This window comes from Bacillus atrophaeus (assembly GCF_001584335.1).
GTDB classification, from domain to species: Bacteria; Bacillota; Bacilli; order Bacillales; family Bacillaceae; genus Bacillus; species Bacillus atrophaeus.
Window position 1 is genome coordinate 1 of the sequence record NZ_LSBB01000005.1, and the last position, 57,671, is coordinate 57,671.

57 protein-coding genes, 1 pseudogene and 1 riboswitch (1 of these 59 running past the window's edge) are annotated in these 57,671 nt (G+C 43.0%); of the genes and pseudogenes, 21 read left to right on the forward strand and 37 right to left on the reverse strand.

Annotation, left to right across the window (positions count from 1 at the left end; translation table 11 throughout):
• From AXI57_RS07170 to AXI57_RS07180, 4 genes are all read right to left on the reverse strand, one after another.
• Nucleotides 1-1,439, reverse strand: a 1,439-nt coding sequence (locus AXI57_RS07170; RefSeq protein ID WP_238380170.1) for a condensation domain-containing protein, incomplete at its 3' end; no start/stop codon positions are given.
• A 14-nt stretch (nt 1,440-1,453) separates the two neighbouring features.
• Nucleotides 1,454-2,422, reverse strand: a complete 969-nt coding sequence (locus AXI57_RS07175) for a SagB/ThcOx family dehydrogenase (RefSeq protein WP_061669697.1) — start codon at nt 2,420-2,422, stop codon at nt 1,454-1,456.
• A gap of 120 nt (nt 2,423-2,542) precedes the next feature.
• A complete protein-coding gene (locus AXI57_RS21970) occupies nt 2,543-2,716 on the reverse strand; it encodes a hypothetical protein (protein ID WP_155723759.1) in 174 nt (57 codons plus the stop codon).
• 58 nt (nt 2,717-2,774) lie between these two features.
• On the reverse strand, nt 2,775-3,137 hold the full coding sequence (locus AXI57_RS07180; protein WP_061669698.1) for a thioesterase II family protein: 363 nt from the start codon (nt 3,135-3,137) through the stop codon (nt 2,775-2,777).
• A 245-nt stretch (nt 3,138-3,382) separates the two neighbouring features.
• Here AXI57_RS07180 and AXI57_RS07185 point away from each other — a divergent pair, with 245 nt between their 5' ends.
• The 3 genes from AXI57_RS07185 (at nt 3,383) to mnmM (ending at nt 6,675) form a co-directional block, all read left to right on the forward strand.
• Nucleotides 3,383-5,038 (forward strand): MFS transporter, encoded by a 1,656-nt coding sequence (locus tag AXI57_RS07185; protein WP_061669699.1) that lies wholly within the window; start codon nt 3,383-3,385, stop codon nt 5,036-5,038.
• Between the two features lie 87 nt (nt 5,039-5,125).
• Nucleotides 5,126-6,094 (forward strand): tRNA modification radical SAM protein MnmL/YtqA, encoded by a 969-nt coding sequence (mnmL, locus tag AXI57_RS07190; protein WP_061669700.1) that lies wholly within the window; start codon nt 5,126-5,128, stop codon nt 6,092-6,094.
• Complete coding sequence (gene mnmM, locus AXI57_RS07195) at nt 6,091-6,675, forward strand: tRNA 5-(aminomethyl)-2-thiouridylate-methyltransferase MnmM (protein ID WP_061669701.1); 585 nt, start codon at nt 6,091-6,093, stop codon at nt 6,673-6,675. The genes mnmL and mnmM overlap by 4 nt, the downstream gene beginning before the upstream one ends.
• A 17-nt stretch (nt 6,676-6,692) precedes the next feature.
• On the opposite strand, the gene AXI57_RS07200 is transcribed toward mnmM, so the two are convergent.
• Nucleotides 6,693-7,772, reverse strand: a complete 1,080-nt coding sequence (locus tag AXI57_RS07200; protein ID WP_061669702.1) for a tetraprenyl-beta-curcumene synthase family protein — start codon at nt 7,770-7,772, stop codon at nt 6,693-6,695.
• Between the two features lie 21 nt (nt 7,773-7,793).
• Complete coding sequence (locus tag AXI57_RS07205) at nt 7,794-8,573, reverse strand: alpha/beta hydrolase (RefSeq protein WP_003324959.1); 780 nt, start codon at nt 8,571-8,573, stop codon at nt 7,794-7,796.
• A gap of 48 nt (nt 8,574-8,621) precedes the next feature.
• Between AXI57_RS07205 and AXI57_RS07210 the strand changes: the two genes are divergently transcribed.
• Nucleotides 8,622-9,137: a gamma carbonic anhydrase gene (locus AXI57_RS07210; RefSeq protein ID WP_061669703.1), complete on the forward strand. Its 516-nt coding sequence runs from the start codon at nt 8,622-8,624 to the stop codon at nt 9,135-9,137.
• 418 nt (nt 9,138-9,555) lie between these two features.
• Here the strand turns inward: AXI57_RS07210 and alaP are convergent, their stop codons facing one another.
• The 3 genes from alaP to metK all read right to left on the reverse strand — a co-directional run bounded on the left by alaP (nt 9,556) and on the right by metK (nt 14,492).
• Nucleotides 9,556-10,962 (reverse strand): alanine permease AlaP, encoded by a 1,407-nt coding sequence (gene alaP / locus AXI57_RS07215; protein ID WP_003324956.1) that lies wholly within the window; start codon nt 10,960-10,962, stop codon nt 9,556-9,558.
• Between the two features lie 280 nt (nt 10,963-11,242).
• On the reverse strand, nt 11,243-13,144 hold the full coding sequence (gene asnB, locus AXI57_RS07220) for an asparagine synthase (glutamine-hydrolyzing) (RefSeq protein ID WP_003324955.1): 1,902 nt from the start codon (nt 13,142-13,144) through the stop codon (nt 11,243-11,245).
• A gap of 145 nt (nt 13,145-13,289) precedes the next feature.
• Nucleotides 13,290-14,492: a methionine adenosyltransferase gene (metK, locus tag AXI57_RS07225; protein WP_061669704.1), complete on the reverse strand. Its 1,203-nt coding sequence runs from the start codon at nt 14,490-14,492 to the stop codon at nt 13,290-13,292.
• Between the two features lie 171 nt (nt 14,493-14,663).
• Nucleotides 14,664-14,802, reverse strand: a riboswitch (SAM riboswitch).
• A gap of 194 nt (nt 14,803-14,996) precedes the next feature.
• Here metK and pckA point away from each other — a divergent pair.
• Entirely contained in the window at nt 14,997-16,580 is a 1,584-nt protein-coding gene (gene pckA, locus AXI57_RS07230) for a phosphoenolpyruvate carboxykinase (ATP) (RefSeq protein WP_003324953.1), read from the forward strand.
• 49 nt (nt 16,581-16,629) lie between these two features.
• On the opposite strand, the gene AXI57_RS07235 is transcribed toward pckA, so the two are convergent.
• Together AXI57_RS07235 and AXI57_RS07240 are read right to left on the reverse strand one after the other, a co-directional pair.
• On the reverse strand, nt 16,630-16,872 hold the full coding sequence (locus AXI57_RS07235; protein ID WP_061669705.1) for a DUF2584 domain-containing protein: 243 nt from the start codon (nt 16,870-16,872) through the stop codon (nt 16,630-16,632).
• A gap of 55 nt (nt 16,873-16,927) precedes the next feature.
• Nucleotides 16,928-17,701: an alpha/beta hydrolase family protein gene (locus AXI57_RS07240; protein ID WP_061669706.1), complete on the reverse strand. Its 774-nt coding sequence runs from the start codon at nt 17,699-17,701 to the stop codon at nt 16,928-16,930.
• A gap of 171 nt (nt 17,702-17,872) precedes the next feature.
• Here AXI57_RS07240 and AXI57_RS07245 point away from each other — a divergent pair, with 171 nt between their 5' ends.
• Genes AXI57_RS07245 through AXI57_RS07255 form a run of 3 tightly spaced genes read left to right on the forward strand, consistent with a single transcriptional unit; the run spans nt 17,873 to nt 20,468 of the window.
• Complete coding sequence (locus AXI57_RS07245; RefSeq protein ID WP_061669707.1) at nt 17,873-18,877, forward strand: ABC transporter substrate-binding protein; 1,005 nt, start codon at nt 17,873-17,875, stop codon at nt 18,875-18,877.
• Between the two features lie 12 nt (nt 18,878-18,889).
• Nucleotides 18,890-19,672 (forward strand): ABC transporter ATP-binding protein, encoded by a 783-nt coding sequence (locus tag AXI57_RS07250; protein ID WP_061669708.1) that lies wholly within the window; start codon nt 18,890-18,892, stop codon nt 19,670-19,672.
• Nucleotides 19,647-20,468, forward strand: a complete 822-nt coding sequence (locus tag AXI57_RS07255; protein ID WP_061669709.1) for an ABC transporter permease — start codon at nt 19,647-19,649, stop codon at nt 20,466-20,468. Before AXI57_RS07250 ends, AXI57_RS07255 begins: the two co-directional genes overlap by 26 nt.
• Nucleotides 20,469-20,499: 31 nt before the next feature.
• Here AXI57_RS07255 and ytkD read toward each other — a convergent pair whose 3' ends face one another.
• From ytkD to AXI57_RS07275, 4 genes are all read right to left on the reverse strand, one after another.
• Nucleotides 20,500-20,976 carry an RNA deprotection pyrophosphohydrolase gene (gene ytkD, locus AXI57_RS07260; RefSeq protein ID WP_003324946.1) on the reverse strand — a complete coding sequence of 159 codons (477 nt, stop codon included), beginning with the start codon at nt 20,974-20,976 and terminating at the stop codon, nt 20,500-20,502.
• A gap of 123 nt (nt 20,977-21,099) precedes the next feature.
• The gene (locus AXI57_RS07265; protein ID WP_003324945.1) at nt 21,100-21,405 is read right to left on the reverse strand and encodes a hypothetical protein; all 306 of its coding nucleotides are present in this window, start codon (nt 21,403-21,405) and stop codon (nt 21,100-21,102) included.
• Between the two features lie 54 nt (nt 21,406-21,459).
• A complete protein-coding gene (locus AXI57_RS07270; RefSeq protein ID WP_061571911.1) occupies nt 21,460-21,864 on the reverse strand; it encodes a phage holin family protein in 405 nt (134 codons plus the stop codon).
• 159 nt (nt 21,865-22,023) lie between these two features.
• Entirely contained in the window at nt 22,024-22,461 is a 438-nt protein-coding gene (locus AXI57_RS07275) for a Dps family protein (RefSeq protein ID WP_003324943.1), read from the reverse strand.
• A gap of 124 nt (nt 22,462-22,585) precedes the next feature.
• Here AXI57_RS07275 and ytzI point away from each other — a divergent pair, with 124 nt between their 5' ends.
• Nucleotides 22,586-22,738, forward strand: coding sequence for a YtzI protein (ytzI, locus tag AXI57_RS07280; protein ID WP_003324942.1), 153 nt, complete (start codon nt 22,586-22,588; stop codon nt 22,736-22,738).
• Here ytzI and AXI57_RS07285 read toward each other — a convergent pair.
• Together AXI57_RS07285 and AXI57_RS07290 are read right to left on the reverse strand one after the other, a co-directional pair.
• On the reverse strand, nt 22,732-23,184 hold the full coding sequence (locus tag AXI57_RS07285; protein WP_003324941.1) for a FixH family protein: 453 nt from the start codon (nt 23,182-23,184) through the stop codon (nt 22,732-22,734). The genes ytzI and AXI57_RS07285 overlap by 7 nt on opposite strands.
• A 128-nt stretch (nt 23,185-23,312) precedes the next feature.
• Nucleotides 23,313-23,786 carry an S-ribosylhomocysteine lyase gene (locus AXI57_RS07290; RefSeq protein WP_003324940.1) on the reverse strand — a complete coding sequence of 158 codons (474 nt, stop codon included), beginning with the start codon at nt 23,784-23,786 and terminating at the stop codon, nt 23,313-23,315.
• A 124-nt stretch (nt 23,787-23,910) separates the two neighbouring features.
• Between AXI57_RS07290 and yidD the strand changes: the two genes are divergently transcribed.
• Nucleotides 23,911-24,138 carry a membrane protein insertion efficiency factor YidD gene (yidD, locus tag AXI57_RS07295; RefSeq protein WP_003324939.1) on the forward strand — a complete coding sequence of 76 codons (228 nt, stop codon included), beginning with the start codon at nt 23,911-23,913 and terminating at the stop codon, nt 24,136-24,138.
• On the opposite strand, the gene AXI57_RS07300 is transcribed toward yidD, so the two are convergent.
• Nucleotides 24,135-24,704, reverse strand: coding sequence for a beta-class carbonic anhydrase (locus AXI57_RS07300; protein ID WP_003324937.1), 570 nt, complete (start codon nt 24,702-24,704; stop codon nt 24,135-24,137). The genes yidD and AXI57_RS07300 overlap by 4 nt on opposite strands.
• 126 nt (nt 24,705-24,830) lie before the next feature.
• Between AXI57_RS07300 and AXI57_RS07305 the strand changes: the two genes are divergently transcribed.
• The gene (locus AXI57_RS07305; RefSeq protein WP_081112762.1) at nt 24,831-26,015 is read left to right on the forward strand and encodes a GTP-binding protein; all 1,185 of its coding nucleotides are present in this window, start codon (nt 24,831-24,833) and stop codon (nt 26,013-26,015) included.
• A gap of 69 nt (nt 26,016-26,084) precedes the next feature.
• Here AXI57_RS07305 and AXI57_RS07310 read toward each other — a convergent pair whose 3' ends face one another.
• Complete coding sequence (locus tag AXI57_RS07310) at nt 26,085-26,333, reverse strand: type B 50S ribosomal protein L31 (RefSeq protein ID WP_003324934.1); 249 nt, start codon at nt 26,331-26,333, stop codon at nt 26,085-26,087.
• A 217-nt stretch (nt 26,334-26,550) separates the two neighbouring features.
• On the opposite strand from AXI57_RS07310, the gene AXI57_RS07315 reads away from it, so the two are divergent.
• Genes AXI57_RS07315 through AXI57_RS20735 form a run of 3 tightly spaced genes read left to right on the forward strand, consistent with a single transcriptional unit; the run spans nt 26,551 to nt 29,167 of the window.
• On the forward strand, nt 26,551-27,882 hold the full coding sequence (locus tag AXI57_RS07315; RefSeq protein ID WP_003324933.1) for a cytochrome ubiquinol oxidase subunit I: 1,332 nt from the start codon (nt 26,551-26,553) through the stop codon (nt 27,880-27,882).
• A gap of 31 nt (nt 27,883-27,913) precedes the next feature.
• Nucleotides 27,914-28,954, forward strand: coding sequence for a cytochrome d ubiquinol oxidase subunit II (locus tag AXI57_RS07320; protein WP_035175529.1), 1,041 nt, complete (start codon nt 27,914-27,916; stop codon nt 28,952-28,954).
• Nucleotides 28,955-29,008: 54 nt separating this feature from the next.
• Entirely contained in the window at nt 29,009-29,167 is a 159-nt protein-coding gene (locus AXI57_RS20735) for a DUF1540 domain-containing protein (RefSeq protein ID WP_003324931.1), read from the forward strand.
• A gap of 79 nt (nt 29,168-29,246) precedes the next feature.
• Here the strand turns inward: AXI57_RS20735 and exlX are convergent, their stop codons facing one another.
• Nucleotides 29,247-29,912 carry an expansin ExlX gene (gene exlX / locus AXI57_RS07325; RefSeq protein WP_371176596.1) on the reverse strand — a complete coding sequence of 222 codons (666 nt, stop codon included), beginning with the start codon at nt 29,910-29,912 and terminating at the stop codon, nt 29,247-29,249.
• A gap of 308 nt (nt 29,913-30,220) precedes the next feature.
• Between exlX and AXI57_RS21975 the strand changes: the two are divergent.
• Nucleotides 30,221-30,778: pseudogene (locus AXI57_RS21975) on the forward strand (glycoside hydrolase family 5 protein); the annotation flags it as partial.
• Between the two features lie 95 nt (nt 30,779-30,873).
• On the opposite strand, the gene AXI57_RS07330 reads toward AXI57_RS21975, so the two are convergent.
• The 10 genes from AXI57_RS07330 to AXI57_RS07375 all read right to left on the reverse strand — a co-directional run bounded on the left by AXI57_RS07330 (nt 30,874) and on the right by AXI57_RS07375 (nt 42,569).
• Nucleotides 30,874-31,752: a metal ABC transporter permease gene (locus AXI57_RS07330; RefSeq protein WP_003324926.1), complete on the reverse strand. Its 879-nt coding sequence runs from the start codon at nt 31,750-31,752 to the stop codon at nt 30,874-30,876.
• Nucleotides 31,742-33,064 carry a metal ABC transporter permease gene (locus AXI57_RS07335; protein WP_274379306.1) on the reverse strand — a complete coding sequence of 441 codons (1,323 nt, stop codon included), beginning with the start codon at nt 33,062-33,064 and terminating at the stop codon, nt 31,742-31,744. The genes AXI57_RS07330 and AXI57_RS07335 overlap by 11 nt, the downstream gene beginning before the upstream one ends.
• Entirely contained in the window at nt 33,061-33,813 is a 753-nt protein-coding gene (locus AXI57_RS07340; RefSeq protein ID WP_003324923.1) for a metal ABC transporter ATP-binding protein, read from the reverse strand. The genes AXI57_RS07335 and AXI57_RS07340 overlap by 4 nt, the downstream gene beginning before the upstream one ends.
• An 18-nt stretch (nt 33,814-33,831) precedes the next feature.
• Nucleotides 33,832-34,758 (reverse strand): metal ABC transporter solute-binding protein, Zn/Mn family, encoded by a 927-nt coding sequence (locus tag AXI57_RS07345; protein WP_061669712.1) that lies wholly within the window; start codon nt 34,756-34,758, stop codon nt 33,832-33,834.
• Between the two features lie 289 nt (nt 34,759-35,047).
• Nucleotides 35,048-36,163, reverse strand: coding sequence for an o-succinylbenzoate synthase (gene menC, locus AXI57_RS07350; protein ID WP_003324919.1), 1,116 nt, complete (start codon nt 36,161-36,163; stop codon nt 35,048-35,050).
• Entirely contained in the window at nt 36,160-37,620 is a 1,461-nt protein-coding gene (locus AXI57_RS07355; RefSeq protein WP_061669713.1) for an o-succinylbenzoate--CoA ligase, read from the reverse strand. The genes menC and AXI57_RS07355 overlap by 4 nt, the downstream gene beginning before the upstream one ends.
• Before the next feature lie 84 nt (nt 37,621-37,704).
• Nucleotides 37,705-38,523, reverse strand: coding sequence for a 1,4-dihydroxy-2-naphthoyl-CoA synthase (gene menB, locus AXI57_RS07360; RefSeq protein WP_003324916.1), 819 nt, complete (start codon nt 38,521-38,523; stop codon nt 37,705-37,707).
• A gap of 76 nt (nt 38,524-38,599) precedes the next feature.
• The gene (gene menH / locus AXI57_RS07365) at nt 38,600-39,430 is read right to left on the reverse strand and encodes a 2-succinyl-6-hydroxy-2,4-cyclohexadiene-1-carboxylate synthase (RefSeq protein ID WP_061669714.1); all 831 of its coding nucleotides are present in this window, start codon (nt 39,428-39,430) and stop codon (nt 38,600-38,602) included.
• Nucleotides 39,418-41,157, reverse strand: a complete 1,740-nt coding sequence (gene menD / locus AXI57_RS07370; RefSeq protein WP_061669715.1) for a 2-succinyl-5-enolpyruvyl-6-hydroxy-3-cyclohexene-1-carboxylic-acid synthase — start codon at nt 41,155-41,157, stop codon at nt 39,418-39,420. The genes menH and menD overlap by 13 nt, the downstream gene beginning before the upstream one ends.
• Nucleotides 41,154-42,569 carry an isochorismate synthase gene (locus AXI57_RS07375; RefSeq protein WP_061669716.1) on the reverse strand — a complete coding sequence of 472 codons (1,416 nt, stop codon included), beginning with the start codon at nt 42,567-42,569 and terminating at the stop codon, nt 41,154-41,156. The genes menD and AXI57_RS07375 overlap by 4 nt, the downstream gene beginning before the upstream one ends.
• Before the next feature lie 290 nt (nt 42,570-42,859).
• Here AXI57_RS07375 and AXI57_RS07380 point away from each other — a divergent pair, with 290 nt between their 5' ends.
• The 4 genes from AXI57_RS07380 to AXI57_RS07395 all read left to right on the forward strand — a co-directional run bounded on the left by AXI57_RS07380 (nt 42,860) and on the right by AXI57_RS07395 (nt 47,207).
• Nucleotides 42,860-43,579, forward strand: a complete 720-nt coding sequence (locus tag AXI57_RS07380) for a yteA family sporulation protein (protein ID WP_003324912.1) — start codon at nt 42,860-42,862, stop codon at nt 43,577-43,579.
• 164 nt (nt 43,580-43,743) lie between these two features.
• A complete protein-coding gene (locus tag AXI57_RS07385; protein ID WP_061669717.1) occupies nt 43,744-45,030 on the forward strand; it encodes a UDP-glucose dehydrogenase family protein in 1,287 nt (428 codons plus the stop codon).
• Entirely contained in the window at nt 45,027-45,974 is a 948-nt protein-coding gene (locus tag AXI57_RS07390) for an NAD-dependent epimerase/dehydratase family protein (protein ID WP_061669718.1), read from the forward strand. Before AXI57_RS07385 ends, AXI57_RS07390 begins: the two co-directional genes overlap by 4 nt.
• 6 nt (nt 45,975-45,980) lie before the next feature.
• The gene (locus AXI57_RS07395) at nt 45,981-47,207 is read left to right on the forward strand and encodes a glycosyltransferase family 4 protein (protein ID WP_061669719.1); all 1,227 of its coding nucleotides are present in this window, start codon (nt 45,981-45,983) and stop codon (nt 47,205-47,207) included.
• A gap of 80 nt (nt 47,208-47,287) precedes the next feature.
• Here AXI57_RS07395 and AXI57_RS07400 read toward each other — a convergent pair whose 3' ends face one another.
• Genes AXI57_RS07400 through AXI57_RS07410 form a run of 3 tightly spaced genes read right to left on the reverse strand, consistent with a single transcriptional unit; the run spans nt 47,288 to nt 49,864 of the window.
• A complete protein-coding gene (locus tag AXI57_RS07400; protein WP_061669720.1) occupies nt 47,288-47,659 on the reverse strand; it encodes a hypothetical protein in 372 nt (123 codons plus the stop codon).
• A 1-nt stretch (nt 47,660) separates the two neighbouring features.
• A complete protein-coding gene (cotS, locus tag AXI57_RS07405) occupies nt 47,661-48,716 on the reverse strand; it encodes a spore coat putative kinase CotS (RefSeq protein WP_061669721.1) in 1,056 nt (351 codons plus the stop codon).
• Between the two features lie 14 nt (nt 48,717-48,730).
• Nucleotides 48,731-49,864, reverse strand: coding sequence for a glycosyltransferase family 4 protein (locus AXI57_RS07410; RefSeq protein WP_061669723.1), 1,134 nt, complete (start codon nt 49,862-49,864; stop codon nt 48,731-48,733).
• Between the two features lie 197 nt (nt 49,865-50,061).
• Between AXI57_RS07410 and AXI57_RS07415 the strand changes: the two genes are divergently transcribed.
• Nucleotides 50,062-51,123, forward strand: coding sequence for a CotS family spore coat protein (locus AXI57_RS07415; RefSeq protein ID WP_061669725.1), 1,062 nt, complete (start codon nt 50,062-50,064; stop codon nt 51,121-51,123).
• A 92-nt stretch (nt 51,124-51,215) separates the two neighbouring features.
• On the forward strand, nt 51,216-51,683 hold the full coding sequence (locus AXI57_RS07420; RefSeq protein WP_061669726.1) for a TspO/MBR family protein: 468 nt from the start codon (nt 51,216-51,218) through the stop codon (nt 51,681-51,683).
• A gap of 31 nt (nt 51,684-51,714) precedes the next feature.
• Here AXI57_RS07420 and glgP read toward each other — a convergent pair whose 3' ends face one another.
• The 4 genes in view from glgP to AXI57_RS07440 are tightly spaced (at most 23 nt apart) and all read right to left on the reverse strand, a layout consistent with a single transcriptional unit that may run on beyond the window.
• Entirely contained in the window at nt 51,715-54,111 is a 2,397-nt protein-coding gene (gene glgP, locus AXI57_RS07425) for a glycogen phosphorylase GlgP (RefSeq protein WP_061669728.1), read from the reverse strand.
• Nucleotides 54,098-55,552, reverse strand: coding sequence for a glycogen synthase GlgA (glgA, locus tag AXI57_RS07430; protein WP_061669730.1), 1,455 nt, complete (start codon nt 55,550-55,552; stop codon nt 54,098-54,100). The genes glgP and glgA overlap by 14 nt, the downstream gene beginning before the upstream one ends.
• A complete protein-coding gene (gene glgD, locus AXI57_RS07435) occupies nt 55,549-56,580 on the reverse strand; it encodes a glucose-1-phosphate adenylyltransferase subunit GlgD (protein WP_061669732.1) in 1,032 nt (343 codons plus the stop codon). Before glgD ends, glgA begins: the two co-directional genes overlap by 4 nt.
• Before the next feature lie 23 nt (nt 56,581-56,603).
• Nucleotides 56,604-57,671: the 3' portion of a glucose-1-phosphate adenylyltransferase gene (locus AXI57_RS07440; RefSeq protein ID WP_061669734.1), read on the reverse strand. It continues 72 nt past the right edge of the window; only the last 1,068 of its 1,140 coding nucleotides appear in the window; its start codon lies beyond the right edge, outside the window — the gene reads right to left on this strand; the stop codon is at nt 56,604-56,606.

A 57,671-nucleotide genomic window follows, 5' to 3' on the forward strand; every position in this document is an offset into this window, starting at 1 on the left:
TAAACTTGAGATGTCTGACTAATGCTATCCTTAAATAAACCAAATGAATTAAGATGATTCAATTCCTCATCGAATAACATACTAGTAAAAACAACAGGAAAAACTGCCTTGCCATTAGTCAAATTATTAATTTTAGAATATTCCCTTGTAAACTCTATTCCGTCAAAAGTATTATGAGCTAAAGATTCAAAAAAGTTATTTTGTATTCTTTTAGCATCATTCCAAAAATTTTCACTATAATCAAAACAGACATCAAATATCATAATTTCTGTAAAATCACCTATAATTTCATTTACCTGCTTATGGATTGCTCTTCGATTAAACAAAGTTGTGTTAATAGCCAAATCATTTTTATTACTCCATTTAACTAATACTTTAGAATAAATAATTAAGAATAACATACTTGGTCTAAGATTATTATCAGAACAAATTTTTAACAATTCACTCCAAGATTTTTCATCTAATACTTTCTTTAATCTTTTAAAACGCGGTTTTTCAACACTTCTCAAATTCTCTTTTAATGGTAACGAAGGAGGGTCTGGAAAATTTCCGACTTTATTTAACCAAAATCTTTTATCCTCTTGATACTTGCTGGATTGTTTAATCTTTTTATAAGCTAACAAATAGTCCTTATAACTGATTTCTAATGGCTCTATGGAATTTTCTTTGCTATTATATATAGTTGATATTTCCTTAAATAACAACTGAATACTTGCCCCATCTGCAATCAACATATCTATACCAAAGAACAAACGATACTTGTTGCTATCTAACTTTAAAGCTTTAAATTCAAATAAGGGCCAAACATAGGGATCAAATGTTTTGTGTGAGGCTTTGTTCCGTTCATAAAGTATTTTGTTCTTTTGTTCTAAACTACTAAGTTTACTAATATCATTAATATGTATTTCAAATGATGGGACACTCTTAAGGATCTTTTGTTTTCCATTAGGCTTTATAACGGCTCGAAGCATACTTTGACGCTCTATGACTTTGTTTAAAGAATACTGTAATTTCATGATATCTAACTCACATTCAAGCTCAATATAAGCGTGAGTTGAAGTATTGCCTAATTCAAACGCAGTTTCTCTTCCTGATAGATAAGCCATTTGTACGTTTGTCAAATCAAATTCTTCATTTTCGTTATCTCGAACTAAAAAGTAATCATCTTTTTCTTGTTCTTCTTCTAGATCATTGACTTTATGAAAAATGAGCTTACAAAAAGAAGACAAACTTTCATTTTCCACATAGTCATAAATCTCTAAGTTTATTCCATAAGTGTCTTCTATTTCTCCTAAAATCCTTAATATCCCTAGGGATGAAATATGAAAATCGTAAATTTGAGAGGATAAATTAATAGTGTTATTTTTAGTTTCTTTATAAATTTTATCTAAAACAAAATTGCTTATATCTTTAATACTTATGATGTTTGTCTCTATCATTTTTAAATTTCCCCTTATTTTTTCATACCAACTTCGACTGTATGCAAGAAAACTTCGTTTCTTTTAAATTTAAAATATTCCTTCAATTCATCAAATTTTATATCACCAATAGAGCAAGATCCGACTTTGAAAAACTCCGTTATATATGAAAGAAGAGAAGTCATTACACCCGCCTCTAGTAGTCCATAATAATAACCATTTCCTCCGTATTTGGGTATAATCGCATCGTTATCCAACGTATAAAAAACTGTAAAAGTTGATTGTTTGAATATTCCGTCATTCATAAAATAATGGAAATTAGCCTTGCTAAAGTCTACTTTTCCAACTAAATTAATCGAATTATCAGAAGGTTTATATAAGTAAAGTCCTTCTTCAATATTCTCAACTCTATTTTTTTTAATATATAGATATATATTGACTGGATAAAGTCCCCCAGCACTTGGATAATAATATTGTATATTTCCTTTAATATTTGTTTGTCGGAACACCCCTAAAATATTACTGAATGTTGAAAAACTCATAGTTTTTGAGGAATCGAAATCTCTAGTACTCTTTCTTGCTCTTATAAAAGAAGGTATTTCTTCAAAATGATTTAATGGAATTGTTTCTTTAAATTCCATTAGGGAGAATCTGTTCAATTGGTTATTTCTATATTCATTAATATTTTCATTTTTTAAAAAATAACCCTCTTCAAAATCATTGTAAACAAATTGATTTTGAGCTTTAAATAACTCATTAGGTGTACTCGTACTGTCTATCAAAACTCTATTACGAATTAAATCACGTACAAACATTTTTAAAATTTTTATATTAAAATCTTGAAAAATAATGGGCAGTTCATTTAAAAAAATCCCTTTTTGAAATTCAAAATATATTTCAGGGAAGAAATCAATTACTTTACCCTTAAACTTTAATTCTCCAATTATTATCTCGTTATCCTCTTGTCTCCATTGTATATTTGGTGCCCAAAAATATTTATTCACAAAGAGTCTCCTTTCTTTAATAAAAGCTTTTCTTTTATAATTTTTATAACTTCCTTAGCGTTGTGGTTTATAAAATAATGTCCACCATCAATTTAAGATATCAACTTCTTTATGTGAATACTATTTCCATCCTAGTATCTCTTGCATAGAAGTTGATTCATCATATTTATCTGAGATAACTGTAATTTTAGTTTCAACTTCATTTTCTATATTATGGTTATATGTCTCTTTTATTCTGTAATCATTTCTTATTACTGGAATAAATAAATCAAGAAATTCCCAGTTATTTTTCAATCTGTTATGTAAACCACCTAATTCTACAATTTTTTTAATTAATTCCTCATCAGTCCAATCACTTATAAATTCCTTTTTTGTTATTAGGCGCCCCTTTCCCTGAAACAAATAAGTGAACTAATCTATTCTCATTTAGTTTGTTTAATATCTGTACTACCTCATATGCAATATAAGCACCCATACTATGTCCAAAAACTGCAAATTTTTGATTGGTTTTATTATGATTTAATATTTTAGATACAACATCATCAACAGCTTGATCAAAAGTCTTATAATGTTCATCTAAAAAACTAGTTCTCCTACCTGCCAATTCAATAGGGCATAACTCCACATTTAGACCCGCAATGGGTTTCCACTCATTATAAATACTCGACATTCCTCCAGCATGCGGAATACAAAACAATTTGATTGAAGTCGTCATATATTACCTCCTTTAAAGATAAAAAATTAGAATAATAAAAGAAAAAAGGAATTATAATCTATTTTAAGGAATTTTTTGTGTAAAGTCTATACTAAATTCACCATTATTAAAGAACTATTACCCAAAAAAATAAAAAAAGGACTATAAAACAATTCATTGACAAATATTACTGTTTTAACTTACTATGTTTTTAGATGATTTCCAAATAACACTTTAGATTAATATCTACAAGGAGGATTTACTATATGACTTTTAGGAAAATTATAATTTTAAGCGCTTTACTTTTAGGTACATTTATTTCTGTAATGGATACAACAATAGTAAACATCGCACTACCTGAAATGTTAACTGATTTTTCCTGCACACTATCTCAAGTGGCTTGGGTTGCTACAGGCTATACATTGGCATTTGCTGTTATGTTAGTTGGTGCGTCTAAACTAGCTGATCATTTCGGAAGAAAAAAAGCATTTATATTTGGGTTAGGCCTTTTTATCTTCACATCTTTTCTGGCGTGTATAAGTGGATCTATTGAAATGCTAATTACTGTTCGAGTGATTCAAGGCTTATCAGCTGCTTTTATTGTGCCAGTTACAATGCCAATTGCTTTGGAAATAGTTCCTGACGAAAAAAAAGGAATGATTATTGGTATTTGGGGAGCTTTTTCAGGGCTTGCTGCGACATTAGGCCCCGTTCTTGGTGGATTGTTAACTGAAAATTTTAATTGGCAATCTATATTTTTCATCAACATTCCTCTGGGACTTATCGCCATAATTTTTGCTGCCATTTTCATAACTGAAAGCTATGATAATTCAGCCAATAAAAAGGTTGATTATATCGGCATGCTCATTTTATCTGGAGCTCTATTTTGTTTAACATTTGGTTTTGCTAAAGTATCAGATTTAGGATGGACATCTTCAACATTTCTTGTTTTCATGAGTGTATCAATGTTATTACTAATTTTCTTCTTCTATATTGAATCTAAAATAAAATATCCAATGGTACCTTTATCAATGCTAAAGGTAAAGACATTCACTTTTAGCTCATTAACACTATTTATGCAGGGACTAGGATTAACAAGCGGAACTCTTATTATAACTTTACTGCTTACTAATGTAATGGGAAAAACAGAACTAGAAGCAGGTCTAATTGTATCTGTTTTAGCATTATCTTCTATGTTTACCTCTGTTCTATCTGGAAAGTTATCGGATAAACTGGGAGGCGCTTTATTTTCTAGCTTAGGTATGATGGGGTTAACAATAACTACTTACTTATATGGTTATATAAGGTACGACAGTCCTATTTCACTTGTAATTGTTCTTCTTTGTATATCCGGCTTAGCTTTAGGTCTTATCATTGGACCAGCTATGGGTTCAGGAATCAGATTAATTCCTAAGGAAAAAATCGGTATTGCGTCAGGGATTTTAAATATGATGAGGACTGTAGGGCAAGCAGTTGGTATTGCTGTTCTTACTAGTGTCCTAACAACAAGCATCAATCATGATGTAGATGCTGCTAAAAAAGAAGCTGTAAAAATTATAGAAGATAATACGGTATTTGATGATATTGCTAAAACAGAAATCATAGCACGTTTGCATGAATCAGACACATTTGACCAGGAAAAAACAATTAAAGAACTAAATCAAAAAGAGGAAGAACTTCTCTCTAAAACACCCAAACCGTACAAAGATAAAGTAAAAGAAAGTTTTAAGAAGCAAAAAGAGCAAATCATAATTCTTCAGAATAAAATAGCAGAACTTTATAACGAGAAAATTAGCGACAGCTTCAACTTTACGTTTAAGATCGGAAGCATCATTCTCGTAATTGGAATTATTTTTTCTCTTTTCAGTGATATATCTCCAAGAAAACTAAGGATGAAACAAACAAAAACTAGTTCCTTATAACATTTACGTATGGGATTAGTTTGTTCCGTATCTCCTTTCGTGCTACAATTTTAGAATGCATTTGTACGCAAGGAGGACATATTCATCGTGAATCAAAAGAACCCTTTTCCCTATACAAACACGGAAAAAAGGTATCATACATTGAATTATCATTTACGGGAGCATTTTGGCCATAAGGTATTTAAAGTTGCTTTGGATGGCGGCTTTGACTGTCCGAACAGAGACGGCACAGTCGCACACGGCGGCTGCACATTTTGCAGCGCGGCCGGCTCAGGTGACTTTGCAGGAAACCGCGCAGACGACTTAATCACTCAATTTAATGATATTAAAGAGCGCATGCATGAAAAATGGAAGGACGGCAAATATATCGCTTATTTCCAAGCCTTCACAAACACACATGCCCCGGTTGAAGTGCTTCGCGAGAAATTTGAATCAGTGCTCGCGCTTGACGGGGTGGTCGGCATTTCCATCGCAACACGACCGGATTGCCTTCCTGATGATGTCGTTGAGTATTTGGCTGAACTGAACGAACGCACCTACCTGTGGGTGGAACTTGGGCTTCAGACGGTCCATGAGCGGACGGCCCTGCTGATTAACCGCGCGCACGATTTTAATTGCTACGCGGAAGGTGTTCATAAATTAAGAAAACACGGCATACGCATTTGCTCACATATTATTAACGGACTTCCGCTCGAGGACCGGGACATGATGATGGAAACGGCAAAGGCAGTCGCCGATTTGGACGTGCAGGGCATCAAAATCCATCTTTTACATCTGTTAAAAGGCACGCCAATGGTAAAGCAATATGAAAAAGGCAAACTGGAATTCCTCACGCAGGATGAGTATGTTCAGCTTGTATGCGATCAACTGGAAGTCATTCCCCCGGAAATGATTGTCCACCGCATTACCGGTGACGGACCGATTGAACTGATGGTCGGCCCGATGTGGAGCGTAAACAAGTGGGAAGTACTGGGCGCAATCAATAACGAGCTTATAAAACGCGGCAGCTATCAAGGAAAATTCTTTCAGAGGCTCGGGGAGGAGTCGGCATTATGATGTTAAAGAAAATTCTCCCCTACAGCAAAGAACTGCTGCAAATGGCTGCGGATAAAGGAAGCATCGTGGTTGACGCGACTATGGGGAACGGACACGACACCCTTTTTTTAGCAAAACTTGTCGGCGAAAACGGACATGTCTACGCGTTTGACATTCAAGAATCTGCGCTGGCTGCCACAAGAGAGCGGCTGGGCGAGGAATACGGACCCCGTGTCACATTGTTCCATAAAAGCCATGATAAAATCACTGAATCCCTTCCTCCTGAAGCGGACGGCCGGGTAGCGGCAGCCATTTTCAACCTCGGGTATCTTCCCGGCGGCGACAAAAGTGTGACAACACACGGCGCATCAACGATCAAAGCCATCGAACAGCTTCTGGCTATGATGAAAGAAGACGGGCTGATTGTGCTTGTTGTCTATCATGGGCACCCTGAAGGCAAAGCGGAAAAAGAGGAATTGCTGGCTTACTGCCGAAACATTGATCAGCAAACAGCGCGAGTTTTATCATATGGATATTTAAACCAGAAAAATGATCCGCCATTTATTATCGCTATTGAAAAAAAAGCTCAAATCAGCAAGTGATTTGAGCTTTTTTCTATTTAAGAGCTTCTCATCCAAGGCATTTTTTGAAATTTACGGTAGGCTCTTCCGTTGATGTAGAAGAAAAACGATGTTTTACCGCTTGCTTTGATCAGCTTTTTCGCAAGCCTGCCCATTTCCTTTTGTCCCGCTACTTTATCATCGGACAAATAGACGCCAAGCAGCCCGCGGTTAATCAGACGATGAAAGCTCTCATGCGGAATGCCCCGCAAATGCTCGTCTGCTTTTTCAATAAAATGCTCCAGTCTTTTCATCATTTCTTCGTGAGACTCGTAATACGTGCAAAAATTCAAATCCCCACCAAGCAGATCCTCTTCCTGATCAATTAAATAATCAAGCAGGATATGAAGCCCCTGTATGTACGGAAAATAGCTGCTGCGTATTTTTTTCGCGGTGTCTTCATTAAAATCCGGCTGAAACGAATACGCAACCAGACAGAAAATGCCTAACGTTGATCCGGCGCAAGCGGAGAATTCATACCACTCCATCTCAGGAAGATCCGCTTGAAATTGAGTAAACCAATTTTCAAGCCTCGGGACACGCTCATGTTCCACGACATGTTTATGCACTTGCAGATCGCAATAATAGCCGCACAGCTCTAAAAGATAAGGTTTAATGATGTCGTAATGTTCAATTGAACCGAGGACACGCTGGCATGTTTTGACCAGATCATGCAAATATCCGCTGTCATCTTGCTCGTTCCTGAATTGATAATAATTTTGCAGCTCTGCCCCGACTGTTAAAGCGTCAAGCATGGAGGCATGCAGCATTCGAAAATCATCCGGATCAAGCGAGGTGCTTCGGTCGCACAAATTGTCCAAATAATCGCTGATTGTCTGGTATGCAATAATAAATTCAACGCATTTTTGCTTTTCATCACCCGATAATAAAGCCAAAATGCCGCCGCCTTCACAGTGAAATGTTTTATCCCTGATACTTGCCATTGCCTGTGCTTTTAATTCACTATTTCGGATCGATTCAGATTTCGCCTGCCATATTTTCATTTCTTGATGTACGAGCGGAAAAATATCTCGATATACTTTTGTCATAAGGCCAAAAGGATGTTCCGGTACTGTCAACACATGCACCCCCAAATGTTTTCAAATATACTGATCGGTAAATGCTCTTGCTGCTTTGAAAACAGCTTCTCTTTCTGGTTCATTGAATATTTCATGATAGAGGCCTTCCCATTCTCTGTATGACTTATTGTGGGACGCTACTCCTGAAAACCATTTAATTACCTTACTTTTGTCCACAAGCCTGTCGTCTCCTGCCTGCATGACGAGAAGCGGCACCTTCAGAAAAGCATCAGTCGGCACCATGGCGGACTCAAATGTTTTTAACAGCTCCCTGTACCATCTGACAGACACTTTTGTGACATATAAAGAATCATTTTGATCAGCCTCTATTACGGACTGATTACGTGTGGCCATATCAAGTGACAAACCTGAGTCCACCTTAAACGACGGCGCGATGACATTCAGCCCCCTCGATGCGATATCAAGCACTTTGTTTACTTTAATTTGCAGACCGAGACAGGGTGATGATAAAATAAGTGCCGTAATGCGGGGATTTCTCTGCTGTTTAAACCATTCAATCGAAATTAACCCGCCCATACTGTGACCGAGAAGGAAAACAGGCAATTCAAAGGTTCTGGCTGTATCTATCCATTTATCTACTTCATCAATGTATTCTTGAAATGAGCGAATATGACCTCTCGCCCGGGTGGTTGTTCCCTGCCCCGGCAAATCGCCCATCACAACGTTATAGCCTGAAGATCTCCACATTTCTATTAACCATTTATATCGTCCGTGGTATTCGCTTGCCCCGTGGATGATAACAATTGAACCCACAGGTCTGTCTGCTTTCCAGGTCCACATGCAGTTCACCTCATACGAAATTTAAATAGAGAAAGAAGGATGAGATTCATGATCTACCCTTATATGCAATATAAGCCGGATATTCACCCTACTGCTTTTATTGCGGATAACGCGACAATCACCGGTGACGTTGTAATCGGAGAACAATCTAGCATATGGTTCTCTGCTGTCATTCGGGGAGACGTGGCGCCGACTCGGATCGGAAAACGAGTGAATATCCAAGACTTAAGCTGTCTTCACCAAAGCCCGAACCGCCCGCTGCTTATAGAAGATGACGCCACAATCGGCCATCAGGTTACATTACACAGCGCAATTATCAGAAAGAATGCCTTAATCGGCATGGGTTCCATTATTCTTGACGGTGCTGAAATCGGTGAAGGCGCATTTATCGGAGCGGGCAGCCTCGTCCCGCCGGGCAAAACCATTCCGCCGGGCCATCTCGCATTCGGACGCCCAGCTAAAGTCATTCGCCCTTTAACAGACGAAGACAGAGAAGACATGGAAAGAATCCGGTCAGAATATGTAGCCAAAGGCCAGTACTATAAAACCCTTCAGCAAAAATGACTTTGTTTTACTTTAACATTTTTCGAAACATTATATAAGTAAAAACCATTGAAACCCCAAACCCGAGCTGAGTTTTGGGGTTTTTTAAGTAAATCCTGAACAATCTCTTACAACAGTCATTAAGGCTATCATTGTATAAGGTTGTGTTCAGTATCCCCAGCCTGAGGGGTGCCGCTTACCTGTTTGCTTCAGAAACTTTTCGTTCCCCTTAGGCTATTTTTCGCTCATTATCCCTTGTACCTTATTCTTTCCTGTTCTCTGATTTCTATTAATTCATCCACAGGTGCGCCTCACCGTTTTTTACAGATGATTTTAACGTTCATATAAAAAAGGCTTTCGACGAATCGAAAACCTTTTAAGCATAAAAAACTGCGGCTGTTCACTGCTTTATGCATTCATTGCGATTAAAACGCTTCCACTATTGACTGATCTGCTGTTCTCCCGACGACGTTTTCACAGCGTTTTTTTTATGAAATCCTTTTTTGAAATACACTGCAACCAAAATCAAAAACCAGATCGGACCAATAATAACGGCTACTCTGGTGTCCGGGTTATAAGCCATAAGAATAATGACGAACGCCAAAAAAGCTAATGACACATATGAAGTGAACGGATATAACGGCATCTTGTACTTTAAGCGTTTTTGTTCACTCGGCTGTAAATTTTTACGATACTTAAGCTGAGACAGCAAAATGATTCCCCATGTCCAAATCGCTCCGAATGTGGCTATGCTCGTGACCCATGTAAATACTTTTGCGGGCACTACGTAATTTAACACAACGCCTATTAATAACGCACCTGCGGAAGCCAAAACGGCCTTACCCGGAACCCCGCCTTTTGTCAAAGTTCCATAAGCTTTCGGCGCTTCATTTTGTTCCGCCAGGTTAAAGAGCATGCGCCCCGTGCTGAAAATCCCGCTGTTGCAAGAAGACAGCGCTGCCGTCAAAACAACAAAGTTAATGATGCCCGCGGCCGAAGGAATGCCGACTTTTTCAAAAGTAAGAACAAACGGGCTTCCTTGTGAACCGATTTCCTGCCAAGGATAAATAGACATAATGACAAATAAAGCGCCAACATAAAAAATAAGAATCCTCCAAAATACTGTATCAATCGCTTTTGCTAACGATTTTTCCGGATTTTTCACCTCTCCGGCAGTCACACCAATCATTTCAATTCCTAAGTAAGCGAACATCACCATTTGGAGTGACAGCAAAACCCCTTTTATGCCGTTTGGGAAAAATCCGCCATTGTTCCACAGATTGCTGATGCCTGTCGCGACTCCTCCGTTCCCGACTCCGGCGATAATCATTAATAAACCAACAACAATCATCGATAAGATTGCTACAATTTTAATAAGAGCAAACCAAAATTCCAACTCTCCATATGCTTTTACGGCTAGGAAGTTGACAGCCGTCATTATCATCAGCGCTGCCAATGCCCATATCCAGCTTGGAACATCCGGATACCAATATTTCATATAGATGCCGACTGCTGTAATTTCGGCCATACACGTTACCACCCATAAAAACCAATAATTCCAGCCGGTCAAATATCCCGCGAGAGGGCCCAAATAGTCACGTGCGTATCTGCTGAAAGAACCTGCCACCGGCTTTTGAATCGCCATTTCGCCAAGTGCCCTCATAATAAAAAACATAACAAGACCGCTGCAGGCATAAGCTACCAGAATCCCGGGCCCGGCTAACTTAATAGCAGAAGCAGAGCCAAGGAATAAACCTACCCCAATCGCTGCCCCTAATGACATCAAAGATATATGTCTTTGTTCTAATCCCCGATGCAATTGTTTTTCTTGCGCCTTTCTTTGCATAACCCTCTCCCCTAACACTATTCGATTTTAATCTAGTAACGCTTCTTTTGCTGCGTATCATAGTGGGATTCGTCCGGCCTTTTCCTCCGAAAACAGTCAAAAATGGCTAGACCTATCTAATCTATTAGTCATTCAATTAACTCTATTATAAACGTTTTGTGAATATTTTTTAACACTTTATGTAAAGCATAGCGGAATACAAGGACTAAGAGGAAGTCGGATGGATGCAGAGTGCAGCAGGCATAACAAAAAGGCTTCCGACGAATCGGAAGCCTTTTAATTATACAAAAATAACTTCTTTGGGCTGATGGTTCAGTTCTTCAGGCACTAATCGTTTTTCAACATTAATGCTGTGCCAGATCATGAAGATCAGCACTGTCCAGATTTTACGGCTGTTATCCGCTTTATCCGCACAATGGTCTTCAAGAAGCTGAAGGACATAATCCTTTTTAATATAAGCGTCTGTTTCACTTTCCCGAATAATATTTCGGATCCACTCATTCATTTCATTTTTCAGCCAATGGCGGATCGGCACTGGGAAACCGAGCTTTTTGCGGTTCAGCACGTGATCAGGAACAACGCCCTCTGCCGCTTTGCGAAGCAGATATTTCGTTGTGCCGTTTTTCGTTTTTAATTCATCTGGAATTTTTGAGGCCACATCGAATACGACCTTGTCCAAGAACGGCACACGCAGTTCTAATGAATTGGCCATTGTCATTTTATCCGCTTTTAACAGAATATCGCCGCGCATCCATGTATGAATGTCTACATACTGCATCTTGTTAATGTCACTGTATGAGCTGCTTTCTGTAAAGTACGGCTTCGTCACATCACGGTAAGAAAGCTGCGGATTATAATGTTTGAGAAGCTGTTTTTTCACAGGTTCTTCAAAGATTTTCGCGTTTCCGATATAGCGATCCTGAAGCGGCGTACATCCTCTGATCAGCAGGCTTTTGCCTCGCATTCCTTCGGGCATGACAGAAGCTACATACAAAAGCATCTTTTTCAGACCGGACGGGATGCGTTCAAACGGTTTAAGAGAAAGCGGTTCGCGGTAAATATTGTATCCGCCGAACAGTTCGTCAGCCCCTTCGCCCGATAATGCGACTGTTACTTGTTTTTTCGCTTCTTTTGCGACGAAATACAATGGAATCGCAGCCGGATCAGCAAGCGGATCATCAAAATGCCAGACAATTTTCGGCAGTTCGTTCATATATTCTTCCGGAGAAATAACGGTGCTGAAGTTTTCTATGCCAAGTGCAGCTGCCGTTTCCTTCGCAACATCAACCTCACTGAACCCCTGCTGTTCAAATCCGACAGAAAATGTTTTTAAGTTCGGATGAAATTCTTTAGCAACGGATACAATAAAGGAAGAATCAATCCCTCCTGAAAGGAAAGAACCGACTGGCACGTCACTTCTCATATGAACCTTAACAGAATCAAAAATCGCGTCTCTTACTTCCTTGACAAGCTTATCTTCATCTGAAGATTGAACAGGCTTGAAATGCGCTTTGAAATACGTTTTAAAGGTGATATCGCCTTCCGGGCGAATCGTAAACTGCTGTCCAGGCTCTACCTTTTTCACATTCACGTCCAGCGTGCCAGGTTCAGGAACAAATTGGAACGACATGTACTGCTGAAGTGCCTCAGTATCCAGTTGAATATGGCTTTCAGCAGCCATTAAGCTTTTTCTCTCTGAGGCAAAATAAACCTGATCATTGATCGTTGTGTAATATAACGGCTTAATGCCAAATGGGTCTCTTGCGCCGTACAAGACATGATCATTTTTATTCCAAATCAGAAAAGAAAACATTCCGCGCAATTTTGAAGCGGCTTCTTCTTTATAATGACGGTATGTCGCAAGAAGGACCTCTGTGTCTGAATCTGTGTTGAATTGGTACCCTTTTGATTCAAGCTCTTCTCTCAGTTCAATATAGTTATAGATTTCTCCGTTAAAGATAATCCAATATGTTTCATCTTCATATGATAAAGGCTGCCCGCCGTTTTCTACATCAATAATGCTGAGCCGTCTGAATCCGAATCCGACATGCTCATCATGGTAATACCCATCACTATCAGGACCGCGGTGAACGATCATCTGATTCATCTGTTTGATAAGTTCTTCTTGATCTGCGGTTTGAGTTAATGGATGCTTGTTAAAAACTCCAACAAATCCACACATATTATTGCCTCCATATTATTATTTTCATGATGAAATCCCTCTTTATAGACGCACCGGATATTAAATCGTTTCACTGTTATGTAAAAAAATAAACCTGGGCCTAATGAAAAAAGGGAAAGCCGCTTATAAGTAAGCGGCTATATAATTATTCTGCTAAAGCCTCTTTGCGAAGCTGGTCAGCCTTATCTGTACGCTCCCACGGAAGGTCAACATCATGACGTCCGAAGTGACCGTAAGCAGCCGTTTGTTTATAGATTGGGCGGCGCAGATCAAGCATTTTGATAATGCCGGCCGGGCGCAGATCAAAGTTATTGCGTACAACTTCAATCAGCTTTTCTTCAGAAGCTTTTCCTGAATCAAACGTATTAATGGATATGGAAACCGGCTGCGCAACACCGATAGCGTAAGCAAGCTGCACTTCGCAAGCATCCGCAAGACCCGCTGCCACAATGTTTTTCGCTACATATCTAGCTGCATATGCCGCTGAACGGTCTACCTTCGTTGCGTCCTTACCTGAGAACGCGCCGCCGCCGTGGCGTGCATAGCCGCCGTACGTGTCAACGATGATTTTACGTCCTGTAAGACCGGCATCTCCTTGAGGTCCGCCGATTACAAAACGTCCTGTCGGGTTAATGAAGTATTTTGTTTCTTCATCAATTAATTCCTCAGGAACGACAGGATTAATGACGTGCTCCTTGAGATTGCGCTGAATTTGCTCAAGCGAAATTTCAGGGTGATGCTGTGTTGAAATAACAATCGCGTCAATACGGACCGGCTTATTGTTCTCATCATATTCCACAGTTACTTGAGTTTTTCCGTCCGGACGAAGGTAAGGAAGAATATCTTCTTTGCGTACTTCGCTCAAGCGGCGCGCTAATTTATGCGCCAATGAAATCGGAAGCGGCATAAGCTCTTTAGTCTCGTTGCACGCATAACCGAACATTAAGCCTTGGTCTCCTGCACCGATCGCTTCGATTTCAGCATCGCTCATTGTGCCTTCACGGGCTTCAAGCGCCTGATCCACACCCATCGCGATGTCGGCGGACTGCTCGTCAATAGACGTTAAAACAGCGCATGTTTCAGCGTCAAATCCGTATTTCGCGCGCGTATAACCAATTTCTTTGATCGTTTCACGCACCGTTTTTGGGATATCAACATACGTGGATGTTGTGATTTCTCCGCTGACAAGCACTAAACCTGTTGTAACGGACGTTTCACAAGCAACACGCGCATTAGGGTCATGTTTTAAAATTTCATCTAAAATGCTGTCCGAAATCTGGTCACAGATTTTATCCGGATGCCCCTCCGTAACAGATTCTGATGTAAATAAACGACGATTTTCACTCATGATTTGCTTCCTCCTGGTAAAAGACCTCCCGATAGGCCTTTTATATATGATACGGAACTCGCTCCCTCTTATACAATGTCATACTTTATATTAGAGAATGTTAATTGGCATATTTATGAAATAAAAAAACCTTTTCCACTTGAGGAAAGGGTTGGTTGTGTGTGCCTTTCACTCTTATCGCTCAAGGAATAAATAACCTTGCAACAGGTTAGCACCTTGGTTGTCCCACATGTGTTTCCACATGCTTTTTAAAGAGAAACCGGTTGCTGGGCTTCATTGGGCCTGTCCCTCCGCCAGCTCGGGATAAGAGTATCCGCTCAATAAAATATCTTATCTTATAAGTGTTTATGGTGTCAACAAGAATCAGGAATTAGCAGACTTTATTTCAAAAGTGCATTTCAAAAACACACACAAAAAAACAACAAATAGTATAGACTATTGGTATTAATGTGTTATACTATTTTACAAATGGCAAGACACAATAAAAGATAAAGGAAGGTTTCTATGAACTCAGTTGATTTAACCGCCGATTTGCAGCTCTTATTAACAAGTCCGAACGTGCAGCATAATTTATCCGTTCCGCAGCTCACCGAAAAAGTAATTGCCCGAAATGAAGGCACATTAACATCGACAGGCGCGGTGAGGGCCACAACCGGCGCTTATACCGGACGTTCTCCTAAGGATAAATTCATCGTACAGGAACAAAGCACGAAGGATAAGATTGATTGGGGTTCTGTGAACCAGCCGATATCAGAAGAAGCATTTGACCGGCTGTACACAAAGGTCGTCAGCTACCTGAAAGAAAGAGATGAATTGTTCGTCTTCGAAGGTTTTGCAGGCGCAGATGAAAAATACAGGCTGCCGATCACTGTCGTAAATGAATTTGCATGGCACAATTTATTTGCCAGACAGCTTTTTATCAGACCGGAAACAAATGATAAAAAAACCGCTGAACAGCCGTTCACCATTCTTTCCGCGCCTCATTTTAAAGCAGACCCGGAAACGGACGGCACACATTCTGAAACATTTATCATCGTTTCATTTGAAAAACGAACCATTCTAATCGGCGGGACAGAATATGCCGGTGAAATGAAAAAATCCATTTTCTCAATTATGAATTACCTTCTGCCTGAACGGAATATATTGCCGATGCATTGTTCAGCCAACGTGGGCCGGGAAGGAGACGTCGCTCTTTTCTTCGGTCTGTCAGGCACCGGAAAAACAACATTATCCGCAAGTTCAGACCGCAAGCTGATCGGCGATGATGAGCACGGCTGGTCCCATACGGGCGTCTTTAATATAGAAGGCGGCTGCTACGCCAAGTGTATTCATTTAAGCGAGGAGAAGGAACCCCAGATTTTCAACGCGATTCGTTTCGGATCAGTGCTTGAAAATGTCGTCATAGATGATCAGACGCGTGAGGCGAACTACGATGATTCTTTTTATACGGAAAACACTCGTGCCGCTTACCCGATTGATATGATTGACAACATCGTGTCACCAAGCATTGCCGGTCACCCGTCTGCCATTGTTTTTCTGACGGCCGACGCATTCGGCGTACTCCCGCCAATCAGCAAACTGACAAAGGAACAGGCGATGTACCATTTCTTAAGCGGCTATACAAGTAAGCTGGCCGGAACCGAACGGGGCGTCACTTCACCAGAGACCACGTTCTCCACATGCTTTGGCTCACCGTTCTTGCCGCTGCCTGCCCATGTATACGCTGAAATGCTTGGGAAGAAGATTGATGAACACGGTGTGCAGGTTTATCTTGTCAACACAGGCTGGACTGGCGGAGGTTACGGCGTCGGAGAACGCATGAAGCTTTCTTACACACGTGCAATGGTCAGAGCCGCAATTGAAGGCGAATTGGAGAATGCAGAGATGAAGACGGATACTGTCTTTGGTCTTCATAGTCCGGTTCATGTGCCAGGCGTTCCTGATGACGTTCTTCAGCCGGAAAAAACATGGAAAAACAAAGAAGAGTACAGAGAAAAAGCAGTTTACCTGGCTAATGAATTCAAAGAAAACTTCAAGAAATTCTCACATACAGGCGCGATTGCAGAAGCTGGCGGTCCGCTCCTTTAAAGATTGATTTTCAAAAGGCCAAGAGCTTGTTTCGCTCTTGGCCTTTTCTTTAATTTGTGGAATGCAGAGAAGTCAGTTTGTATGTAATGCCGGTCCGGCCGTTTGACCACTCAAGCTTTTGCACTTCAGCCGTTCCCGACTTCTCGCCAAACTTGCTCTTCCGTACATCCATCGGAATATCGAGAGGATAAATGCGGTACCCCTCTTTCTCAAGCCGGAATATATTCTCCTCTATCCGTTCTTCTTTACCCTTCGTTACAATCATTGTATTAAATTCAACAGGCATTCCCAAATTGAAAACCCCTTTCGTTCTCTTTTTCTCTTCCATCATATCATAATCCGTCCGCTCACTGGTTCTTCATCCATTGTGTGAGCTCCCGTACGATACGTCTGTTTTGCTGCGGGGGAAAATAGTGTGTAAACCCGCTGAAGTACCATGTTTCCACCGGCTTATGCAGCTGTTTTAATTTGTCCTCCAATAAGTAGGAATGCTGAATGGATACGTTTTGATCTTTTTCCCCATGGATCAAAAGCACTGGCGCCTGAATGCGGTTTGTTTGATCAAACGGCGACCTCCGTTCATATTCCTCCGGCACTTTTTTCGGCGTGCCCCCGATTACCCGCTTCATCATTCTGCGCAGATCTTTCCGCTCCTCATAGGTCAGGAACATATCACTGACGCCTCCCCATGACACAAAAGAAGCGGCACTTTTTCCCATTTCAATCGCAGTCAGTATACCCATGATCCCCCCGCGTGAAAATCCGAAAATATGGACTCTGCCCGCCTTTACTTTCGGATGTTCTTGAAGCAGACGAAAAGCAGAAAAGGCATCCTCCCTGTCCTCTCCGGCAAAATCCTCGTTGCCCTCTCCGCCCTGGTTCCCTCTGTAAAAAGGCGCAAAAACCACAAATCCCTGAGAAGCAAACTGGATGATCCGCCCCGGCCTGACCATTCCGACATTTTTGATCCCGCCCCGCAAATATAAAAAGCCTTCATACATCCCGGGCGCCGCAGGTTCCGCCAGCAATCCCTTCACTTTTAACCCGTCTGAAAGATAGCTGACTGTATATAAACGCACATGCTGATTAGGAGACGGGAATCTTTTTTTCTCAACTAGCAAATCTGCTGCCTCCTTCATCATTTTTTTCTTTATTCTTTCCAGTGCTTTAAAAATAAATGATCTTTTTCCTATGAGAGTGCACTGGGCATTCACACATTTTTATACCCATCATACGATATGTAAAGCGAAAATGTATATTGATATGATGCTCGAATAAGGAGGTTAACCCCGGTGAACAAATGGATCCAAACAGGCTGTGCCATTGTGTGCAGCGCTTTTCTCATCTTTGCCCTGTCAGCCTGCAAGCAAGAGGCAAAACTGACGAAGGTCAAAGTGGCTGAAGTCACCCATTCGATTTTTTATGCACCTTTGTATGTTGCAGTTTCAAAAGGTTTTTTTAAAGAAGAAGGACTGGATATCGAGGTAAAAACAACCTGGGGCGGCGATAAAACGATGACGTCACTTCTTTCAAACGGGTCTGATATTGCGCTTGTCGGGTCTGAAACATCCATTTATGTGGAATCTCAAGGAGCCAAAGACCCGGTTATTAATTTTGCCCAGCTGACTCAGACTGACGGCACCTTTCTCGTAGCGAGAGAAGATATTGAAAACTTTGACTGGGATATGGTTAAAGGAAAAACCTTCCTCGGACAGCGAAAAGGCGGAATGCCTCAGATGGCGGGCGAATTTGTTCTCAATAAACACAATATTGATCCGCAGAAAGACGTTGACCTCATTCAGAACATTGATTTTGCGAATATCGCAAATGCATTCGCCTCCGGAACGGGTGATTATGTCCAGTTATTTGAACCGACCGCTTCCCTTTTTGAAAAAGAAGGCATCGGACATATCGTCGCTTCATTCGGTGAAGAATCAGGCAGGGTCCCTTATACAACGTTTATGGCAAAAAAAAGCTACCTGACCGAACATGAAGAAACAGCGGAAAAATTCACCCGCGCCGTGTATAAAGCGCAACAGTGGGTGGAAAAGCATTCGTCGAAGGAAATCGCAGAAGCCATTCAAAGCGAATTTGACGATACAGAGCCGGATATCATCGAAGCGTCTATTGATCGCTATAAAAAACAGAACTCATTTTCAACAGACCCTCTCCTTAATGAAAAGGAATGGGAGCAGCTCCAAATGATTATGGATCAAGCCGGAGAACTGCCGAAGCATATTCCATACAGCCAGCTTGTAGATACAAAAATTGCGAAAAAAGTCACCTCAGAAAAATAGGAGGCGCCATTCATGTCTTTCTTACATGTTGACCATGTGACTCATACTTATTTCTCTTTAAAGCGAAAAACCACAGCGGTAAAGGATATTCATTTTGATGCCGAGAAGGGTGATTTCATCTCATTTCTCGGACCGAGCGGCTGCGGAAAAACGACCCTGCTTTCCATTATCGCCGGTATCATATCACCATCGGAAGGCCAAGTTTTAATAGAAGGCCAAGAACCTAACCAAAAAGAACACAACATCGGCTACATGCTGCAGCAAGATTATTTATTTCCTTGGAAATCAATCGAAGATAATGTGCTCCTCGGATTAAAAATCGCGAAAACATTGACTGAAGAAAAAAGGGCGGAAGCACTCAGTCTTCTGCCAGAACTCGGACTGTATGACGTTGAAAAGAAATATCCAAAAGAACTGTCAGGCGGTATGCGCCAGCGCGCGGCGTTAGCCAGAACGCTTGCTCCGAATCCCAGTCTGCTGCTCCTCGATGAACCATTTTCTGCACTTGATTTTCAAACGAAGCTGAGTTTGGAAAACCTTGTATTCCGCACGTTGAAGGAGTATCAAAAAACAGCGATTCTTGTCACTCATGACATCGGTGAAGCCATCGCGATGAGCGATACCATCTTTCTCTTTTCTAATCAGCCCGGCACCATTCATCAAATTTTCACCGTACCTAAAGAGCTGGCAGCAATGCCCCCATTTGACGCGAGGCAGGACCCTTCCTTCCAACCGCTGTTTCAGACCATATGGAAGGAGCTGAATTCCCTTGAAAAGCAGCAAAGAGAGTATTGAAGTGCTCCATCAGCAATTTCAGAAAAAACATAAAAGAGAGAAATGGAAGGTGCATACCTTTCAATTAGCCATCTTTATCGTCTTTTTTTCATCTTGGGAGATTTCCAGCAAAGCAGGCTGGATTGATCCATTGATCTTCAGCTCTCCGTCTGCGGTGTGGAGCTTGTTTATAGAAAAAATAACGGATGGCTCTTTAGGAGAACATATCGGAGTCACCTTATTTGAAACCGTACTCGGCTTTTTGCTTGGTACGTTTCTCGGCACATGTCTCGCTGCATTATTGTGGTGGTCGAATAAATTGGCGCAGATTTTAGATCCCTATCTTGTCGTTTTAAATGCGATGCCAAAAGTAGCGCTTGGCCCGATCCTCATCGTTGCCCTCGGTCCCAGCTTTATCAGCATCATTGCGATGGGAGCAGTAATCAGTGTCATTATAACTGCCATTGTGGTCTACACAGCTTTTCAGGAAGTAGACGAAAACTATTTGAAAGTGATGAATACATTTGGCGCCAAAAAACGTGTCATTTTTAAAGAAGTGATCCTGCCGGCATCATCTCCTGCTATTATCTCAACACTGAAGGTGAATGTCGGTTTATCATGGGTTGGTGTCATCGTCGGGGAGTTTCTTGTTTCAGCTAAAGGATTAGGCTATATGATTATTTATGGATTTCAGGTGTTCAACTTCACGCTTGTATTCTTAAGCCTGTTTATCATCGCGATATTCGCGACGCTTATGTACCAAGGGGTAGAGCTGTTAGAAAAGAAATGGACGAAGGGACGAAGCGATCACCGCTAAAAAAGACCCGGCCTGCGGCGCCGGGTCTTTTTTAATCAATGAATCCGTCTTCCCGCAGCTTTTTCAGACTGATCGGAAGCACTGAATCCTTCATAATGAAACTGAATTTTTTATTTCGCGGAAGATGTTCCGGAAGCTCACTGAACAAAACCGGACCTTTCGTTTCAAAATAGCTGGTTTGTTTTTCAAGCTTTTCAATGTCCGCAAAATAGATGTTTTTCACGATAACTTTTTCTTTCCCAAGCACTTTATACTGCCCTACATAGTGAAGTTTTTTCACTGATGCTCCGGTTTCCTCTTTCACTTCACGAACCGCCGCCTCTTCCGCGCGCTCCATAGGTTCTACTTTTCCGCCCGGAAACTCATATCCCCGGTCTTCATGCTCTGTCAATAACCATCGGTCACCGTAACGGCAGATGACCCAGACATGCTTCGGGCTGTCTGAAAAAGGCTGATCCTCAAATGAAAGCTGAACAGTATTTTGGTAATAGTCTTTAAACTCGTACATATTTATCCCTCTTATCCGCACCGTGCTATCTTCCCTACATCATACCATAGTTACGTTTCTTCGGAAGCTTTTTATCAAAAAATCAGCCGGTTAGGCGTGTTGCAGGGAAACTTTTCTCAATTTTCATATCAGACCGTTTTCGCTTATAAAAGAACGCGTGGGATCATCACCCAGTTTATAAATCAGCTCGTACAGTTCTTTGCGAATGCGGTCTGCCTGATCATTCTGCGAGTCATAATGATACTCAACAAAAGGCACATGCGCCCGAAGAAAACTATTCCGATCTGAGAGATAAAGCTGATCAAAATATTCACGTAAAGCTAACACGTCATCTTCATCCGCCATAATAGCAAATTGCCACGGTGATGCGTCTGAATTCTGAGAAATCAGCCCGTCCTGTAATGAGATATAATATCTTTTTGTTGTCACACTGATCACCCTTTGTCCATTATTGCTTTATTATGACCAGCCGACAGGCAAAAGTTACGGTTTGCGGCGGAATTTATTTTTTAATGTGTCCAAAAGGTCAATCAGCATCTGCGGGACCGGAACCCCGAGAGAACTTGCCGTAATCACGATTTGCACAGATTCGTATAAAATATAAAACATAATGGCCAAGTCACGCATCGACCCTTCTGTTTTCATAAGCTGATCAAAAAAATGGCAAACAGAGATAAGAGAGAGCGTCACTATTTTTTTGACAAGACGGGCAAAAGTATTTCTTAACGCCAGTTTGTGCAGAATGGATTCCTTTAAGGTCGTACTGATAAATTCAATCGCCATTAAAGAAAGCAAAATCAAAAATGAATACTGAAAACCGCCGAAGAAAAACCCCGCTGCTGATACACTGACAGCAAAAAACGAAAAGATGCCAAAGTCTCTATCCATTTGTCCCAACATCCTTTCACAGAAACGGCCTTACCATATTCTATGAGAAAAAGGAGGAACGGACTGGATTTTACAGAAAATTGGACTGGTTCTCGCCCAATTTTAAAAGGCAAATCAAAAGCCGGACACGCTTTAAAGCGTCCGGCTTACATGTGGTGATTATCCTAAATATGCTTTTAACATCCAATTATGCTTTTCAATGTTTTGATGGATTGCAAGCAGCATATCTCCCGTCGTTTCGTCACCGACTTCGTCTGCTAAATCCATGCCGCTTTTAAGCTCTTCAGCAATAACGGTAAAATCATCATACACGCTTTGCACCATTTGTTCCGCCGTTTCATTTCCATCTGCTTCTTTCACAGAGGCTGTTTCCAGCGATTCTCTCATTGTTGCAATCGGTTTGCCGTTTAACGCAAGCAGACGCTCTGCTAAATCATCAATGTAGGTAGCGGTTTCGTTATAAAGCTCTTCGAATTTTTCATGCAGTGTGAAGAAATCTTTCCCTTTTACATACCAATGATAATTATGTAGTTTCACATACATGACAGTCCAGTTGGCTACTTGTTTATTGACTGCTTGAATTAGTTTGTCTGACATTTTTATCGTCCTCCTTGTGTTTAGTATTGATATACCCCTTTTATCGTACGCTAAAACCTATTTTTTTAGCCGCCTGCCATATTTTCTTCCACTATGTTACAATTGTGAAAAAGGAGGTTTTTTCATGCTGCTGCTCATGAGCGTGGGGTTTCTGATCGTGCTTGCCGTATTGTTTTTATCCATATGGACGACGGTGAAAGCCTATGATTTTAAACATACCGTTGATTCTCCTGAAGACGAAAATCCTAAGCTGCCTCATCAATCAAAACGTCAGTGATGATGTGAATGCTCATCTGTTTCTTTGCCGGAGGAACCGCTATCGGTTTCGGCATCCCCGACGCGCACTTGAATGGTCGGCATGCTATGCTGCTGTTTAGCCGTCACGTGGGATTGAACGATATACAAACCGTCATCTTTAAAATCAGTTTCAAAGCGGTATACTCCTTTTTCTTTCTTGCTTGCTTTAAATTGACTGCTGCTGCTTTTTTCACCTTCCTTCCATACTTCAAACTCGACTTCATCTGCGTCTGTGACCGGCTCATCACCGTAAACGACCGCTGCTTGGTAAGCCGCTTTCTCGTTAGGCTGGACTTCCTCCGGTCCGGTAAGCTTTACTTCCAAAGCCTTTGGGACATCACTCGAACTAGCTTCATCCTTGGCATTTCCGCAAGAAGAAAGCAAAAAAACACCGCTGCACAATCCTGCAAATATCAGTTTTTTCATCCCATCACCCTTTTTCATCGTTTACCTTATTCTAGCAAACGCTTACACTAAATCACACGGTTAAATTGTGAATGTTTCAAAACATATAAAAAAGACCTTTTTGCAGCAGGCAAAAAGGTCTTTTGTTTTTATCCAAATACTTTTAATAGGTCTTCTTTATCCTGTGACAGCCAGAAGCGCATGAGGCGTTTTGCGCCTTCTAAATCGTGTAGCTTCGCCTGGCCGCACTGCTTCTCGTTTGCCGCAGGGATTTCTGTAATCTCAACCGCTTCCTTCAAAGTCGCGTCAAGCAAATCAACGATTTCCTCAGCAGTCGGTTCACCGCTGACGACAAGATAATAGCCCGTCTGGCAACCCATCGGCGAAATATCAATAATATCAAAATGATCATATTTCTCAGAGTGCGTCCGAATCGTAAAAGCGAGCAAGTGTTCAAGTGTGTGAATGGTATCAGGCTTCATCGCCTGTTTGTTCGGCTGGCAAAAGCGAATATCAAACTTATTCACAACGCCGTCCGTTCCCACTTTATGCACGCCGCAATGTCTTACATATGGAGCTACAACCGCATTATGGTCAAGTTCAAAACTTTCTACTGAAGGCATAATGGCACTCTCCCTTTTTCTAGTGTACATTCATTATAACATACTTTCCCAATCAGAATTATGGAGAAAGCTTTTCATTTTTTGCATTTTTTTTTATACTAGCAACAGAAAGGTTGCTGAGAAAATGAAAACTATCTTCATTGGTCTAATCAGATGTTATCAAAAATTCATATCCCCGCTGACGCCCCCGTCCTGCCGCTTCTATCCGACTTGTTCACAATACGGAATTGAAGCGATCAAAACGCACGGCGCTCTAAAAGGAGGATGGCTGACGCTGAAGCGGATCTTAAAATGTCATCCGCTTCATCCGGGAGGTGTCGACCCCGTCCCTGAAAAAAAACGCAAGCACTAGTTCATTTCTTTATAGCCGTCGATCACAAGATCAAGCTTTCCGGTCTCAGGCTCGATCACAAGACCGTGGACTGGGACATTGTCAGGAAACAGCGGATGGTGTTTAATCACATTCACACTGTCTGTGACGCTTTCTTCTACAGAATCAAAACTCTTCAGCCATTGGTCAAAATCAACCCCTGAATGCTTTAGCATTTGAATCCGTTCTTCAGGAATTCCTCTTTCCACAATCTTATTCAGCATGCTCTCACTGTCAATTTTGCTCATGCCGCAATCATGATGACCGATAACGCAGACCTCGTCAGCGTTCAGCTCATAGACCGCAACCAAAAGGCTTCTCATTATACTTCCAAAAGGATGGGAGACGAGAGCGCCCGCACTTTTAATAATTTTCACATCACCGTTACGCATATTCATCGCATGCGGCAGCAATTCGACTAGACGGGTATCCATGCAGGATAAAATGGCTACTTTTTTATCTGGAAACTTAGATGTTTGATATTTTTCATAATCCTTACGTTCAATGAAAGTTTGATTATATTCTAAAATGTCATTAAGAAGACTCATGTGGTGATTCCTTTCTTAATCTTTTTATTCATCAATATATCATACAACTTGTATTTTCGTCATCTGTGTTGTACCATTTAAAAAGATCAAATCGTAATTATTCTTATTTAATACAGGAGGATTATTATGGACAAACGGATTCCTGTTACTGTTTTGAGCGGTTATTTAGGCGCGGGGAAAACAACTCTTCTGAGCCATTTGCTGAATGAAGCCCACGGTTTGAAGATTGCTCTGATTGTGAACGATATGAGCGAGATCAATATCGACAGTGCTCTTATAAAAAAAACACATGTGAAACGAACCGAGGAAAAACTGGTCGAGATGCAAAACGGCTGTATTTGCTGCACACTTCGGGACGACCTTTTGCTTGAAGTCAAAAAATTGGCGGAAGCCGGCGGAATTAATTATATACTTATTGAATCATCCGGCATCAGCGAACCGATCCCCGTCGCTCAGACGTTCACTTATAAGAACGAAGACCTGGGAGCGGATGTAACATCCCTTTGCAGATTGGATACAATGGTGACAGTTGTTGACGGCAATAGATTTTGGAAGGATTTCTCCTCAGGTGAAAGTTTGCTGGACAGAAAACAAGGGGCCGCCCCCGGGGATGAGCGTGAGATTGCTGACCTGCTAATTGATCAAATCGAGTTTGCCGATGTCATTTTATTGAACAAAATTGACTTGCTCAGCCAGCAGGAAGTTGATCAGCTGACCGCCGTTCTGAAGAAACTGAATACAGACAGTATCATACACCCTGTATCCTATGGGAGAATTTCACCTGATCTGCTGCTGAATACGTTTCGCTTTGATTTTGAAAAATCAAGCCAGTCCGCAGGCTGGATAAAAGAACTAAATGAAGAACATACGCCGGAAACAGAAGAATACGGGATCACTTCTTTTGTGTATCGGAGACAAAAACCTTTCCACCCCGTGCGTCTCATGAACTGGCTGGAAAAATGGCCGACAGATATCGTACGCGCTAAGGGATTTTTCTGGCTTGCGAGCAGAAACGATACAGCGGGGCTGCTTTCTCAGGCCGGAACATCTCTTATGATACAAGGAGCCGGAGATTGGATAGCCGCTTATTCTGAAGAGGAACGCCAAGAAGCATTTCTGGATGATCCCGGGCTGCTCGAAAACTGGGATGAGCGATATGGAGATCGTAAGACAGAGCTAGTTTTTATAGGCATTCAAATGGACCGAGCCGATATCACCGCCTCACTCGACACTTGTTTGCTCACAGATGAAGAAATGACGGCCGACTGGTCTCTGTTTGAAGACCCGCTGCCCAAGTTTATTTCTCAATAACAGAGAGCCGCTTACAAAGGATTGTAAGCGGCTTTTTGTGCAAAAAAAAGACAAACCCTGCGGCTTGTCCTATTTTCCCATATTGTATCTTTTGTTAAACTGCTCGACCCTTCCGCCTTTTTCATTAAACTTTTGACGGCCTGTGTAGAATGGGTGCGTATCTGAACTTACTTCCACTTTGATAACCGGATATGTGTTTCCGTCTTCCCACTCAGCGGTCTCTTCCGATTTTTTAGTTGAATGGCTCAAAAAGCGGTATCCGCTGTTCACGTCTTGGAAAATGACTTGATGACTCTCTGGATGGATTCCTTTTTTCATCATAAACTCCCTTCCTAAATCGTAATTATTACGCTTTATTCTACAACCTATCATGTGCTTTGTCAATCAGGCTGCCTGATCCGATACTATATAATTACCCTATTTTCATGCATCATAAACTGATGTTTTTCAACAATAGGAAGAATAATCTAATCGTGGAAGCAAATAATAAAACCACATTACATTAGAACGTCTACAAGAAAGGTGGTTTATTCAGGTGGATGATTTGGTTTTGGCTAGAAGTCTATTTGGCACGACAATGGGCTTTCATATCATTTTCGCAACGCTGGGTGTCGGCTTGCCGCTCATGATTTTAATGGCGGAATTGATTTACCAAAAAACAAAGGATGATCATTACGCGATTATGGCAAAAAGATGGACAAAGGCGCAGGCTGTTCTGCTGGGGGTGGCCATCCCGACCGGAACCATCGCAGGAACACAGCTGGCTTTGTTATGGCCCGGCTTTATGGAGGTTATCGGAAGAGTGATGTCGCTTCCGTTTCAGATCGAAATTTATGCTTTTTTCATAGAAGCACTGTTTATGTCCATTTATGTGTACGCTGCGGACCGTTTAACCCCTGCGATGCGGATTACCGCCGTCGTGTTTGTTTTAATCGGAGCGGCGGCTTCAGCTGTTCTCATTACAAATGTCCATGCGTTTGAAGGGACGCCAGCCGGTTTTAAAATCGTAAACGGACAGATTACGGATGTTGATCCATGGGCGGCATTTTTTAACCCTAGCTTTTTCGTCACCGCAACCCATGTCGTATTGACTGCTTTTATGACCGGGGCTTTCATTGTTGCTTCTATTGCCGCCTACAAAATGATCCGAACAAGAAAAAATGAAAAAGTCTACCGTTTTCACCGCAAGGCGCTGCTGCTCGCTTTGATCATCGGCGGAATCTTTTCTGTGGTTACGTCTCTGAACGGTCATGAGTCAGCTCAAATGCTTTATAAATATCAGCCGGAAAAACTGGCGGGAGCGGAAGGGCTGTTTGAAACCAGGTCGCATGCGCCGTTAGCGATCGGCGGCTTTACGGATGCAAATGAAGAAAAGGTAAAATGGGCCATTGAAGTTCCCTGGGCCTTAAGCTTTTTGGCAGCAAACAGCTTTGACACCGTGGTAAAAGGCTTAAATGCTTTTCCAAAAGATGAATGGCCTCCATTATTCATTCACACATTATTTAACGGGATGGTCGGAATAGCAATGGTGCTTATCCTCTATTCCATCGTCGGCTTACTATGGAAAAAAGTATTGAAAAAAGACCGCTTTCCGACGTGGCTGCTGGTCATTTTCGTAACGGCGGGGCCGCTCAGTTTGATCGGAATTGAATTCGGCTGGATTTTCGCCTGTACGGGAAGACAGCCGTGGGTAATCTATCACCTTTTGAAAACCTCGGATGTCGTCACGACAACAGGCTCAATCGGCGTATTATTTATGCTCTTTACTTTTGTCTACGCCGTGCTGGGAGCAGCTGTCGTTTATGTGCTGCTTTATTATTTCCGCAAGCATCCCGTTGAAGAGGACTTAAAAGCGGCAGAGTCTTAATTACAAATGGAAGGAAGTTATATTGATGCAAATGGACATTTCATCAGATGCTCTGATCGCAATTTCAATTGTATGGGGATTTGTGTTTATATATGCCGTTATGGCGACAATGGATTTTGGGGCCGGCTTTTGGTCCATGATCTATTTGAATAAAGAACAAACAAAAGCGACCGGCATCGCCAACCGGTATTTGTCGCCGACTTGGGAAGTCACAAACGTTTTTATTGTCGCCATTGTCGTCGCGCTGTTTAGTTTCTTTCCGGGGGCCACCTTTGTGCTTGGTACGGTTTTATTGATTCCGGGCAGCATTATTTTACTGCTTTTGGCGATTCGGAGCGGATTTCTCGTTTTTTCAAATACGGCGAAGGAACGTAAAATCATGAGATACATTTCCGGCATCTCTGGTTTTATTATCCCCGCAGTTTTAATTCTTGTCCTGCCGGTGACACATGGAGGATTTATTGAAAAAACGAATGGCATTTATCATTTAAACATGGCCAGCATCTTTACAAGCCCTAATGCTTATTCATTTATCGGATTTGCGATTTTAACCACATTGTTTCTCTCCTCGCTGCTTCTGGCGGATTTTTCAAACGTGGCGGAGGAAGAGCACGCATTTCGCATTTACAGAAGAAGCGCCTTGATTACCGGGCCGCTGTCACTCATAATGGCCATGTTTATTTTACTTACCTTGCGAAATGAAGCAAATTGGCTTTATACCGGAATGATGAAGGATTTGACCTGGCTTATTGCCTCGGTGGTCACATTTATTATCGCCGGCATCGCCCTCTTTTTGCCTAACAAACGCTTCGGCAAAAACCTTGGAAAACCGAGGATCGCAGTGGTGGCGATTGCCATTCAATATTTCTTGGCAAGCTACGCGTACGGACGGGCCCATCTCCCTTATATGATTTATCCGGATATTACCATCATGTCAGGCTTTACAGAGCCCGCAACCTTCAGAGCTTTGTTTATGACTTACATTGTCGCCTTTATTATCTTATTTCCGGGATTCTATTTCTTCTGGAAATTGTTTATGAAGGATAAACGGTACATCCGCCAAGAGGAATAGCGCAACACAGGATGGCTATACTAATAACGTACCTTTATCTAGGAGGGTGATGGCATGGACCAAAAAATTCTATGCGAAGTCAATAACTGTTCATATTGGGACGAAGGAAATAAATGTACGGCCGATGCTATTTATGTCGTCAGCCATACAGGAGAAACTGCTGAAAATAGCGAAGAAACAGATTGTAAAACATTTAAACCTCATAAGCATTAATTATTGCTGAAAAAGCTGCTCCCAATTAATCAAAGAGGCTTGAGTATGAACTCAAAGCCTCTTTGGTGATTCCGGCCACTCAGTCTGGGAATTGAACATGTCCCGGTACAATATACGCATCAGACGAACTATCGGCAGGAAGTTTAGGGATGGTATCTTCCACTGTTTTCCCGCGGATATCGGTTATTCTGACCTTTAGAGAGTTTGTCCCCAGGTTTGTGCTGACAAAATGGTTATAATCCATTTTCTCCATGCCGATCCATTTTCCAGATTTGTAATACTCCATTTTCATTACAGGATACTTGTGATTTCTGACTTGAATAGCCGCCCACCACTGACTGCTGCCCTCTTTAATCCGATAAGAAAAATGACCCTTGACCGGCCCTTTGACGACACGCCATTTCACGTTGATTTTTCCTTTAGACATGTCGCCGATTGTTTTAAAGGCATTAGGCGAAAGATCGAGCGCTCCTGATGCTCCTTCGGGATATTTATCAGTTACATATACTGTGGTTTTCCCTTTCGGTCCCTGGACTTCTAAATAAGCTCCGGCTAAGGCTGCTTTCACTCCGCCGTAATTATAATCAGCCGTGTTTAAAGCCGTAATTTTCATGTCGGACGGTATCGGATCAAGCATAGCCGCCCCTCCGGAATACCCTGAACTTGTGTACGTCGCATAACCTGTTCGTACGTCATTATAAGCTGCTGATACATGAGCGGATAAACTAACCATCATGAAGAACATTGTGATAAATACAAGGCCGATTTTCTTTTTCATTTTCACAAATTGCCTCCTTTAAAACTCAAATGAGAATCATTTTCATTATAATGAGCGCTCATATCCATTAAAAGGGCCGATAGATAGAATTTTCTATTTTTAAAAACGAGAATTAAGATTCATAGACAATCAAGAAAATCGTTTTTACACTGGACAAGGCTGAGGCTGAAGAGAAAAGGGAAAACCTTTTTAGGAGAAATTTTGTCATCAACTGTGTAAACAATCTAAAGTTTATCGTCATATTTCTTAAAAGGAGGAATAAGAATGGCTTCTTTATAGACTGGCATATCCTGAGTGGCGGAAAATCAAATCAGAATAAAGCCCAAGCGAAGATATTTTTCAAAGAAATGTCGAAACTTTATGGCGATACACTGAATGTGTATTTGAAATCACCAATGAGCCAAACGGAGATGTAAACTGGAATCGTGATATAAAACCATATACAGAAGAAGTGATTTCTGAAATTCGTAAACAAATGTGATTATTGTCGGCACCAGAACTTGGATCCAGGATGTCAATGATGCGGCCGACAATCCATTACAAGATAAAAACGTTATGTATTCGTTTTTATGCCGCCCCATGGCCAGGCGCTAAGAGACAAAGCATAAAAAAGGCCCTGCACTTTTTGTGACGGAATGGGGAACCAGCGATGCCTCTCAGCGACGTTTCCCCTGAACAGTCACAAGAATGGCTACTTACCTAAACAGCAAAAAAATCAGCTGGGTGAACTGGAATCTGTCTAATAAAACGGAATCCTCTGCCGTTTAGCTTCGGGTGCAGGCAAAACCGAAGGCTGGACAATCGGAGAAATTCGAGGAAAAACATTCTTCATTAACACTTAATTAACACAAGCAGCAGATGGGGAATGCAGCCGAATGGGGTTACTATGACTTTTGAAAACAAGCTGAGAGCTCCTGATAAGCATCCCTCAGCTTGTTTTCACCTTTCGCCCTGTCAGCCGCTTTGAAATAAAGCCATTTGCAGGAGAAAACAAAAAGGCCGTTAAGAAAAATACGCCTGTCATAGCAGCCATGGCCCCGGAAATAGAAACATTCAGCCATGTGGCAAAGTAATAGCCTGAAACGGCGGAGAGTGCGCCAATCGCTGCGCTTATGATCAGCATATGCAGCAGCCGATCCGTCAACAGATAGGCGGCTGCCGGCGGGACAATCAGCATCGCAACCACCAATATAGCACCGACGGAATCGAAGGAAGCGACAGTCGTAAGCGACAGCATTCCCATTTGTACGTAATGGATAAACAGAACCGGAATGCCAAGTGCCAGCGCCATTTCAGGATCAAAAGAAGAAATTTTAAACTCCTTGTAGCACAGTATAATAAGCAGCAAATTAATGATCAGCACAGACGCCAGCATCCAGAATGCTTTTGGGCCGATATCGGTTCCGAACAAGGACACCGTATTCCAAGGTACAAAAGCGATCTCTCCCATTAATGAATGCTCGACATCAAGATGTACATTTCCTCCGTAGACAGATAATAAAATCACACCCACTGCAAATAATGAAGTAAAGACCACACCGATGGCAGCATCAGACTGGACACCTTTGCTGTGCAGCAGCTGAACAAAAAACGCCGTTAAAAGCCCGACTGCCGCAGCACCGATAAACATAGAAATACCGTCAAGACTGCGGGTGACGAGAAAAGCTCCCACTATGCCGAGCAATACAGTATGGCTGATCGCGTCTGCAAGCATTGCCATTTTTCTTAGTACAAGAAAGGTGCCGATTAATGCGCAGCTGACACCGACTAATATTCCCGTTACAATAATCCACGCCTCAAAGCTCATTGATCATCTGTCCCTTCTCTATTTCACGATGATGCGGACGGAGTGCGGGCATTCTTCCGTGCAGCTTCAAGAGGCTGACGAGCCTTTCTTTCATTTCATCCGATAAACGGTCTGGCTTAAAATCATCTATTCCGCCCGCATCCACACTCGACAGCTCCATTTCATGCATTAGATATATCTCGTACATACGATATGCAAGAGCCAGTCTATACCCTTTTTCAAGTCCTGAACGCGTCACTTTCCATGTATCATGTTCTGATCGAAGAATATATCCCTCTTTCTCCAGCATTCTTAAAGACCTTTTACATAATGCAGAACCGATAGGCCTTTTCTTTCTCACGATGCCTTCTGTGATATCGGCTTCCTTTGTTTTTTCGTTCAGCTCATATATTGTCAGCAGAACCTGCTCATAACCCGTTTTTCTTCTTAGTTTAAGCAGCCTGACCGCCTTTGCGGCTAACCCGCGCCTCGGCGCAAATAATAAAGTGAGCAAAAATACACAGGTGGCGGTGAGAATGATCAGAGGCCCTGTTGCCATGCCATTCATCGTCGTGCTCAGCAAGGTTCCCGAAGCACCGCTGATTCCGCCGATCAGACCGGCTATTACGGCCATAGCCGTCAGGTTTTCTGTCCAATATCTCGCAGCAACCGCGGGTGTGATCAGCATGGCCGCCATCATGATCACACCTACCGTCTGCAGTCCGATTACAACGGCACATACGATAAGCAGAACGAGAAGCCCGTTTAGGAACTGAACCGGCATTCCCAGCCCTTTGGCAAACGCCATATCAAACGTTATGATTTTGAACTCTTTAAAAAAGACCGCACAAACCAGTAATAAAACGGCTGAAATCACTGCAATAATGACAATATCCTGTCTGACCAAAGATGCTGCCTGGCCGAATAAAAATGAATCAAGACCGCTTTGATTGCCGGAACCGAGTTGCTGAATATACGTCAGAAGCATGATGCCGACACCAAAAAAGACAGACAGAACGATACCGATAGCGGAATCCTCTTTGATTTTCGAATGCCCGGTAATCTGCTGAATACACCATGTCCCGAGTAAACCGAAAACCGCAGCGCCGACCAAAAAAAACAGCAGTGATTTCTGTCCGGTTAAGAGAAAAGCAATACAAACGCCCGGCAAAGCCGAATGAGCCATCGCATCACCAATCAGACTCTGTTTTCTCAAAAGAACGAAGCTTCCGAGAACACCGCTTGCGATTCCAAGAAGCAAAGTTCCCGCCAAAACCCACTGAGTATTCGGGTGCTGAAGCTGAATCCACACATTTTCTATCAATACACTCACCCCTGACTCCCTTCAACCATGACTTTATCTTTGAGAAAGGCGAGCCTTCCTCCATAGGCTTTTTGCAAATTATCTATGGTAAACACTTGTTCCGTTGGCCCGAACGCAATTTTTCTGAGATTAAGCAGCAAAATCCAGTCAAAATAATCTTCAGCCGTCTGCAAATCATGATGAACGACAAGAACGGTCTTTCCCTTTTGCTTTAATTCAGTCAGCAGGGTAATAATTGCCCTTTCCGTTGCCGCATCAACGCCGACAAACGGCTCATCCATAAAATAGATATCGGCATCTTGGCACAATGCTCTGGCAAGAAAGACCCGCTGCTGCTGCCCGCCTGATAGCTGGCTGATTTGTCTGTCGGCATAGTCCAGCATGCCGACTTTGTCCAAACAAATCCTAGCTAACCCGACATCCGATTTTTTCGGCCTTTTCAGCCAGCCGATATGGCCATATCTCCCCATTAAGACGACATCAAGTGCGTTTGTTGGAAAATCCCAATCAACAGATCCTCTTTGGGGAACGTATCCGATTTTTTTCCGCTGCTTGCTGTATGTTTTTCCGTAAATCGAGACGTCGCCGGATGCGCGGGGGATGAGTCCCAGAATCGCTTTGATTAAAGTAGATTTTCCCGCTCCGTTCGGTCCGATGATACCGATCAATTTTCCTTCCGGCACCTGCATCGAGATGTCCTGCAATACAGGCTTTTTATGATAAGCGACGGTTACGTTTTCAATGTCAACCGGGTACATATTCTTCCCCCTCTCTGCTTATTTAAGTGAATTGACAATTGTATCAATATTATGTGTAAACATTCCTTCATATGTTCCTTCCTCTGTCCCCTTTGCTCCCATTGCATCAGAATATAGCTGGCCGCCGATTGACACATTGTGCCCCTTCTCTTTAGACCCCTCGACGACTGCGTTTATTGACTTTTCAGATATGCTGCTTTCAACAAAAACAGCTTTAATATTTTTATCCGCCAGCACATCAACCAGCTCTTGTACATCCTTTAATCCGTAATCAGAATCGGTGCTGAGCCCTTGCAGTCCTCTCACCTCAAACCCATACTCCTTCCCAAAATACGCAAAAGCATCATGAGCAGTGACTAGCACCCGGCTTTTCTTAGGAATGCTCTCAATTTGATCACGCGCTTTTTTATCTAAATTTTTCAAATTTTCTTTGTACTTCTCTGCATTCTTTTTAAACTCATCGGCGTATTCCGGTTTTGCTTCGCTCAATTGTTTTTCTACTTCATCAATAGCGTACAGCCATAACGGAATACTGAACCAAACGTGCGGGTCATGCATATCTTGGTCTTCTTCTGTCGATATCAGCTTCTCTTCAGGAATAGCCTCAGCAACGGGAGCAGTCGGTTTTTGCTCACCGATTTTTTTAAGTATATTCTCCATTTTCCCTTCTAAATGCAAACCGCTGTACAACACAATATCAGCGTCGGTTAATTTTTTTGTATCGCCTTGGGAGGCTTTATACAAATGAGGATCAACGCCAGGTCCCATCAATGAGGTGACCTCGGTATGTCTGCCGCCGATTTTTTCCGCCGCATCCGCTATTTGGGCCGTTGTGGTCGTCACTTTAAGCTTGTCATCGCCGCTTCCGCCGGAAGACTTTGAACCGCAAGCCGCTAATACAAAACTAACCATAATGACTGCAATAAATAATGCGCTTTTTTTCATTCTATTTTCCCTCCCCGAATGCATGCTAAAAAATAAGAATATACTCCTATTCTATGTATTCTTTTTTTAGACATATGACATTTAATTAGCTAAAAACACCTTTTGTTCATAAGTGACAAAAAGTTTCCTTAGTGCAAAATTATCGCGTATCTCCATTTTTGTCAAGCTGTTTTCATAAAAAAAACCGACTGATATCAGCCGGTTCAAACGAGAAGGGGATGTTTTATCTAACGGTTTTACTATATCAGCAAGTTTAAGATCTTCACAAATTGCTAAAAAGCAATTATTCTCAGCTATTCCTCGTAAAAACATCCATTTTTGTCACGTATTTTCTCATAATTTCCTGATTCACCTCAACGCCTAAACCCGGCTGCTCCGGCACAGATATAAAGCCTTTATCAATGCGGATGTCCGGTGTCACGATATCTTCCTCCCAATACCTGGATGAGGATGAGATATCCCCCGGGATCGTAAATTGAGGCAATGAAGCAAGCGCCACATTCTGCGCTCTGGAAATGCCTGTTTCAAGCATGCCGCCGCACCAGACTGGCATGTGGTGTTCTTTGCATAGATCATGAATCTTGAGTGCTTCAGTCAATCCGCCGACCCGGGACGGCTTTATATTGATAATCTTGCAGCTTCCCAGTTCAATAGCACGTCTTGCATCATCAGCCGAACAGATGCTTTCGTCAAGGCAAATGGCGGTTTTAAGATGCTTTTGCAAGTGGCGGTGGTCGACTATGTCATCAGCCTGGAGAGGCTGTTCAATCATCATTAAATGAAAATCATCAAGCTCTTTAATTCGGCTGATGTCCTTCAGCTGATAGGAAGAGTTTGCGTCAGCCATCAGCGGAACTTGAGGGAATCGGCTGCGAATGGCTTTTAATAGCTCGATGTCATTCCCCGGCTGAATTTTAATTTTAATCCTTTGATAACCTTCTTTTATATATTGTTCGATATCACGCAGCATATCATCCAGCGGCGCAAGACCGACAACCACGCCTGCGGGAATTTTCCCTCTTGAACCGCCGAGCGCTTCAGCAAGCGTGATGCCCTTGCGTTTCGCGTAGATGTCCCATACAGCGGATTCCAGTCCGGCTTTTGCCATCCGGTTTCCTTTAAACCGCTCCAGGCTGTCCGGCACGTCAGAGGGGTGGGAAAATTCACGGCCGACTACATTAGGAATAAAGAAATCCTTCAGCATATGTAAGCAGGTTTGAATCGTTTCCTCGGTGTACCACGGAGAGGAGAACGCGGACACTTCTCCCCAGCCGACAACTCCGGACTGATCAATCGCCTCAACTATTAAAAATTTACGTTCTTGAAGCGTTTCTATACTTGTTTTGAATGGCTTTTTCAATTTCATACTTACATGATAAAGCGTGATTTTTTCAATCTGAATCATAACAGCTCTCCTTTACATGCATCCTTCAGCTGATGTCTCAAAAGCTTGTTTGAGGCATTTCGCGGCAGCTGATCCAGTACAAAAAATTTTGCCGGTATTTTATATTTAGCCAAACGTTCTCTGCAAAACGAAGCCAGCGCTTCTGCACTGACCGGATTACGCAAAACAAGATAGGCGTGCGGCACCTTTCCCCATTTGGGGTCCTCGGCTCCTGATACACCCGCTTCGGCTACAGAAGGATGGGCGAGCAGCGCGGACTCCACTTCTGCAGGATAGATATTTTCCCCCCCTGAAATGATTAAATCAGAACGCCTGTCCAGCACATATAAAAAACCTTCATCATCCAAATAACCGAGATCGCCGGTTTTAAACCATCCATTATGGAAAGAAGCTTCATTTACGCTTTCTCGGTTAAAATAACTTTTCATGACATTCGGCCCTTTAACCATAATTTCTCCATGTTCAAGCGGCTCGCACGTTTCACCGTCTTTTTCAATTCTGATTTCACATGAAAACAGCGGCTTACCGGCTGATCCGAGCTTATCCATACTGAATTCAGGTGAAAGAGTGACAATCTGCGAGCACGTTTCCGTTAAGCCATAGGATTGAAAAACCGGAAATCCCTTCTGACGGCATTCTTCAAGCAAAGACAGCGGCGCGGGGCCTCCTCCAAGCAGAATACATCTGATCGAATCAGGACAGCGATCCGTTTCCGCCAAAAGGCTCGATAGCATTGTCTGCACTGCCGATATGATTGTCACCTGATGCCGGCTGACCGCATCCAGCACATCACTCACAGAAAACCTTTCATGAAGGACAACGGCCATCCCGTATATCACAGATTTAAACAAAGCCGACAGCCCGCTGATATGAAACAGCGGCAATGCGATAAGCCAGCGATCCCGTTCGGTTACACCTAAATTAAGAACTGAGGACACCGCACTGGAATAATGGTTTCCGAATGTTTGCTGCACTCCCTTCGGCCTGCCCGTCGTTCCCGAGGTATACATGAGCGTTGCAGTATCGTCCATTTGCATATAAGATTCAACCTCAATGTCTTCTATTTCCACTGCAGTAAGCTCATCGATGTCAACCGTCTTGATTATATGCTCATAATCCTGTTTCCGGAAGTTTGAATCCGTCAGTAAGAGCTGGGCCGCGGAATCCTCTACCTGGAACAGCCTTTCATGTTTGGACAGCTTTGTATTTAAGAGTACAACTTTGACGCCCAGCAGAAAGCAGGCGTGAACGGCGTACACCATTTCGGCTCTGTTCCCCAGCAAAATGGCGGCTGTGTCTCCTTTATGTAAAGAACACGCGGAAAGCTGCGCGGCCATTTTTTTCGAGGCGGCATATAGTTCTGCAAATGTGAGGCTTTTGCCTTCATAGATGAGAGCGATTCTCTCAGGTGTAAGCTGTGCCCTTTGAATGAGCCAGTTGGGCTGTTCTGTCAGCATATCATCATCTCCGAGGTAAAATTACTGTATTCAAAGAAAACAGCTTGGACCGCAATGGCTCAAGCTGTTTCAAGTATCGTTTGATCACGGAAAACGAGGGAACTGTCCGAAATCAGGATCGCGTTTTTCCTTAAAGGAGTCACGGCCTTCTTTTGCTTCATCTGTTGTGTAGTAAAGAAGAGTGGCGTCCCCTGCAAACTGCTGGATTCCGGCAAGTCCGTCTGTATCCGCGTTAAACGCAGCTTTGAGAAAACGGAGAGCGGTCGGGCTTTTCTCAAGCATTTCTTCACACCATTTAATCGTTTCTTCTTCAAGCTTCTCTAAAGGAACAACCGTGTTGACAAGACCCATTTCCAAAGCGTCCTGGGCGTTGTATTGACGGCATAGGTACCAAATTTCACGCGCTTTTTTGTGTCCGACGATACGCGCTAAGTAGCCTGAGCCATAACCTGCATCAAAGCTTCCCACTTTAGGGCCTGTTTGTCCGAAGATCGCGTTATCAGCGGCGATTGTTAAATCACAGACAATATGAAGTACATGGCCTCCGCCGATTGCATAGCCAGAAACCATGGCTACGACAGGTTTAGGGATTACCCGGATTAAACGCTGTAGGTCCAGAACGTTAAGGCGCGGGATTTGGTCGTCACCGACGTAGCCTCCATGGCCGCGCACTTTCTGATCTCCGCCTGAACAAAATGCTTTGTCTCCCGCACCTGCAAGGACAATGACACCGATATTTGAGTCATCTCTCGCGTAAGCAAACGCGTCGATCATTTCCGACACCGTTTTAGGGGTGAACGCATTATGTACCTCTGGTCGATTAATTGTTATTTTGGCAATGCCGTTATACGTTTCATACAAAATTTCATCATATTTTCGTTCGCTTTTCCATTCTGCAGCCATTATATGACCTCCTCTATTTTACATATGAGCCCGGCAATATCAGGCTCACTTTTTCACGTTAAGTAAGCACAAAGTATTATGCTTTCTCAGACGATAAAAATTCACTTACTATTTTACCAAAAAAACGCGGCTGTTCCACATGAACCGTATGCCCGGCCTGTTTGACAATCTTAATTTTACTGTAAGAAAGCCGTTCATGCACCTTTTTATTGATGCCGCAAAATTTTTCGTCCCATTCTCCGCAAATGAGAAGAACCGGAGCGGTTATTTGCTCTAATTTGTCCCACCAGGAAGGCTGGGAACCGGTTCCCATTCCCGTTAAACTGTTGGCAAGACCAATGGGACTATTTTGCAGGCGCCCTCTTCGTATAACATCCCGTTTGCTTTCATCAAGCAAACGCTGGGAGGAAAACAGAGGAATGCTTTCCCAATAATCAACGAAAGACACAATGCCATCTCTTAAAATAGAATCAGCAAGCTTTCGATCCTTCATGATTCTGGCTTTCCGTTCCTCAAGTGTTCTCAAACCAGGCGTGGTGCTTTCCAGCACAAGCGCGGCCACACGTTCAGGGAATGTTACGGCAAAAGAATAAGCAAGCCTTCCTCCCATAGAGTAACCAATAAGTTTCACTTTGTGAAGTTTTAATTGGTTAAAAATCTCGGCAAGGTCAGAAACTTGCCGGCTCGTGCTATATCTGCGCCCATCGATAGGCGCGTCTGTTTCCCCATGCCCTAAACAATCAATCTTCACCAAACGTGATTCAGGGAACATTGCATCAAGAAACGTCCAGGAATCTTTACTGCCGGTGAATCCGTGCAGACAAACGACAGCCTCAGAAGCATTCGGATTGTGATCGCTCACAGCGTAACAAACGCCGTCTGAGACTGTAATCTTTACAGTTCCCATTCTTTTTTCACTTCCTGCACAACCGAATTCAGCAAATCACGATGGAGCTGCACCCTTGACTGGCGATCCGTTTTGATTTCTATAATATGAAGCCCGGGCTCATCTGCTTGAGGCGCGTATGATTGGCGGAATTCTTCCCATGACTCCGGACATGAATACGTCCCTCCGTAGAGAGCGGCGGCATGCTTAAAGTCAAGGCCCGTCGGAGTGCCGAACAAATCTTCAAAATGCGTTTGTTCGGATGACTGCGGCAGAAAAGAGAAAATTCCTCCGCCATCATTGTTAACAAGAATGACGGTAAGCGGGATTCCAAGTTTCTTCCCGGCTAAAAGACCGTTTAAGTCATGATAAAAAGACAAATCTCCAATCACAAGCGTTACCGGCGCTTTTGTCCCTTCACAAACACCCATAGCTGAAGATACGACACCATCTATCCCATTAGCGCCGCGATTCGCGTAAATTCGGAACTGGCGGTCTTGTTTTTCAAAAAACGTATCCACGTCACGAATCGGCATACTGTTTCCGACAAACAGCGAGCTGTTTTCCGGAATGAGATGCTGAAGCTGTCTGTACAGATTTCCTTCAAATGAGATTTCCTCACTGCTTACGGACTGAAGATGATATCGGAACCGTTGATTGACAAATTGCCATTTCTCCAGCCATTCAGCCGGTCTGTTTTCAAATCCGTCCGACAATAAGGCATCGGCAAACGCCCCAGCATTGCTGTGAATCATGTAAGCACTCGTGTGCGTCGGGTCTCTCCAGCCGCCGTCCTCATCTATTATAATCTGCTGAATATCCGAATCTTCCTTCAGCCATAAAAATAGCGGCTTTGAAACGGGCATCGGCCCAAAACGGATCACAACATCCGGACGCAAAACTGCTTTCAGTTCGTCGTCCTTTAAAAACGAATCATAGGCGTCGATCACCATTGACTTGTCATGAGCGCCTGTTCGCAGGTTAGACAGCGGATCGGCTAAAATCGGATACTGTAACGCATCAGAAAGGGCAAGAATATGCTCTTTTTCAGTTTCGCCTTGTATTTCTCCGCAGACGATCATCCCTTTTTCAGCATCAGCCAGAATCGCCTTGATATCAGACAAAGAATCATTATCAACTGAGTGTGTCCCCGTTTTAACAGACACATGGCTTCCCGTTCGTTTTCTCTCAAACGGATGATCAGAGAGATCTGGCATAAGCGGCTCTCGCAGCGGCACATTCACATGAACCGGCCCCATCGGCCGCTTGCCGGCTTCCCCTGCGGCACGGCTTGCCAGCGTCCGAATATAACGGAGCATATGGGGATCATTTTCTGGCAGAGCCGAGTCTGTGAAAAACTTAACAAAGTTACCGAATAAGAAGTGCTGATCAATCGCCTGCGGTGCTCCCACCTCGCGCAGTTCGTGCGGCCGATCAGCAGTCAACACAATAATCGGAACCCTCGAATAATGGGCTTCAATCACAGCAGGATAAAAATTAGCAGCTGCCGTGCCTGATGTGCAAATAAGCATCACGGGCCGCTGCTGCGCTTTTGCCAGTCCCAGGGCGAAAAATGCGGCGGACCTTTCGTCAATCTGGACATGAACATGAATATCCGGATGGGCAGCAGCCAGAATCGCCAAAGGAGTTGATCTTGAACCAGGACAAATGACAGCGTCCGTCACCCCTGACAAGGCAAATTCATCAATAAAACTTCCAATATAATGTGTGATCGGATTCACTGTCAATGCCTGTCACCTCCTAAAGCAGAGATCATCGGCTTTAATTTGATTTGTGTTTCTTCATACTCTGCTTGCGGATCTGAGTCAGCGACAATGCCGCATCCCGCAAATAAACGGGCTTGGCTGTCTGCAATAAGGCCCGACCGGATGGCAACTGCAAATTCGCCGTTATCCTGGCTGTCAATCCAGCCCACCGGGGACGCATACCAGCCTCGGGACATCGGCTCAAGTTTTCTTATGACTTCCACGGCCTTTTCCCGAGGTGCCCCGCCCAAAGCCGGAGTAGGATGAAGTTTTTTAATTAAGTCAAACATGGAATCCGAATGATTAAGCTGTCCGACAATCGGCGTATATAAATGCTGAACGTTTTTCGTCTTATACAGTTCAGGACCATCTGGTTTTTCGACGGTGTCACAGCTTGATAAAAAAGCATCATGAATCATATTGACCACGATATCATGCTCTAATAAGTTCTTCTCATCGTTTAACAATTCAAGCTCCATTTCGCGGTCCTCTTCCGGATCAGCTCCGCGTTTGATTGAGCCTGCCAGACAAGAAGACATCACACGTGTTCCTTCTTTCTTAATCAGCCTTTCAGGTGACGCCCCGACAAAGCTTTTGTTTCCTTCTTCTACAGCGAAAATATAACTCGTTTTTTGATCCTTCAGCAGTTTGCGAAGCACGCTGTGAACTCGGACAGACCTGTCGAACGTCAGCTTCACCTCGCGGGCAAGCACTACCTTGTCATACTGGCCCTCTTTAATTTCATCTGTTGCGGTTTTAACCGCTTTGAGCCAATCTTCCCGGTCAAGTTCCTCAGTCTGCGTGATATTTGCCTGCGCCTCTTCATCTAAAGAAGAAACCGCGATATTGTCCGCAAACGATTGTAAGCTTGCCAATACATCTTCCGCCTGCTCGTTTTGGCTGACCCATTGATTGACCGTCAAAAATTGTCCGTCATCCGTTTTCGTCAGCATAAGCGACGGAACAAAGAAATTGCCTTCAGAAAAATGATCCCACTCATCCCCTCTTGTTTCCAGAGGATCGAAGGAAAAACCTCCGAATAAAACAGGCCCTACCGCTGCCTGCTGCAGTTTTTCTTCATCATGAATATGAAAAGCCGTCTTTTTAAAGCGCTCCCATTCTTCAAAAACCACGTGATACCGCTCATCGTTTTTTTCATCCGTCCGGAAAACAGCTTCTTTGCCAAGACCGACTATTGTCAATTCACTATCTGGTTCTGACCAAAAAAATCGTTTACCCTTATATTTTTTTGCTCCGTAATTGAAAAATGATAGAGGGTCCAGAGACTCAATTCGTCTCGAATAGCTTAATAAGACAGCATGGTTGACTTGTTTGGCTTTATGTAATGCAAAAGGAACTTCCTCTCGGAAAGTACGCTGCACTGTTGTCACCATGAGACATTCCTCCAAAATCCGTAAAATGCTTTTAATACAATACACCTGTGATTTCATTGTGTCAACAACACAGATCGAGCAGTCCAAAATACCTGCCTTACTTATTATAAACCTAATTGCTCAAATGAAAAAGAAACAAACCTGAAATTTCTTCACCCTTGCTTAGCAATAATTATATCTGCTTCTTCCGAAAGGAAAATCCACCATATTTCTCCTTCTCTTTCTCATGAAAGTTCTCGCAAAAATCGTTCATACTAAAGGTAGCACGACAGAGAAACGAGGCGATCAATTTGCTTACAAATGAACAACTGCAGCACCTGAAAAAAGAACTCGAACAGACAAAACAAGATATTTTAAACCGATTCAAAGACAATGACCATTTTCAATTGAATTCTGCATTTCCGTATGATTCATGGGGCGAGCTCTCAGCATATGACAACCACCCCGGCGATCAAGCGACAGAGCTTTACGAACGGGAAAAAGACATTGCCCTTGATTTACATGAAAGAGAGCATCTTCGGGACATTGAACATTCTTTACAAGCAATAGAAAACGGCACCTACGGAATCTGTGAAGCCAGCGGAAAGGAAATTCCGTTTGAACGTCTTGAGGCGCTTCCGACCGCTACAACACTTGCTGAATATTCTTCACAAGATACAGTTTCTAAAGACCGGCCCATCGAAGAGGAAACACCATTCGGGCAATTCGAGTTTGACAGCGATGAAGAAATAAGAGCGCCCTACGACAGTGAGGATGCATATCAAGACGTCGAAAAATACGGGAACTCACAAACCCCGCAAGACATGGAAAATCCGCCGCTCAGCTATGATGATATGACGATGAACGCTGAGGAAAATATCGGCAATACAGAATCATATGAAAACTTTATCGCGACAGATATAACAGGTAAAGAAATAACAGTGTATCCAAGCAGAGCACATGAACGCTATGAAGAAGAACTTGATGAAGAGGGTATCATGACAACATTTGGTGATCTGCACGCTGATTAACCCCCGCTGCGCCGGGGGTTTTATATTTTTCCTCCTCCCTAACCATCCTGCGTCCAGCCATTATTTTCTCCAATCCTTATATAGGCGGAAAACCGAATCACGAAACAGCTCTTTTTTAATAGGATACTATATATGACCAGTCATCTTGTAAAGGAGCTCAGGCGATGAAAATTTGCGTGGTTGGCGCCGGATATGTCGGCTTAACCTTATCAGCGGCATTAGCATCAATCGGACATCAAATCATTTGCACAGACAAAGATACTTATAAAATTGAACGGCTGAATAACGGGGACATTCCCTTCTACGAACCTGGGCTCTCCGATGCAGTGAAAAGCTCCAAAAATCTAACGTTTAGCTCCCTCGTAAAAGAAAGCATAGCCGAATGTGCGGTTATTTTTATTGCTGTCGGAACACCTTCTCTTTCAAACGGTACAGTGGATGTCACGGCTCTTGACCACGTCCTGACAGATATCAGCCAATCCATCAGATCCTATAAAACCATTATCACAAAAAGCACCGTTCCCCCAGGGACAAATGAAAAAATAGAAGAAGACCTGATTGCCTCCGGTGTTTCTCAATCCATGTTTGCCGTTGTCTCCAACCCAGAATTTTTGAGAGAAGGAAACGCGCTGTACGACATGCTGCATCCGGATAAAACCATCATCGGCGTAAAAAAAGGAGATGACGTGTCTGTCGGCATCGTGCAGTCGATTTACAAACACATAGACGCGCCATATATCATTACAAGCTTAACCGGAGCAGAGCTGATAAAGTATGCCAGCAACTACTTTTTGGCTGCTAAAATTTCTTTTATTAATGAAATGGCGCGAATTTGTGAGGCATATGAGACTGATGTGTCAGACATTTCCCGAGCCATCGGATTGGACCCCAGAATCGGCAAAGACTTTTTACAGGCAGGCATCGGCTACGGAGGATCATGCTTTCCAAAGGATTTACAGGCCCTTCAATATGCGGCGGCTGAAAAAAGGGTTGATACAGACTTGCTGCGCGCCGTCCAGCTCGTTAACGATACGCAATTAGATCTTTATGTAGAAAAAATCAAGGAGCATTTTGAAACCCTTCATCATAAAAAAGCCGCGGTGCTGGGGATCTCCTTCAAACCGAACACTGATGACATCAGAAACTCCCAAGCCGTCCGGCTGATGGAAAGACTGATACAGCTTGGATGTGACGTTCATGCCTATGACCCGGAAGCAGAAATCCCCCCCTCGCTGCAAAACAAGGTGACCCAGCATAGCCAAGCCATGGACGCGATATCTGAGAGCGATTTTTTATTTTTGGCGACAGAGTGGCCCGAGTTTTTGACACTTAATTGGACCGAAGCGGCTGAAAAAATGAAGGGCCGTCTGATTATAGATGGACGGAATGTGTTAAATAAAGAGCTGCTGAGTGCTTGCGGATTAATCTGTGCGGGAGTTGGCCTTCGATGAAAATCCTAGTGACAGGAGCGGCCGGCTTTATCGGCTCCCACCTTTGTGAAGAGCTGCTGAAAGACAAAGAGAATACGGTTAAAGGCGTCGATGATATGATCGGCCCGACTCCTTTTTGGTTAAAACTGAAAAACATTGAAACATTATTAGAAGAAAAACGATTTACATTTGTTAAGGAAAATCTGTTAACAGCAGATCTTTCTCACCTGCTGGCAGACATTGATGCAGTCTATCACTTAGCCGCGATACCCGGCGTTCGCACAAGCTGGGGCGATCAATTTCACCCTTATGTGCATCACAATATCCTGGCTTTGCAAAGACTGCTGGAAGCCTGTAAACAACAACCTTTAAAAGCATTTATTTTCGCCTCCACCTCTTCAGTTTACGGTGAAAAACTTGGCAAAGTAAGCGAGGACGCCGAGCTGCACCCCTTATCTCCATATGGCGTGACAAAATTGACCGGGGAAAAACTTTGCCGCGTCTATCAAAAAAGCTTTAACCTTCCTGTGATCACACTCCGTTTTTTCACAGTATACGGTCCGAGACAACGGCCTGACATGGCGTTTCACCGCTTCATCAAACAGCACCTTGACCAAAAACCGCTCACGGTCTACGGAGACGGGCGGCAGATCAGGGATTTCACATTTATCGAAGACTGTGTAAAAGGCTCGGCGGCCGTTCTTCAGCGGCAGAACCTCATTGGAGAAACGCTCAATATCGGCGGAACCGAACAGGCATCAGTGCTGGAAGTTATATCCCTGCTTGAAGAGATTTCCGGAACAAAAATCCGTTTGACATTTTCAGACAGAGTATCCGGTGAGCCGAGCCGAACATGGGCTGATATCTCAAAAGCAAAACAAGCCTTGAATTACGCTCCCGCCATATCATTGAAAGACGGATTGGCGAAAGAATTCGCATACCTCCAGTCCGTTTATGCGAGGTGAATTGTGTTGAAACTTGCTTTTATTTGCACAGAAAAACTGCCGTCTCCCGCGATACGCGGAGGAGCGATTCAAATGATGATCGACGGCGTGGCACCTTATTTTAGCAGCAGATATGAACTGACCATTTACTCCATAGAAGATCCCGATCTCCCGCAACAAGAAACGAAAAATGGCGTACGCTATATTCATCTTCCAAAAAACCATTATCGCGAGGCCGTCGCAAATGAGCTGAGAAAGTCATCATTTGATCTGATTCATGTGTTCAACCGGCCTTTAAATGTTCCTTTATACAAAAAGGCCGCACCGAACAGCCGAGTCGTGCTCAGCCTGCATAATGAGATGTTTTCCGAAAAAAAACTGACTTTCGCCCAAGGCAAAGAGGTGATCAAACATGTGTCCATGATCACAACCGTCAGTACATTTATTAAGCAAACTGTCATCGAACGGTTTCCGGAAGCCAAAGAAAAAATAAAAGTCGTATACTCCGGTGTTGATCTCCCTTCCTATCCGCCGGTGTGGACAATAAAAGGGGCAAGAATCAGGGAGGAATACCGCAAGAAATACGAATTAGAAGATAAAAAAGTCATATTATTCGCAGGCAGGTTAAGTCCGACTAAAGGGCTTCATCTTTTAATCCATAGCATGAAACGCATCTTGGAGCAGCATAAAAACGCCGTTTTGGTCATAGCCGGGGGGAAATGGTTTAGTGACGACGGAGTGAATCAATACGTGGCGTTTTTGCGTAAACTCGCGAAACCTTATAAAGAACACGTCCTCTTCACCAATTTTATTCCCGCAAATGAAATTCCAAACCTCTTTTTAATGGCGGATGTATTTGTATGCAGTTCCCAATGGAATGAACCGCTCGCGCGGGTGAATTATGAAGCGATGGCCGCCGGGACGCCTTTAATCACCACCAACCGCGGCGGAAACGGCGAAGTGGTTAAACATGAAGTGAACGGTCTTGTGATTGAAAACTATGATAAACCTTCATCGTTCGCAAAAGCGGTTGACAAGGTCTTCACGAATATGAATTTATCGAAAAAAATAGCAAGAAACGGCCGAAACCGGGTTGAAGCCTCTTTCACCTTTCTCCACGCCGCTAAAAGGCTCGATGCGGTTTATCAATCCGTCCTGCAACCATTAAATGAACAGTATCTGCCTCCCCTGCTGAATCAAAACCTAGATGTAAGCTTTTCAAAACAGGTTTTCACTGCATCAAAATCAAAATAAGAAGTGCCCGTATCTTCAGATGCGGGCTCTTCACATTAAAAAAAGGCATAAATGCCGTTTATGCCTCACCGCTTACTTGATTATCTTTCCCCTTTGACGATACTGGAAATCCATGGAGACACAATGCCCTTACCCGGAAGGTGAGTGACAGCTGTTCTTTTATCTCGAGATTTGTTTTTAGGAGGAGCCTTCCTCTTCTTCTCTTTGCGGGGCGGAGCTGAAGCTTGGTTTCCCGATTTTTTTGAAGACTTTTTCTTGCCTGAATGGGGCGGAGCTGCCGCGCTTGGAAACTCTTTTAATCTGCCGGCCATAGAAAAACGTTCCTCTGAAGCATCATCGTCTGAACCTGTTTCCGTTTCATGTGACTGCCATCCCATAGACCCCGGCGGTGTAAATACAAATGAGTCTAAATCCAGCTTGGAAATGGAGGCAGCATCTCGTTTACTTCTCATATCAGCTCACTCCCTGCTGTGATTTGATGTCTTTAAAAAGTGCCGGAAGCTGCTGTAAAAAATCTTCCTTTGAATGCTCAACAGAAATCATATTCTGCAATGCCCAATTGTATTTTTCATCAGACCATGATTTCTTCTGTTTTAAATAGTATTTATGGGCAATCGCACAAAATAAATGAGGAAACGCTAAGTCAATCCATAGGATCTCATATTGTTTTTCTGTGAGAGGATAAACCGCGTCGTAGGATCGAAGAAGCGATACCATGAGTTCGGTATCCCAAACCGATAGCTTCACCATCAATTTATTGAACAGTATCCGTAAATCTCTTGAAGGCAAATCGTATGTGATGGAGTGCAGCTCCTTCAGAAAAGGTTCGCCGTCGACTTCCGTTAAACGCGCCAAGGTAAAATCCTGAAAACAGAATCCGCCGTTTTTGAGCGTTTCTTTTGTCCATTCCTCGTAGTCAGAGGCGTCTAGCCTGCGGAGAGCTTCTTTGCCTCTCGCCAGCATTTTATCGGCATGCAATAAAAAGGTTTGAGAAAACGGATCATCTGGAAAAGAGGATGCAATCTGCATATTTCCTTCCAACTCCTGCAGCTTCCACCGATATAATTTATTCCATTTGCCCAGCCTGCTTCTTTTCTTGCTTTCATCCGAGCAAACATATCCCTTGGCCGCATGATGGAAGCGGCCTGCGAACTCCATGATTTTTTTCATTTGCTCTGTATTGTAATAGATCATTTCTTTTCCCGGCACTTTATCATAAAGGCTATAAGAAATGTGGTCCGCTCCTATACAGCTTCCCCCGTTTTTTGTTTTATGAAGGGGAGCGATTGGCAGCCCCTTCTCCTGTAAATGAGCGTGTGCCTGAGTAATAAACAGCATACGTTCAGGCTTTATTTGCGCTTCCTTTAACATTTTCGGCCCTTTGTCGGTTTCGATTTCCCAAATCTTGCGTCCGCTTTTGTTTGACTTCAGCGCGACATGCTCAACCTGAAACGGATAATAGGCCAGGACATCGTGTATCAGTTTTTCTTCATGCTCTTTTTGGTACAATATGTTCACCCCTTCTATCTGTTTGTTTCATAGACACTGAGGAGATTCTCCGCTACTCTGCTCCAGCCGAATTTGTTTTCTGCAACCGTCCGGCTGTATGTGCCGAGCTTCTCTCTTTTTGATGAACTGCTGAGGAGAGAATTAATCAAATCAGCATAGTGACCGGGTTTGTCAAACTCCCTGATGACGTAGCCGTTTTTCCCTTCTTCAATGACCTCAGGATTGCCGCCTCTATTACTCGTAATGATAGGAAGCCCTGCGGCCATTGCTTCATAATGCACCCTGGCTAAAGGCTCCTGCCACTGCGAAGAGCAAACAAATACGTCAGACATTGTATACAAACGGGGAATATCCTTAGGCTTTACAAATTGAATAAATGTCACATGATCCTTTTGCATCGCGCCTAATGTATGAAGGTGTTTGACATAGTTATTCAAATCATTGTCCCCAAACCATTTTGAACCGATAAATACCATCATGACATCCGGATGCTGCTCAATGATCTGCGGCAAAGCATGCAATAAGATATGGGGGCCTTTCACTTTGCTGAGCCTGCCCACAAATAACACAATTTTCTTTCCTTGAAGCCCCAATTCGTTCCGCATATCTTCTCTCGCCTGCTGTCCCTTTTTTGTCCAGCGGGGGTGATATGTCTTTAAATCAACACCGGAATATACCGTTTTTGTTTTAGAGCGGGCTGACGGGAAACGGCTTGTAATCGTTTGGCCGATATAATCACTCACCGTTACAATTTGGGCGACCGCATCTATGCATTCATTCCCTTCCCGCTCGCTGATTTTTTCATAAGCAAACATTTCATTATGAACGCTCAGCACAAAGACTGCATCCGGAGCCTGTTTCTTTAAATAAGTCACCCAGCTTGGGCGATTACAAACATGAACAAGGTCGAAATTCCCTTTTCTAAGTTTTTTTCCTACTGATTCTGCATAATGTTCTTCATCTAAATGTACATAATGAACCCCATCGGCAGTCTCTGTTTCCGGCAGGCTGGGATCTTTAATCGAAAAAACCGTAACTGAATGTTTTTTTGCAATAAGCGGAGCAACCGCTTCCAGATAGATCTGTATGGCGCCGCCTCTTACCGAAGGAACAGGAAGCTTCTCTGTGGCGATCAGTGCTATTTTCATACATAGCCTCCATTCTTACATGTTTTAACTAGTTAGAAACATGATACGGCTTAATGACCAACTTGTGCGGAATGGACTGCCCCAAATAAAAAAAGGGGTAAACAACCATGGATTTTAAAAAATATAGTCATATATCTAAATCATTTTTTCTGGTTATTCATACTGTAGAAGTAAAACAGGTAAGGATGTGTCCTTAAATGGCAGAGAACCATGAAGTCACTGAGGAGGGGAAATCAACAGAACTTCCTTTATCAATTGAAGACGAGAAAAAGCTGACCTCACTTGCTGAAAATGTTCTTCAGGGGTGGGACCTGCAAGCGGAAAAAATCGAAGTCATTCAAGGAAATCAAATGGCTCTTGTTTGGAAAATCCATACAAACTCGGGCGCCGTATGCTTAAAAAGAATCCACAGACCAGAAAAGAAGGCGCTGTTCTCCATTTTCGCCCAAGATTATTTAGCAAAGAAAGGCATGAAGGTTCCCGCTATCTTGGAGGCTAAAAATGGAAACCTATATACAAAGCACGGGGCTTTTTTATTTGTGGTTTATGACTGGATTGAGGGAAGGCCTTTTGAACTGACCGTTGAGAAAGATTTAGAATTTATTATGAAAGGGCTCGCAGAATTCCACACTGCTTCTGTCGGCTATCAGCCTCCCAACGGCGTGCCTGTTTTCACAAAGCTTGGACGCTGGCCGAACCACTATATTAAAAGATGCAAACAAATGGAAACATGGAAACTGATGGCTCAAGCTGAAAAGGACGATCCGTTTTCCCAATTATATCTACAGGAAATCGATCACTTTATTCAAGATGGGAAGGGTGTGTTAGACCGTCTTTTACAGTCTTCTTACGTATCTTGGACCGAACAATTGAAACATCAGCCTAACCTATGTCATCAGGATTACGGAACAGGAAATACGCTTCTTGGAGAAAATGATCAAATCTGGGTCATTGACTTAGATACCGTCTCCTTCGACCTGCCCATCCGTGACCTCAGAAAAATGATCATTCCGCTTTTGGACACGACCGGAGTTTGGGATGAAAAAACCTTTTACGTCATGCTCAATGCATATGAAACCGCAGCGCCTTTAACAGACGAACAGAAAAGAGTTATGTTTATTGATATGCTGTTTCCTTATGAACTTTATGATGTAATCCGCGAAAAATATGTAAGAAAATCGGCGTTACCGCGAGAAGAATTAGAGTCAGCGTTTGAATATGAACGGGTAAAAGCGGCGGCTTTACATCCATTGATCTAAAATGTTCACAGTCCCCCGCATATCGGGGGTTTGATCCTTCTACATTAAAGGAATGATAGATTATGTAAAAAGATACAAATGGAGGAGACAAAGTGAAAAAAACAATAGGTGCAGTTCTCGTTTTCATTCTTACATACGCCCTGTTTTCGGCAGCGGGCTTTTTATTTCCCGTTGACCGGGATTGGTACGATGCGCTTCATAAGCCCGAGTGGACGCCAAGCGGATCTGCCATCGGAATCATTTGGGCGATTCTGTTTGCCCTGATTTCTCTTGCCGCAGCTATTATTTTTGCCGTATACACATTCAGACAGGCGAAAGGCTTTTGGATTGTACTTTTCATCAATTACATATTGAATCAAGCATTCAGTTATTTTCAGTTTTCCCAAAAAAGTATGCTTGCCGCATCGATTGATTGTCTGCTTGTGGCGGTAACGGCGCTGATAGTGATCGTTATAGCAAATAAGCTCAACAAGGCCGCATCATACCTTCTTCTCCCTTATTTTTTATGGAGCGCCTTTGCGACATATTTATCTTTTACCATTTACTCAATGAATCTGTAACCACTAAAAAAAGCCGCTATATCAAGCGGCTTTATTCCATCGGTTTAATTCCCCAAATATCTTCCGCATACTCCCGGATGGTTCGATCGCTAGAAAAATATCCGGAATGGGCTATATTTTCAATAGACCGCTCAGACCACTTGCGCCGATCGCGATAATCAGATTGAATCCTTTCCTGTGCATCTAAGTAAGAAGAAAAGTCTTTTAACACAAAATACTCATCATTATGAGGCAAAAGCGAATCATAAATAGATTCAAATTCATCAGCTTCACCTTCAAAAAAACCATTGATCAGCTGATCGGCTACCTGCCTGATCCTTCGGTCGTGCTGATAATATTCTCTCGATCTGTATCCGCCGTTTTCATAATAAGACAGCACTTCGTCCGCCTTAAGACCGAACGTGTAAATACAATCCGGCCCCACCCTTTCGAGAATTTCAATATTTGCGCCATCATGCGTCCCGATCGTCAGCGCGCCATTCATCATAAACTTCATATTTCCCGTACCGGAGGCTTCCTTGCTTGCCGTGGAAATTTGTTCACTTACATCTGAGGCCGGAAATATCCGTTCAGCCAGAGATACCCTGTAATTTTCTAAAAAAACGACCTTGATCAGGCCGCGGATTGCCGGGTCATAATTGACTTTATCCGCGACAGAATGAATCAGCTTAATGATTTTCTTTGCATAATAGTAGCTTGGTGAAGCCTTTGCGCCGAATATAAAGGTTTGAGGATGTATCGAAAAGCCTGAATCCTCTTTCAGCCTGTTATACAGATACATAATATGAAGAACATTTAATAGCTGCCGTTTATACGCATGGAGCCGTTTCACCTGGACATCAAAAATGCTTTCGGGATTCACAACCACCCCTGACGTGCAAAAAATGATATCGGCAAGCTCTTGTTTTTTCTTTTCTTTAATCAATTGAAATTGCTCAATAAAGGCCGCATCATAGGCAAATGATTTCAAATCGATTAAAGCTTCCGGCTGCTTAATCCATCTTTCTCCGATAGAATCCGAAATCATTGCCGATAAATCCGGATTTGCTTTTAACAGCCACCTTCTGTGTGTAATTCCATTTGTTTTGTTGTTAAACTTTTTCGGAAACAGAATGTGGAAGCCTTTCATTTCTCTTTCCTTCAAAATATCCGAGTGAATCTTCGCAACGCCATTTACGCTGTAACTGCCCACAATTGCCAGATGGGCCATTTTCACAACACCGTGGGCGGTAATCGCAGCATTCTCTATCCTTTTCCAATCCCCCGGATACTGCTCCCATACAGAGCGGCAAAATCGCTCATTGATCTCTTCTATAATCATATACATACGCGGAAGAAGAGGCTTAAACAAATGAATCGGCCATTTTTCAAGCGCTTCCGATAGCGTTGTATGATTCGTATAAGAAATCGTATGTACCGTAATGTGCCAGGCTTCCTCCCAGCTCATTTTTTCCTCATCAAGTAAAATGCGCATCAGCTCGGGAACGGCCAGAGCGGGATGTGTATCATTAATATGAATGCTCACCTTTTTATGAAGGCCGTATAGTGATTTATGCGTTTTCCGGTAGCTGTTCACAATGCTTTTGACGCTCGCGCACACTAAAAAATATTGCTGTTTAAGCCGTAATATTTTTCCTTCATCATGTGTGTCATCAGGATATAAAAACTCAGAGACAGCCTCCGTTTCCCGCTTATATGATAAAATATCCGTTTCATGATGATGGATGTACGGCTCGGCATTCCAAAGCCTTAAGGTGTTAACGGTGCCGGTGTCATAGCCGATAACCGGAATATCGTACGGCACAGCGGTAATCAGCGTGGCATGCTCATGGCGAAAAGTCAGACGCCCATTCTGATCAGATACATTCACTTGCCCCCAAAACGGCACATCAACTGATTGATCAGCATTTCTCACTTCCCACACATTCCCGTTTTTCAGCCATTGCTCCGGCAGCTCCACCTGATGTCCGTCAACGATCTTTTGTTCGAATAAACCATGCTTATAGCGGATTCCCATTCCGTGCCCCGGCAAATTTAATGACGCAAGTGAATCTAAAAAACAGGCAGCAAGCCTTCCCAGCCCGCCATTTCCCAGCCCGGCGTCCGTCTCTATATCGAGCACCTCCTGCAAGCTGATGCCGATCTCTTTCAGCCCCGCCTCCGCCACATCCCGCACGCCAAGATTAATTAAGTTCTGGTCAAGCAGCTGGCCGAGAAGAAATTCAATCGAAAGATAATACGTTTGTTTCCCGGAGTTCGACCTGCTCTTTTCATTTGTCTGTATCCAGTTAGAACTGATATATTCTCTGACCATAATGCCCAGTGTCTTATATTGATCCAGCTTGGTCGAATCTTTAAAACTTTTTCCGCACGTCATTTCAAGACGCTGCAAAAATAAGGCCGCAAAGCGTTCTTTACTCGAGAACATCCCGTCCACTCCTTGTCAAAAGCTCGAAAATGCGCTGGTATTGTTTCGCTGACCTGCTCCAGCTGTAATCTGCATTCATTGCGTTTTTCATGATGCTCTTCCATTCATCCTTTTGATGATAAAAAGAAATCGCTCTGCTTATCGTAAATTTCAAATCATGGGCATTAAAGGCTGAGAAAGTAAAGCCGTTTCCCTTATTCTCTTCCTCACGGTATGAACTGACGGTGTCATGCAGCCCGCCTGTTTCTCTAACAATCGGAATGGTCCCGTACTGCAGTGCGATCAACTGCCCTAAACCGCACGGCTCAAACTTAGACGGCATGAGGAACATATCTGAGCCTGCATAAATATGATGGGCGAGCGCCTCATCAAATCCGATATACGCCCGGCATTTGTCATGAAAAGCAAACTCTGCATACCGAAAATAATCCTCAAATTCCCGTTCTCCTGTCCCGAGCACTATAAACTGAACATCATGTTCCTCAAGCACTTCATGCAAAATCCGGCGAACAAGGTCAAGCCCCTTTTGCTTCGTAAGCCTCGTCACCATACTGATTAAAGGAACGTTCTCCGTTTCGGGAAGCCCCATTCTCTGCCTAAGCTTTGTTTTATTTATTTCCTTTCCTGATAAACGCTTTGAGTCGTAATGCGCTTCAATATACGGGTCATGCTTCGGCTGATAAAATACCTCATCAATTCCATTGAGAATCCCGGTCAAATCAGCTTCTCTATATTGCAAAACACGCTCAAGCCGCTCACCGTAATAAGGCGTCAGGATTTCATTTCTGTATGTCGGGCTGACTGTTGTGATATGGTCAGCTGCGATAATACCCGCTTTCATAAAATTAACAAATCCATTGCATTCTAATCTCTCATAATGAAAATGGTCCATATCAAGGCCTAGTAAATCATGTGTGACGTCAGGCGGAAACATGCCTTGAAATTGGAGATTATGGATGGTGAACACACTTTTCATCTGTTCATAAAAACGATTATTTCGATATTCCTCCTTCAGCAGATAGTTGACCATGGCAGTATGCCAATCATGTGTGTGGACAATATCTGCCTGAAATTTCAAAACGAGGGCTGCCTCCAAAACGGCCCTTGAGAAAAAAGCAAATCGTTCGCCATCGTCAAAATGGCCGTACAAGCCGTCTCTTTTAAAGTAATATTCATTGTCAATAAAGTAATAATTCACATCATCTTCAACGAGATGTTCAATGCCGCAATATTGCTGCCGCCAGCCAACGGCCACCGTGCATTCGGCTATTTTTTTCATATTGTTTTTCCACTTGCTTGGAATTTGGCTGTATTTGGGCAGCATGACGGCTATATCGTTTCCGAGACGCGCCAGCTCTTTCGGCAGCGCTCCGGCCACATCAGCAAGACCTCCTGATTTTACAAATGGCGTACATTCTGAAACAGCAAATAACACCTTCAAGAATTCATCAGCTCTCCTTGCACAAGACCTTTTTTTAAGACGAGAGGCTGTTTAATTGTTCCGGCAGCTTCAGTCGTGTTGCCGATTCTCACGTCTTTATCAGAAATAACCTGGTCCAATACACAATCTTCACCTATTTGTGTTTTTTGCATAATAATGCAATTTTTCAGCTTCGTTCCTTTACCGACATGAACCCCCCGAAACAGGATACAATTCTCGACTTCGCCTTCAAGAACGCAGCCATTGGCAACGAGAGAGTTTCTGACAGCGCTGTGTTTTCCGTATTTGGTCGGAGGCTCATCCTTCACCTTCGTATAGATCGGCAGCTGCGGCAAAAAGACCTGCTGCCAAAAACTCGGCTGAATGAGCTGCATGCTATGAAGATAATACTTCTCCACCGAATCAATAACCGCGGCGTATCCGGAATATTCATAAGGACAGACCGTCAATGTTGAAGACTCTTTTTCCACAGCTTCCTGAATCGTCTTATAACCTTTTTCGGCATGCCCGTAAATAAGGTCTTTCAAGAGCTTAGAAGACATGAGATAGATCTGCAGCGATTGTCCGTCCTGATATACCTCCGTAATATCACAGCCCGCCTCCTGATGCCTTTTCAGCACATATTTAAATTGGATGTTACAAACGGTATGGCTGTTTGTAATGACAGCATACTGCTGCGAGCTTCGATGAAAATAATCAAGATGATCGGAAAACTGCCGGAATGAGCCGAATTCATCGTACTCATGATGCAGATGAGGCGACGGAAAAAAGAACAAACCGTCTTTTTTCCGGTGCAAATCCCATTCCTTGCCGGCTCCAAGGTGATCCATCAGAGAACGATAGCGATACTTTGGAAATATCGCTACACTCCTAATGTCCGCATTCACCATATTAGACAGCATAAAATCAATCAATCGGTACCTCCCCGCAAAAGGAATGGCGCCCAGCGATCTTTGCGCGGCTAAATCCTGAAGAGAATGCTTATATGTGGTTTCATCTATAACACCCAATATTTGGTTATTTATCAACTGCCGTTGCCCCCTCTTCAGCTTTAGATCAATTCCCTTTCAACAAATTCTTCTGTAACGAGCAGCGCCTCTCCATTATTATTTGATCTTATCACTGCCCCATCCGGCAGTGTAAAGCCTCTGGGCACAATGGCATTCTCGATAATGACATTCTCGCCGATCGTCACATCCGGCATAATAACCGACCGATTAATTTGTGAATGCCTCCCGACCGTTACGCCTTGAAAAAGAACGGAATGAGAAATATCTCCATAAACGGCGCATCCTTCATTGACCAGCGACTCATGTACACACGCTTCTGCCGAGATATATTGCGGAGGCTGATTAGGATTAACAGAATAGATTTTCCAATCTCGATCAAACAGCTTTAAATCCGATTCTCCAGTTAATAAATCCATATTGGCCTCCCACAGACTCTGAACAGTCCCGACATCCTTCCAGTACCCTTTAAACGGATAGGCGGAGAGCTTTCTTTTGTCTTCGAGTAAAAGAGGTATGATATCCTTTCCAAAATCATGGCTTGAATACTGGTTGCAGTCATCCATTTCCAGATAGCTTTTCAATAGCGGCCAATTAAAAATATAGATTCCCATTGAAGCAAGATTGCTTTTAGGAATCTTAGGCTTTTCATCAAAGTGGGTAATGTCTCCTGCCCCATTTGTCTTCATAATGCCAAAGCGGCTGGCTTCATCCCACCCCACCTCAATAACAGAAATCGTGGCATCCGCATTCTTTTTAATATGAAAATCGAGCATTTTCCCGTAATCCATCTTATAAATGTGATCACCTGATAAAATCAGCACATACTCCGGATCATACTGATTGAGATAATTGAGATTTTCATAAATCGCGCTTGCCGTCCCTTTGTACCATTTGACTTCAGATGACTCAGCGTAAGGCGGCAAAACGGTTACTCCACCATTATGCCTGTCAAGGTCCCAGGCGCTGCCGATACCTATATATGAATTCAGCTCAAGCGGCTGATATTGTGTTAAAATGCCGACCGTATCAATTCCTGAATTAGAGCAATTGCTTAATGTAAAATCAATAATCCTGTATTTTCCGCCAAATGAAACAGCCGGCTTTGCCAT

What these genes read in the sequence shown, in the direction of transcription:
- menH (WP_061669714.1), bottom strand. Translation starts at nt 39,430, where the DNA reads ATGGGAACTGTAAAGATTACAGTCTCAGACGGCGTTTGTTACGCTGTG.
- glgP (WP_061669728.1), bottom strand. Translation starts at nt 54,111, where the DNA reads ATGTTCTCGAGTAAAGAACGCTTTGCGGCCTTATTTTTGCAGCGTCTT.
- AXI57_RS07400 (WP_061669720.1), bottom strand. Translation starts at nt 47,659, where the DNA reads ATGAGAAGTAAACGAGATGCTGCCTCCATTTCCAAGCTGGATTTAGAC.
- AXI57_RS20735 (WP_003324931.1), top strand. Translation starts at nt 29,009, where the DNA reads ATGGACCAAAAAATTCTATGCGAAGTCAATAACTGTTCATATTGGGAC.
- AXI57_RS07205 (WP_003324959.1), bottom strand. Translation starts at nt 8,573, where the DNA reads ATGTGGACCTGGAAAGCAGACAGACCTGTGGGTTCAATTGTTATCATC.
- menC (WP_003324919.1), bottom strand. Translation starts at nt 36,163, where the DNA reads ATGATTCAGATTGAAAAAATCACGCTTTATCATGTAAGTATGAAATTG.
- mnmM (WP_061669701.1), top strand. Translation starts at nt 6,091, where the DNA reads ATGATGTTAAAGAAAATTCTCCCCTACAGCAAAGAACTGCTGCAAATG.
- pckA (WP_003324953.1), top strand. Translation starts at nt 14,997, where the DNA reads ATGAACTCAGTTGATTTAACCGCCGATTTGCAGCTCTTATTAACAAGT.
- AXI57_RS07355 (WP_061669713.1), bottom strand. Translation starts at nt 37,620, where the DNA reads ATGCTGACAGAACAGCCCAACTGGCTCATTCAAAGGGCACAGCTTACA.
- yidD (WP_003324939.1), top strand. Translation starts at nt 23,911, where the DNA reads ATGAAAACTATCTTCATTGGTCTAATCAGATGTTATCAAAAATTCATA.
- AXI57_RS07305 (WP_081112762.1), top strand. Translation starts at nt 24,831, where the DNA reads ATGGACAAACGGATTCCTGTTACTGTTTTGAGCGGTTATTTAGGCGCG.
- AXI57_RS07340 (WP_003324923.1), bottom strand. Translation starts at nt 33,813, where the DNA reads ATGTACCCGGTTGACATTGAAAACGTAACCGTCGCTTATCATAAAAAG.
- AXI57_RS07375 (WP_061669716.1), bottom strand. Translation starts at nt 42,569, where the DNA reads ATGGTGACAACAGTGCAGCGTACTTTCCGAGAGGAAGTTCCTTTTGCA.
- AXI57_RS07410 (WP_061669723.1), bottom strand. Translation starts at nt 49,864, where the DNA reads ATGAAAATAGCACTGATCGCCACAGAGAAGCTTCCTGTTCCTTCGGTA.
- alaP (WP_003324956.1), bottom strand. Translation starts at nt 10,962, where the DNA reads ATGCAAAGAAAGGCGCAAGAAAAACAATTGCATCGGGGATTAGAACAA.
- ytzI (WP_003324942.1), top strand. Translation starts at nt 22,586, where the DNA reads ATGCTGCTGCTCATGAGCGTGGGGTTTCTGATCGTGCTTGCCGTATTG.
- AXI57_RS07270 (WP_061571911.1), bottom strand. Translation starts at nt 21,864, where the DNA reads ATGGATAGAGACTTTGGCATCTTTTCGTTTTTTGCTGTCAGTGTATCA.
- AXI57_RS07310 (WP_003324934.1), bottom strand. Translation starts at nt 26,333, where the DNA reads ATGAAAAAAGGAATCCATCCAGAGAGTCATCAAGTCATTTTCCAAGAC.
- AXI57_RS07385 (WP_061669717.1), top strand. Translation starts at nt 43,744, where the DNA reads ATGAAAATTTGCGTGGTTGGCGCCGGATATGTCGGCTTAACCTTATCA.
- AXI57_RS07185 (WP_061669699.1), top strand. Translation starts at nt 3,383, where the DNA reads ATGACTTTTAGGAAAATTATAATTTTAAGCGCTTTACTTTTAGGTACA.
- AXI57_RS07285 (WP_003324941.1), bottom strand. Translation starts at nt 23,184, where the DNA reads ATGAAAAAACTGATATTTGCAGGATTGTGCAGCGGTGTTTTTTTGCTT.
- AXI57_RS07210 (WP_061669703.1), top strand. Translation starts at nt 8,622, where the DNA reads ATGATCTACCCTTATATGCAATATAAGCCGGATATTCACCCTACTGCT.
- AXI57_RS07390 (WP_061669718.1), top strand. Translation starts at nt 45,027, where the DNA reads ATGAAAATCCTAGTGACAGGAGCGGCCGGCTTTATCGGCTCCCACCTT.
- AXI57_RS07300 (WP_003324937.1), bottom strand. Translation starts at nt 24,704, where the DNA reads ATGAGTCTTCTTAATGACATTTTAGAATATAATCAAACTTTCATTGAA.
- AXI57_RS07415 (WP_061669725.1), top strand. Translation starts at nt 50,062, where the DNA reads ATGGCAGAGAACCATGAAGTCACTGAGGAGGGGAAATCAACAGAACTT.
- AXI57_RS07330 (WP_003324926.1), bottom strand. Translation starts at nt 31,752, where the DNA reads ATGAGCTTTGAGGCGTGGATTATTGTAACGGGAATATTAGTCGGTGTC.
- AXI57_RS07275 (WP_003324943.1), bottom strand. Translation starts at nt 22,461, where the DNA reads ATGTCAGACAAACTAATTCAAGCAGTCAATAAACAAGTAGCCAACTGG.
- ytkD (WP_003324946.1), bottom strand. Translation starts at nt 20,976, where the DNA reads ATGTACGAGTTTAAAGACTATTACCAAAATACTGTTCAGCTTTCATTT.
- menB (WP_003324916.1), bottom strand. Translation starts at nt 38,523, where the DNA reads ATGGCTGCAGAATGGAAAAGCGAACGAAAATATGATGAAATTTTGTAT.
- AXI57_RS07320 (WP_035175529.1), top strand. Translation starts at nt 27,914, where the DNA reads ATGGACATTTCATCAGATGCTCTGATCGCAATTTCAATTGTATGGGGA.
- AXI57_RS07180 (WP_061669698.1), bottom strand. Translation starts at nt 3,137, where the DNA reads ATGACGACTTCAATCAAATTGTTTTGTATTCCGCATGCTGGAGGAATG.
- metK (WP_061669704.1), bottom strand. Translation starts at nt 14,492, where the DNA reads ATGAGTGAAAATCGTCGTTTATTTACATCAGAATCTGTTACGGAGGGG.
- exlX (WP_371176596.1), bottom strand. Translation starts at nt 29,912, where the DNA reads ATGTTCTTCATGATGGTTAGTTTATCCGCTCATGTATCAGCAGCTTAT.
- AXI57_RS07250 (WP_061669708.1), top strand. Translation starts at nt 18,890, where the DNA reads ATGTCTTTCTTACATGTTGACCATGTGACTCATACTTATTTCTCTTTA.
- AXI57_RS07290 (WP_003324940.1), bottom strand. Translation starts at nt 23,786, where the DNA reads ATGCCTTCAGTAGAAAGTTTTGAACTTGACCATAATGCGGTTGTAGCT.
- AXI57_RS07345 (WP_061669712.1), bottom strand. Translation starts at nt 34,758, where the DNA reads ATGAAAAAAAGCGCATTATTTATTGCAGTCATTATGGTTAGTTTTGTA.
- asnB (WP_003324955.1), bottom strand. Translation starts at nt 13,144, where the DNA reads ATGTGTGGATTTGTTGGAGTTTTTAACAAGCATCCATTAACTCAAACC.